Below are 42114 nucleotides of genomic sequence, written 5' to 3'. Positions count from 1 at the left end.
CACTCTACCCTACTAAACTTTAGGGCATAAAAACGGGGCAGTCCGACCTTTGGGGTTCCTACACACCATTGTCCGTCCTGCCCCGTGAAGCCAAGCCTCATTGCCAAAATTACGACGCTTTTGCGTCGCGTCCAGCTAGTGCCCCATCTGTCCCGGCAAAAGTTTGTCAGCCAGTTTGTTATCGCCCTGCTCAAAAGCCGCAACGTCCAATTTTGCGAGGTAGCCCAGCACCTGAATGACGCGGTGAAAATCGCTTCGAATGAAACCCGCATTCAGGACTTTTTTCGGCAGGTGGACCTGAATTATCTGGTGCTGGCCCACCTGCTGCTGCGCTTGCTGCCCGCCACGGGCAAACTGCGCCTGTGCCTGGACCGCACCGAATGGGACTTCGGCCGCTGCCAGGTCAATATCCTGCTCGTGACCGTAGGCCGAGGCGACTTTCAACTGCCGCTCTATTGGGAACTGCTCGACAACCGCAGCGGGAACTCCAGTGCGGCCGACCGTATTGCCCTGCTCAAAATCTGCGTACAGGTGCTGGGCCGCGACCGCATCGGGCTGGTGGTGGGGGACCGGGAGTTTGTGGGCCATGTCTGGCTTAACTGGCTACGGAAGAATAAATTGCCTTTTGTAATGCGCCTGCCCAAGCACCACCAAATCACCTTTGCTAGTGGCCGACGGCAGGCCGTCACGGCCCTGGGCCTTGCCGTAGGGCAGCAGCGGCATTTTCTGCATTGCCAAGTGGCTGGGGTCTGGGGACAGGTCTGGGTCAAGCGGCTGGCCGACACGGAGTTTCTGTTTCTCTTCGCCGCGCCCGGCTTGCGCAACCTGGGCGGCCTCTACGCCAGCCGCTGGACGATTGAGCAGTGCTTTCAGAACCTGAAAGGACGCGGCTTTAACCTGGAAGCCACCCACTTATGCTGCCACCAGAAGCTGCGCAAGCTCGTGGCTCTGGTCAGCCTGGCCTACGCGCTATGTCTGGGCGTGGGCACGATGGCCCACGGCAAAATCAAGGCCATTCCACGCAAAAATCACGGCTGCCGGGCCACAAGCCTGAGCCGCTACGGACTGAATCTGTTGCGCCAGCTCACGCGGCCCCACGCCCAGCCACAAGAGCCGGTGGCCCGTAAAATCATGGCCCTGCTAGACTGGTTTATTCGGCAACTTACTTATTATCAAATCCCTAAAATAGTAGGGTAGAGTGTGACGGGCTTTATACTTCTTTGGCATGGCCTTTATCAGCCCTATCGGCTGCCGTACCGCGCGCCAAAAAAGTCGCCCTTGTTCCAGGTGGGCCGCTGCGGGTTCTGCGCCACTTGGTAGCCGATGAGAAAGCAGAGCTGCACGTATTTCTTGCCGGCTTCAAAGTCGAAAACACCGTTGATGTCGTCCTGGGGCTTGTGGTAGGTCACGGCGCGCCATTTCTGCACGGTCTCATTGAGGTTGTTTTTGCCGTCGGCGGTTTTGTTGCCGTATTTGAGGTGCAGGGCGGGGATGCCGGCCGTCACGAAGCTGTACTGGTCGCTGCGAATGAAGCGGTTCTGCTCTGGCTCGGGGTCCTGCTCCAGGGCAATGCCCATGTAGGCAGCGGCCTTCGTCACCGGCTGCAGCAGGCTGGAATGCTGCCCGCCCAGCGCCACCACCGACAGCAGCGGCGCGATAATAGTGGGCATGTCCATGTTCACGTCGGCCACGATGCTGGCTTGGGGCACGGTGGGGTTGGCAGCGAAGGCGGCCGAGCCCAGCAAACCCAGTTCCTCGCCGGTCATCAGCACGAAGAGCATGCTGCGCTTGGGCTTTTCCTTGAGCTTGGAGTAGATTTTGGCGATTTCGAGCACGCAGGCCACGCCCGAGGCGTTGTCGTGCGCGCCGTTGTTGATGGAGTCGCCCCGCACCGGCGCGGTGATGCCCAGGTGGTCGAGGTGGGCCGAATGCACCACGTACTCATTGCGCAATTTGGCGTCGGAGCCGGTGAATTTGCCCACCACATTGTAGCTCTCTACGTCCTGATAAGTGGAAGCAGCGCTGGCACTCACGGAGGTTTTCAGCGGGGCCGAAGCCGGCTTGCCGCTCTTGATGGAGTCGAATACCCGGGCCGTGTCCAACCCAGCGGTTTGCATGAGGCGCTGGAAGGTGGCGGCGTTCACGGCCGCGTAGAGTTGCTGCTGGCTGCCCACAGCAAAGGTGCGCGAGGCAGCCACCTTACCGTTGGGCCCGAGCACGCTGTAGGTGCCGCGCTTCAGGTCGGGCAGGTTGCCGGCGCGGGTTGAGGCCACCACTAGCCCCACGGCGCCGTGCCGGGCCGCCGCCTGCAGAATGCCCGACAAATCCTGGCTGGCCGCGGCCACCGTGGAGGCAAACGTGCCGGGCGCGCCGCGCACTATCACCACCACTTTGCCCTTCACGTCGAGGCCGGCGTAGTCGTCGTAGCCCAGCTCGGGCGCGCTAATGCCGAAGCCGGCAAAGGCCAGTGGCGCATTCTGCACGCTGGTGGCGGGCAGCTCCGGGCTGGGGTACACAATGTAGTCCTGGCCGGCGGTGAGGGGCATGGCACCTTGTACGCCCGTAGCCGCAAACGTGGCGCCGGGCTGGAGGAAGGCCCTGCGCAGGCGGACCTTCTGAATGTAGGTACCGGCCTCGCCGGCGGGCTGCACGCCCAGGCTTTTGAGCTGCTTGGTCACGTAGTCCACGGCCATTTGGTAGCCGGGCGTACCGGCCTGGCGGCCCTGCAGCTTGTCATCGGCCAGGTAGGCAATGTGGGCTTTGATGGCTTCGGGCTGCACCTGGGCCAGTGCCGCTGCTACCGGTTTGGGCACGATGAGCGGGGCCTGCGCATGGGCGTTGCTGGTCAAAAACAGGCCAATGAGGGCTGTTTTCAGAGAAATCGCTTTCATAGTAAGAAACAGGAGACGATAAAGAACGTCATGTCGAGCGCAGCCGAGACATCTCGCTCGCATCGTTCTCACGTATTGATTACTGCTGCACGCGAGATGTCTCGGCTGCGCTCGACATGACGGTCAACCTGATTATTTCAGCGCCAGAATCTGCTTTAGCTCGGCGGGGGTTACGGTGAGTAGGCCCACTTTGGGCAGGCGCTCGGTGAGGACGCGCCAATTGGGCTCTTGCCGGAAAATGGGGCGTAGCAGGGCCAGGGCGGCGGGCACCTGCTGCTTATTAGCCAGCGTGATGGCATGCCAGTACTTCATTTCCAGGTTTTTGGGAAACATCTTTTCGGCGGCCTCATACTCGCGGATGGCGGCGGGCATGTCGTTTTTCTCCACGGCCAGGTCGCCGGCGTTCATGTGCTCGTAGGCGCGGTGCAGGCTCAGGAGGCGGCGCAGCTCGGGGAGCGGGGCAGCGCTGTCGTCCACGCACAGGTCTACGAGGCGGTCGGCCCAGGGGCCTTCGGTGACGGTACCGCGCACCACCAGCAGCGCGGCGGATTGCCGGCCGCGGATGTCGCCTCCTACGGCTTCGGCCGCGTCGAGGGCGGCCAGCACCCGCTCGGCCAGGGGCAGCTTGGCACTTTGCTCGTAGGCTTTGGCCATGGCGGGCCACACTTTATCTGAGAGCATCATGTTGGCCTGCACCGAGAACTGGGCACCCTGCTGGTGGCCGGCCATGTCCACGCACTTTTTGCCGGTGTGGGTGGCCACGCGGCCCTGGTTGTCAAGAATGGCAACCTGGCGCACGTCGCGGCCTTCGTCGTTAGATAATAATTCATCGAGCGCCTGCTGGGCCGATTTGCCGCTTTTGAGCAAGGCCAGCCCGCGCAGGCCGAAGGACTTGTTGGTGAACGACTGCGTGGCCACCACGCCCACCCCGGCCTCGCCCCAACTCACCGAGGTGCCCACCGAAAACCAGTGGCTTTGCACGGCCACGGCCATTTCGCCAGTCGCCGGGTCACGCGCCACAATGCTGAACGTGTGGGCAAATGGGTCGGTGCTGGAGTACATCTGCGCCGCAACGGGCAGGCGCAGCGAGAAAAGCAGCAGGAACGAAAGCAAGTATTTATAGAACATGAGCGAGGAGTGAGATGGGAATGATGTGGCCAAGTTACGCGGCGAAAAACCACGGGTAAACCGTGGCAGCTAAACCCAAATCAGCCCGCCGGGTTTACCTTGCCTCCCTCCTGCCCCATGCCCACTAATCAGCCGCCCGTCGTTCGCGTTTCCCACCTCAGCAAGCGCTTTGGGGCGCACGCGGTGGTGCAGGACGTATCCTTTGAGCTGGCGGCTGGCGAAACGCTGGTACTGCTGGGCCCCAGCGGCTGCGGCAAGACCACGTTGCTCAAAATGCTCAACCGGCTGATTGAGCCCGACGGCGGCACGGTAGAAATCAACGGCCGGGACATCCTCGCGCAGCGGCCCGAACTCCTGCGGCGCGGCATCGGCTACGTTATTCAGCAGGTGGGACTGCTGCCGCACTACACCGTGGCCGAAAACATAGCGGTGGTGCCGCGCCTGCTGGGCCACGCGCCCGCCGCCATTGCCGACCGCACTGCGGCGCTGCTCACCCGCCTGCACCTGCCGCCCGCCCGCTACGCCGGGCAACTGCCGCACCAGCTTTCGGGTGGGCAGCAGCAGCGCGTGGGCCTGGCCCGCGCCCTGGCCGCCGACCCGCCCATCATCCTGCTCGATGAGCCCTTCGGCGCCCTCGACCCGCTGACCCGCGCCAGCATCCGGCGCGAGTTCCGGGAGCTGGAGGAGCTGCGCAGTAAAACCATAGTGTTGGTAACCCATGATGTAACCGAAGCTTTCGAGCTGGCCGACCGGATTCTGCTGCTCGACGCCGGCCAAACCCAGCAGCTGGGCACCCCGCGCGAGCTGCTCTTCCGGCCGGCCAACGATTTCGTGCGCCGCTTCTTCGCCGCCGAGCGGCTGGCGCTGCAGCTGCGCACCCTCACGCTGGAAGACGTTTTTAGTGAAATGCGGCATTCGAATGCGGCTGATGCCAGCCGCCGTGATTCCGACAATTTTGCTACCCAAACCACTGTGAACGAAGCATTGGAAGCCCTGACCAGCACCGACACGGCGCCAGCATTTTCATTTACAGTAGCGGAGCTCATGGCTGCTTTTGGACAGGCCCTGCAACGAGAGGAGGACGCATGGAAACGCTAGGCGCGCTGCTCACCTTCTGGCGCGAGCAGGCCGGTAAGCTCGGCGAGCAAACCCTGCAGCACATTGGGCTCACGGCGGTTTCGCTGCTGCTGGCGGTGCTGCTGGGCGTGCCCGTGGGACTGTGGCTGTCGCGCCGGCCGCGCTGGGCCCCCGTAGTGCTGGGTCTGGCCGGCGTGCTCCAAACCGTGCCCAGCATCGCGCTGCTCGGCTTTCTCATTCCGCTGCTGGGCATTGGGCCGAAGCCGGCCATTTTTGCCTTGTTCCTGTATTCGCTGCTGCCCATTATTCGCAACACGCTGGCCGGTATTCAGGGCGTGGCGCCGGCGGTGGTGGAAGCGGCCCGTGGCCTGGGGCTCACCGATGGGCAGGTGCTGCGCCGCGTAGAGCTGCCGCTGGCGCTGCCGGTGCTCATGGCCGGCATCCGCACGGCCACGGTCATCAACGTGGGCGTGGCTACGCTGGCGGCCTACGTGGCGGCGGGCGGGCTGGGCGAATTCATTTTTGGGGGCATTGCGCTGAACAACCCGGCCATGATTCTGGCCGGGGCCCTGCCCGCCGCCGGGCTGGCGCTGGCGTTTGACGCCGCGCTGGGCGCTGTGCAGCGGCTGAGCGCCCGGCGCCTGGGCCGGGTGGGCGTGGGCCTGCTCGTGGCGCTGCCGCTGCTGGGCGCGCTCTACCTGCTGCCGCGCGCCAGCGGCAAGCTACTGGCGGGCTTCAGCCCCGAGTTTGTGGGCCGGGCCGATGGTCTGCCCAGCCTCACCAAAACCTACGGCCTCACGCGCCTGCCCAGCGTGGTGCTGGCGCCCGCACTGGTGTATGAGGCTGCCCGTAATGCCAACGTGGACGTCATCGACGGGTACTCCACCGACGGCCGCATCCGAGCCTATAATTTGCGCGTGCTGCACGACGACCGCCGCGTGTTCCCGCCCTACTACGCCGTGCCCGTGGTGCGGCCAGCGCTGCTGCGCCAGCACCCGGAACTAGCCCCCGTACTAGCCCTGCTCGATGGGCAGATTTCGGATTCGGTGATGACCAGCCTGAACTACCGCGCCGATTACCTGCACCAGTCGCCCCAGGTTATTGCCGAGGCGTTTTTGCGCCGGCGCGGGCTGTGGCGGGCGCCCCGGCCGGCGGTGCCCGGCGCTCCCGTGGTGCGCCTGGGCTCCAAGATTTTTGCCGAGCAATACATTCTGGCCGAGATGTACGCCGCCCTCATTCGCGGCAACACCGACCTAGCCGTTCAAACCAAAACCGGCCTTGGCGGCACCACCATTTGCTTCGAAGCCCTGCGCGACGGCGCTATTGATATGTACCCCGAGTACACCGGCACCGGCCTGCTGGTGCTGCTGCAGCCCACGCCCGCCGTAGTTGACTCCTTGAGTGGGCAGCCCGATGCCGTGCTGCGTTACGTGCGCGCCGAGTTTCGCCGCCGCTACAACCTGGAGTGGCTGGCCCCGCTGGGCTTCAACAATACCTACGCGCTGCTCATGCGCCAACGACAGGCGCAGCGGCTGGGCATCGCAAGCGTGTCGGATTTGAGCGGGTACCTGCATCAGTAAACAATAAAAGGCCGTCATGCTTCGGCTGCGCTCAGCATGACGGCCTACCTGAACAATTTTACATATGACCCTCGCCACCGCTACCCTCGCCGACGCCCCGCGCCTCACCGCCTTGGTAAACAGTGCCTACCGAGGCGATGCCTCCCGCCAGGGCTGGACTACCGAAGCCCACCTGCTCGACGGCCAGCGCATCGACGAAGCCGGGATGCGGGAGATGCTGGCCGTGCCCGATGCCACCATGCTGCTTTGCCTGGATGAAAACGACGAGCTGCTTGGCAGTTTCTACGCCCACCCCAGCGGCCAGCAGGTGTACCTGGGCATGCTGGCCGTGGCCCCCACCGGCCAGGGCCAGGGTGTGGGCAAATTCCTGATTCGGGCCGCCGAAAACTACGGCCGGCAGCACGGCTGCACCACGAGCAAAATGACCGTTATATCGGTGCGGGCCGAGCTCCTTGCATTTTATGAGCGGCTGGGCTACCGCCGCACCGGCGAAACCGAACCCTTCCCTACCGACCCGCGCTACGGCATCCCCCGGCAGCCCCTGACGCTACTGGTGCTGGAGAAACCGTTGTGATGAGGCGCCCTCTTTACTGGCGCTTCACGCTGAACACGGCTTTTGTGGGCTGCGGAGGGGTTGAGGGGCGAACCTTCGGATAGGGCGTCACGGCGTGGAGCACCACCAGATACCGGCGCCCGTTGGCCTGCACCGTGGCCGAGTCCTGCCGGGGACTGAGGGTAGACAGCTTCAGCGTGAGCGCCTGCGCGGCACCGTTTTCGTCGCGCACCGTGAGTGTCGTTTCGACTTCGCCGGCCCAAACGCACATGACGTCTTCGGGGCAGCGGCTGTCGCTGATTTTATCGACCGTGATGGTGAGCTCTGGCTTGCGCTGGTTGGGAAAGGCGCCGCTTTGCTGCGGGCGCAGCGTGACCTGCTGGTCGAAGGGAGCATCGATACGGGGAGCGGCAGAATCATCTTTCTGGCAGCCCGTCAGGCATCCCAGGAAAGCCGTTAAAACCAGGAGAAATTTCATAAAAAGAGAATTGACGTAGAAACCAACGCCAAGTACTGCCTGGGGCGTTGCACCGTTGACCGCCGCCCCAGCCCAATGGTTGCTTGCGCTACCATCCCCAGACGGCTTTTCAACCAATAACCCTCGTAAGCAGTGAAAATCATGTAGCAAGTAGTAAGACGGCAACTTATTGTAGGCCTGTTGCTCATCTCAGTTTTTATGACTCGCTACTCACGCCTCCCACCAAAAAAAATCCATGTCCAATACGCCCCTATCCGACCTTGAATTGGCTCTACAGGCCGATACCTCGCCCGCCGAAGCCCTGCAACGCGCCCTCGAACTGGTGGGCCAGCACCTGCGCGCCGACCGTTGCTTTCTCTACGTGCGCGACCCGGAGCGGGGCCGCGGCCGCATCGCCCTGGTCTGGCGCCTCGATGAGGCTGTGCCCGACCCGCGCCACGACTGGCAAGCCGACACCGGCGAGTTGCCCCAGGAAGACCCGCTCTTTCGGGCGGCATTGGCTTGCGCACCCTCCGTCTTTGTTGAGGACGTGACCGAGGCCGGCCCCGAGGTGCTCAACCAGGAGTTTGAGCGCCGCACCTTCGGCCACCGGGCCCTGGTGCACGCCCACGTCACCGACGGCGGGCAGCTGTGGGGCATTCTGCAGCCTTGCGTATTCGGCCACCCCCGCCATTGGACCGCCGCCGAGCGGGCGTACGTGGAAGGAGCGGTGCCGCGGTTGCTGCCGATGGTGCAGCGGTACGTGCGGGAAAGTTGATGGGTGGAATGCGGGCGTTTGGATTTATTTAAACCACCGTTTGGTTGAACGCCTTAAAATTATTAGCTAGCAGGTGCGTGCCTTTGAGCTCTGCTCATTGCCGCGCCTGCTGGGCCGCCGCTCGTAATATTCGGCGCGCCACGTTGATGGAGGGCGGTTCTAAGGAGCCATTGAGCACGCTCCCCGAGTCGTTTACGACACCTCCAAGCAAGCCAGGGAAACTGCCCAAAAACAGAAAACTTCGGTCGACGAGGCGCAGACGCATCATGACGAAGTAGGCAGGTTCCAAGAGCCGGTATTCCTGTACTGGAAAGAGCTGCGCGGCGCCATAATTCCGGATGTGGATGAACTCCTCGTTGTACGCCACGTGCCGGATAGGCAGCGCGGTCGTGCCAGTAAACAGGAGGAGCAATGCCCCCAGAGCACCCAGTAGTACCCCATGCAATTCCCACGGCCATTGATAGGCGACAATAACGCTGGCATAAACTCCCAACGCCAGGAGCCCGACGAGAGGAACAATCAATTTGTAGAACAGCGTCACGCGGCTCGAGAGTCGAATAAGGGGCATGAAGAAGGCTAAGGAATGCGCCGAAAGGACATAATTACCCTCCATTTCCTGAAATGCTTAGTGGGGGCCCTTACTTGCCTGAAAAATGGTCCTACGGTCCAGAGGGTGTTTATAGAAACTCGTCTACGAATCAAAGTTCACGAAATGCTACTTTGAGATGAGTTTCGTAAACTCATCTCAAAGGCGTTTTTTCAGCTAATTGACAATCTTTCAGCCCACGCATAGAGTACAAAGCTGGTGCCGTTCCCTGACTTGGCGCGGTTCACCGCACCAGCTTCTCGGCGCGAAGCAGGTCGTCGGCCGCCTGCAGCATTTTGGCGCGCAACTTGGGATTGTAGTCGGGGTGCGCTTGCAGGAAGGCCCGCACGGTGCTGGCGGCGCTGGCGGTCTGGTAGCTGCCCAACGTGGCTTGCAGCCAGGAATACGGAAAGAAAATATCGCCAGTGAGCTGGATTTCCTCCAGCAGTTCCAGGCTGGCGGGCAGGTATTTCTCGGAAGCAGCGTGCCGTAGCGGGTGGTGCAGGTAGCCCAGCGCGGCCGTGACCCAAGCTTCTTTTTCGCGGTTCTTGTCGTCTTTCAGCGAAGCAAAAAAGGCATCGCGCGTGGGGGCATCGGGCGAGAGGGCCGGCATGAGGAACTGCAGGCGCTGGCGGCGGTCCACGTTTTTGATGCGGGCGAGCTGCTGCGGCAGGATGGGTTGCGGCGCAGCATAGCCGCGCACGGCCAGCGCCAGGGCCAGCGCGGTGTAGTCGTCCTCGGTCAGCTTCACGCCGGCAGGGGCTTTCTCCGTCCGCCAGATTTCAAATAGCCGGGTTTGCGCCGGACGGGTGAGGGCAATGGACTGGTAGGTTTTAAAAAGTGGCTTCCGGGAGTTGGCCGATGGGTTTTTCTGCATCGCCGCCCACACGTCGCGCTCCAGCGCCGGAACCACGGCCAGCCGTTGCGCGGGGCTGAGAAACTGCCAAAAAATGCTACTGGCCTGCCCCGTGAGCAGCTTCAGGTTCAGCTCCTCGGGCTCGCGGGTGAGCGCCTGGCGGTACACGTCCAGCAGCTCCCGCGGCTCGATAACCTGGCCGTTGAGCATGTTCTCGTAGAGGTTGACGTAGGCCGCGGCGCGGGCCACCGGGTTCTTCAGCGTGGCCAGCTGCGCGGGCAGCTGCCGGGCCACCGGGAACACGCCGTAGCCCAGCCCCGTGGAGTTGAAGACGACGTAGCTGGGAGCGGGCTGGCCCACGGCCTGCGGCAGCGCCACGGTGCGCTCTGTCATGTTCACGGTCAGCTCTTTGGTGCGGCCACCTGGGTACACCAGCAGCACCTCAAACAGCTGGGGCCAGAGGCGCTCGGAACCGTCTTCGGCGCGCTGGGCCAGGGTGAGCTGGGTGATTTTGCCGGCTGCCGTTTGGAGGTCGTAGGTGAAAACCGGGCGGCCGGGCTGGTTCACCCACACCTGGTTCCAGGCTTGGAGGTCGGCGGGGGTGCGGGCGTCCAGAATGTCGATGAGGTTGGGCCAGGTGGCGTTGCCGCCGGCATACTTCCGCAGGTATTCCTGCAGGCCTTGCTGGAAGGCTGGAGGGCCCATCAGCCGCTCCAGCTGCCGCATCATAATGGGCGCTTTGTGGTAGATGATGTTGCCGTAGAGCGAGCCGGCGTCCTGCAGGTTGGCGAGGGGCTGACGGATGGGATTGGCCCCGGTGGTGCGGTCGATGCCGTAGGCGGCGGGGTAGTGGTCGATGACGAACTTGAGGTCGTAGTTCGAGTTTTTCACGGCTACCTGCGTGATTTTATCGGCCATGAAATTGGCAAACACCTCCTTCATCCATACGTCGTTGAACCACTGCATGGTCACGAGGTCGCCGAACCACATGTGGGCCGTTTCGTGGGCCACCAGGCTGGAGCGGGCCAGCACTTGGTCCTGCGTGGCGCCTTCGTCCAGAAACAGCGTCGAGGCCTTATAATCAATGGCCCCCACGTGCTCCATGCCGCCATATTGAAAGTCCGGAATCGACACGAAATCAAACTTCTGAAACGGATACGGCAGGCCGGTGTATTGCTCCATAAACTGCAGCGCATCGGCGTGCAGTTGGAAGATGGGGCCGAGGCTCAGGTGCAGCTTGGTGGAGTCAGTTTCGCGGTGCAGCAAGGTCATGGCGCGGCCATTCAGCTGCCGCGTGAGGCGCGTGAACTTGCCCGCCGCAAATGAGAACAGGTAGGTGCTGATGCTGTCGGAAGCCACGAAGGCATAACGCGTGGTACCGCCGCTGCTCGCCGAATCACGCAGCGGCGCATTGGCCATGGCCTGCCAGCCCTGGGGCACGGTGAGGGCCAGCGTGAACGTGGCCTTCAAATCGGGCTGGTCGAAGACCGGGAAAACGGTGCGGGCGCGGTCGGGCACGAGCAGCGTGTAGAGGTAGTCGGCGTTACGGTTGAGCGACTGCTCACCGGCGGTGAGGCGGATTTCGGCCATGTTGCGGCCGGGCTTTAGGGCAGCGGCGGGCAGCACGAGGTGCTCGTTGCGGTGGTCGATGGCCACGGCCTGGCCGTTCACGGTGAGGCTTTGCAGATTTTGGCTGGGGGCTTTAAAGTCGAGTTGCACTGGTTGCTGGTGGTCGCGCAGCGTAAACGCCACCTGCTCCACCACGGCAATGGATTCGGTTTTTTGAGCCGGTATAGTCAGACTGAGGTCGTAGGCCACGCGGCTGATGTTCTTTTTGCGCGCCACGGCCAGGGCTTCGGAAACGCCGGTGGTGACAGGCAGCGCGGCAGCCTCCGATACGGCGGCGGGTGGCATGGTGGTGCGGGACAGGGGCTGGCGCTGGCAGGCAGTGGCCAGCACGACCAGCAGAAACGCGCCGGCCCTGCCATATTTACGGAAGCTGAAATTCATCAAGAACGAGTCAGTGCTGAGAACTTCAAATGTAACCGCAAGCATGTGAGCACCGTCCCATCTGCTGCTGCTCCGGCCGTCCGACTTTATCCGCTGGGCGACGCCGCCATCGTGCTCGACTTTGGCGGCGGCATCAGCGCGAACACGCACGCAGCCATCGCGGCGTTCAGCGCCCGGCTGGCGCAGCAGCCTTGCGTGGGTCTGCGCGAGGTGGTGCCCGCTTTCACCACCCTCACCGTGTACTACGACCCCTGGTTGGCCAGCGAAAACGGCCATTACGCTCCCTACGGCCGGGTAGCCGGCCAGCTGCGAACGCTACTCGCGGCGCCTGCCGCAGCCGAAGCGGCTACCGAAACCGCCGCCGTGGAAATCCCGGTGTGCTACGGTGGCGCGTTTGGCCCTGATTTGGATTTCGTGGCCAGCCATACCCAGCTTGGGGCCGCCGAAGTCATTGCCCGGCACAGCACCCCCGACTACCTCGTGCACATGATTGGCTTCGCCCCCGGCTTCCCGTACTTGGGTGGGCTGGATGTGCGGCTGGCCACGCCGCGCAAAGCGCAGCCCCGTCCGCTGGTGCCAGCCGGCGCGGTGGGCATAGCCGGCCCGCAAACGGGCATTTACTCCCTGCCCACGCCGGGCGGCTGGCAGCTCATCGGGCGCACGCCGTTGCGATTGTTTAACCCGGCCTGGGCCCAGCCCAGCCGGCTGCAGGCGGGCCAGCACCTGCGCTTTGTGCCCATCAGCGCCGCCGAATTCCAGCGGCTCCAGCAGCATGAGTCTTAGTATTCTGCGGCCTGGCCTGCTCACCACCGTGCAAGACCTCGGCCGGTGCGGCTATCAGAAAGACGGCATCATCGTGAGCGGTGCCATGGATGCCACCGCCCTGCGCGTGGCCAACCTGCTGGTGGGTGATGCCGAAGATGCTGCCGGCCTCGAAATCACCCTCCTGGGCCCCAAAATCCGCTTCGAAGCCGACCACCTCATTGCCCTCACGGGCGCCAACCTTTCGCCTACCCTCAACGACCAGCCGGTGCGCCTGCACCGAGCCACCTGGGTGGCGGCGGGTGCGGAGCTGGCCTTTGGGGCGCCCGTGGCCGGCAGCCGGGCCTACCTGGCGGTGGCGGGCGGGCTGGCCACGGCGCCGGTGCTGGGCAGCCGGGCCACGTACCTGCGGGCAGGCTTTGGCGGGCTGCACGGACGGGCCCTGCAGGCTGGTGATGTACTGCCCGTGGGCCGCCCCGGCACAGTTGGGCGGCATATTGGGCGGCAGTTGGAAGGAGCGGCGGCGGACTGGGCACAAGCCCGCTGGATGCCCGGCCCCGAGCTGCGCCCGAAGCTGGCGCGGCACCCCATCGTCCGGGCCATTCGCGGGCCGGAGTACGGGCAATTTTCAACTGAAAGCCAACAGGATTTCTGGCAGCAACCCTTCATCGTAACCACTGAGGCCGACCGGATGGGGTTTCGGCTGCAAGGTCCAGCACTGGAGCGTGAAACCGCGGTGGAGCTGCTTTCCACCGCCGTGGCATTCGGCACGGTGCAGGTGCCGACCGGCAGGCAAGCCATTGTGCTGCTGGCCGACCACCAGACCACCGGCGGCTACCCCCGCATTGCTCAGGTCATCACGGCCGATTTTTCGGTGCTGGCGCAGCTGGCGCCGGGGCAGTCCTTTCGGTTTGCCGAAGTGTCTTTGGCCGAAGCACAAGCGCTGTACCTTGCGCAGGAACAGCAGCTGCGAGCGCTACGGCGCGGCATTGGGTTAAAGGCATTGACATGATTCCAATGCTTCACGCCGTCATGCTGAGCGCAGCCGAAGCATCTCTACCGTGCAACTAATCCATTTACTACTTCGGTAGAGATGCTTCGGCTGCGCTCAGCATGACGTTCTTTCTCCTCAGCCTGCGTTCTCCCCTAAGTTAAACTGAACCTATGCCTGTACCCCTCACTGTTGATTTGAACTGCGACATGGGCGAGAGTTTCGGCGCCTGGAATATGGGCCACGACGAGGCCATTCTACCCTTCGTGACTTCGGCCAATATTGCCTGCGGCTTTCATGCCGGCGACCCGGCCGTGATGAAACGCACCGTGCGCGCTGCCCTGCGCCACGGCGTGGCCATTGGCGCGCACCCCGGCCTGCCGGACTTGGTGGGTTTTGGCCGGCGAAATATGGATATTTCAGCCGAAGAAGCGTTTGCTATGACGGTGTATCAGCTCGGTGCCCTGGCGGCGGTGGCAAAAGCCGAGGGTAGCCAGCTTCACCACCTCAAGCCCCACGGCGCCCTCTACAATATGGCCGCCACCAACGCCGCCCTAGCCGAGGCCATTGCCGAAGCCGTGTACCGGGTGCAGCCCGAGCTCACGCTCTACGGCCTGGCCGGCAGCGCGCTCACCAAGGCCGGCGAGAAGCTGGGCCTGAAAACCGCCCACGAAGTGTTTGCCGACCGCACCTACCAGGCCAACGGCACCCTCACCCCGCGCCGCCAGCCCGACGCCCTCATTGCCGATGCCGAGGTGGCCATTGCGCAGGTGCTGCGCATGGTGCAGGCCGGCCAGGTACGTGCCCAGCAAGGCCACGACGTAGCCATTCGGGCCGATACCGTCTGCATTCACGGTGACGGTGCCCACGCCCTGGAATTTGCCCAACGCCTGAACGCCGCGCTGCGCGATGCGAGCGTGACGCTGCAAGCCGGCCAGGCGGCCCCCGCCGCATGAGGCCGCTACCGAAAGCCCGCTGGTTTGGCGGGGCCAGCCTGGGGGCGGCGTTTTTGATGGCCAATTCGTCGATTGGGCCGGGGTTTCTCACCCAAACCACGGTGTTTACCCAACAGCTGCTCACCAGCTTTGGCTTCGTGATTTTGATATCGGTGGTGCTGGATGTGGGTGCCCAGCTCAACACCTGGCGCATTCTCACGGTGAGCGAGCTGCGCGCCCAGGACCTAGCCAACGGGCTGGTACCGGGCCTGGGGTATTTCCTGGCCGCGATGGTGATTTTGGGCGGCTTCGCCTTCAACATCGGCAACATCGCCGGCTGTGGGCTGGGCCTGAACGTGCTTACCGGCATGTCGTTCGAGCAGGGCGCGCTCATTAGCTGCGGGGTGGCACTGGTGCTGTTTTGGGTGCGCGAAATTGGAAAGATGCTCGATGGCTTCACCAAGATTTTGGGCACGGTCAAGATTTTACTCACGCTCATCATTGCCTTCAGCGCGCACCCGCCGGTATTGCAGGCGCTGCACCACACGCTGCTGCCGGTGCAGATTAGCGCGGCGTCCATTGTCACCATTGTGGGCGGCACGGTGGGCGGCTACATCACGTTTTCGGGCGCGCACCGGCTGCTCGATGCGGGCATCAAGGGCCCGGACCAGCAGGGGGTGGTCACGCGCAGTGCCATCAGTGGCATTGTCATTTCCACCATCATGCGGTTTGTGCTGTTTCTGGCCATTGTGGGCGTGCTCAGCAAGGGCGCGGTGCTGGACCCCGACAACCCGGCGGCCAGCGTGTTTCGGTCGGCCGCGGGCGAGGTGGGCTTCCGCATTTTCGGGGTGATTTTATGGAGTGCGGCCATTTCCTCAGTGGTGGGCGCGGCCTACACATCGGTGTCGTTTTTCAAGACTTTTCACCCCGTGTTTGCGCGCTATGAGCGGCTGTGTATTTCGGTGTTTATCGTGCTGTCGACAGCCATTTTTGTGCTGGTGGGCAAACCCACGCAGCTGCTGGTTTTCGCCGGCTTCATCAACGGCCTGATACTGCCCATCGCGCTGGCCATCGTGCTCATTGCCGCCACCAACTCGCGCCTAATGCGCGGCTACCGCCACCCCCGCTGGATGCTGGCCGCCGGCTGGGTAGTGGTGGTGGTGATGGGCGGCCTGAGCGTGCCGCTGCTGGTGGAGCAGGTAGGCGGGCTGCTGCGGTAACTTCACCCCTGCCGGGCACGGCCCCGCCCCTCTCCCGCGGAGAGGGGAGCCACGGCGGCGCAGCGGTAAGCAAAAAGAACGTCATGCTGAGCGCAGTCGAAGCATCTCTACCGCTTCGTTGCAGTAGTAGTTCAACGGAGCGGTAGAGATGCTTCGACTGCGCTCAGCATGACGTTCTGATTTTAAGCAAGTACCCATTTATGCTTTCAACAGCCACTACTAACCCCTACCGCCGCGAAACCCTGGTGCAGCAGCTTACCGCGGTGCCCGTTTGGGACCTCATCGTCATTGGCGGGGGGGCCACGGGGCTGGGCGTGGCACTGGACGGCATCAGCCGCGGCTACAAAACACTGCTGCTGGAGCAGGCCGACTTTGCCAAAGGCACCAGCAGCCGCAGTACCAAGCTGGTGCACGGCGGCGTGCGCTACCTAGCGCAGGGCGACGTCGGGCTGGTGCGAGAGGCACTGCACGAGCGCGGCCTGCTGCTGCAAAACGCCCCGCATCTGTGCCACAATAGGGCCTTCATCATCCCCAATTACAACTGGTGGGGCGGCCCGTTCTACACCATCGGCCTGAAGCTGTACGACCTGCTGGCCGGCCGCCTAAGCCTGGGCGCATCGGTGCACCTGAGCAAGGCCGAGACCCTGCAGCAGCTGCCCAGCCTGCGCCCGGAAGGCCTGCGCGGCGGCGTGCGCTACCAGGACGGCCAGTTCGACGACGCCCGCCTAGCCGTGAACCTGGCCCAAACCTGCATCGACCACGGTGGCACAGCTCTCAACTACTGCGCTGTGCAGGGGCTGCTGAAGGATGCCAGCGGCCGCCTGCAGGGCGTGCGCGCCACCAACCTGGAAACCGGCCTCACCTACGAGCTTCAGGGCAAAGCCGTGGTGAATGCCACCGGCGTTTTTGTGGACGACGTTCGGCGGCTGGACGAGCCAGGCGCACAGCCCCTCGTGCAGCCCAGCCAAGGCGTGCACGTGGTGCTCGACCGGTCGTTTTTGCCCGGCCCCGCGGCCCTCATGATTCCCGGCACCGAGGACGGGCGGGTTCTGTTTGCTGTGCCGTGGCAGGGCCGCGTGGTGCTGGGCACCACCGACACGCCCGTGCCCACTGCCAGCCTGGAACCCCGGGCGCAGGAAGCGGAAATCGATTTTCTGCTGCGCACTGCGGCCCGCTACCTCACCACGGCCCCAACCCGCGCCGATGTGCGCAGTGTGTTTGTGGGCCTGCGCCCGCTGGCCGCATCCCCCAGCGGCAGCACTAAGACGAAGGAGATTTCGCGCAGCCACAAAATCGTAACCTCGCGCAGCGGCCTCATTACCATCACGGGCGGCAAGTGGACCACGTACCGCCGCATGGGCGAGGACACCATCGACAAAGCCATTGCGCTCGGGCAGTTGCCTCCGGCCCTTAGTCAAACGGCTAATCTGGCCATCCACGGCGCTGAAACAATGAAAACCGCGAGCAGTCTGGCCGATGGTTTCGCGCACTACGGCAGCGACGCCGCCGGGCTGCGGCAGCTGCTGGCCGAGCATCCAGCGTTGGGCGCGAAACTCGATGCCGGGTTGGAATTCGTGCAGGCCGAAGTGGTGTGGGCCGCCCGCTTTGAGCTGGCGCGCACCGTTGAGGATGTGCTGGCGCGTCGGGTGCGGCTGCTGTTTCTGGATGCGGCGGCGGCCGTGCGCGTGGTGCCCACCGTGGCCGCGCTGCTGGCTCAGGAGCTGGGTTTTGACGAGGCATGGCAAACGCAGCAGGTGGCCGCGTTTGGCGAGCTGGCGCGCGGGTATTTGCTGGACTAGGCGAACTGTTTTGTGATAATAGAACGTCATGCTGAGCTTGCCGAAGCATCTCTACCGCGCAAGTAATTCAATCGATTAGATTAGTATTGAGATAGAGATGCTTCGGCAAGCTCAGCATGACGTTCTTTTCGGCATGACGTTCTGATTGTGTTCTCTTTTGCCTCAATTGCCATGAACTCCTCAACTCCAGAAGCCTACGCGCCCGGCCTCACCAGCGCCGACCTCGCTCCTACCCTGCCGACCGAGCGCACCTGGGGCACCGGCAACTACGCCGCCCTCTGGATTAGCATGAGCCTGTGCATCCCGACGTATATGCTGGCCAGCTCGCTCATTGAAGGCGGGATGAACTGGTGGCAGGCGCTGCTCACCATTTTTCTGGGCAACAGCATTGTACTGATTCCCATGCTGCTCAATGGCCGGGCGGGCGCGCAGTACGGCATCCCGTTTCCGGTGTTTGCGCGGGCCAGCTTTGGGGTGCGCGGGGCCAACGTGCCGGCCCTGCTCCGGGCCATTATCGCCTGCGGCTGGTTCGGCATCCAAACCTGGATTGGGGGCTACGCGCTGTACCAGATGGCCGTGCTGTGGGTGCCGGGGCTGGCCACGCTGCCAGCCATTTTCCCGGTCAGTTGGGGCTTGGCCACCGGGCCGGCCATCTTGTTTTTCCTGTTTTGGCTGCTGAATATGTACGTGGTGTACCTGGGCGTGGACAGTATTCGCAAGCTGTTGGTGTTCAAGGCGTTTTTCCTGCCGGTGGCGGCGGTGGCGCTGCTGTGGTGGGCCATATCGGCGGGCAACGGGCTGGGGCCGATATTGGCGCAGCCGAGCAAATTCACGAGTAGCGCGCAGTTCTGGGCCTTTTTCTTTCCCTCGCTTACCGGTATGGTGGGGTTCTGGGCCACGCTCTCGCTCAACATTCCCGATTTCACGCGCTACGCCACCAGCCAGCGTGCTCAGCAGCTGGGCCAGGCCATCGGGCTGCCCACGTCCATGACCCTGTTTTCCTTCGTGGGCGTGGTCGTGACCTCGGCCACGTTCGTCATCTACGGCAAAACCATCTGGGACCCGGTGGTGCTGGCGGCCAAGTTCGAAAGCCGGCTGCTGGTGAGCGTGGCCATGCTGGCCGTAGCCCTGAGCACGCTGGCCACCAACATCGCGGCCAACATCGTGAGCCCGGCCAACGACTTCGCCAACTTCTCGCCCACCCGCATCAGCTTCAAGATGGGCGGCTACATCACCGGCGTGCTCGGCGTGCTCATCTTCCCCTGGAAGCTCATTGCCGACCCCTCGGGCTACATTTTCACCTGGCTGGTGGGCTATTCGGGGCTGCTCGGGCCCATTGGCGGCATCATGATTGTGGATTACTACCTCATCCGCAAGCAGCACCTCCACGTGCCCGACCTTTACCAGTACACCGGCCGTTATGCCTACCGCAATGGTTTCAACATCGCGGCCCTCGTGGCGCTGGTGGTCGGCATTGCGCCCAACGTGCCGGGCTTCCTCACGGCCATTGGCGTGCTGGACAAGGGCACGGTGTGGCCCGCGCTGGTGGCGGTGTACAACTACGCGTGGTTTGTGGGTTTCCTGGTGTCGGGCGGTGTTTATCTGGTACTCATGCGTGAGCAGCCGGCCGCCCGGCTTGCCGAAAACAGCGTCATTCCGGCAAATTAGTCGCCCGCCTTCTCTTGCGTAGTGCGCAAACTCCAACTGCTTTAAGGCGCCGTGTGCCTCGGCAACATTGTATTCTCGGGTGAAGACGTACCCAGGGCATTAGGCCTTCAAAATCGCAGGGCAACCCGACGCAGTGGCGCTCCCCGCACCAGGAAGCGCTACGGGCGGGGCATCAACGCGCAGGCCTTGCCCATAGCCCCGCTTTGGCCGACCCAGGTCAGGTTTTTATTCCGGGTTTGCTCCTTTCTACCAGTTTGATGGAACGCTGGAAGGGCTGGTTGCCGGAAATTACCAATCGGCAGCCCCTCCGGCTGCTTCTATTACCGTCCTTCCGGCACCGATTTGGCAGGCACTCACGCGACCCGTTCGGAGAATATCATTAATAGACGAACCCTCCTTTCAGCACCCCTAAATTATTTTTTGGTGCCAGGTCAACCACGCCTAGCCCGACCAGAACGAGCAGTATCATTATCTATATTTTTTGTATATTTTTTTTATAAAACCCTATTCAACACCTGCATAATCCTCTTACATTTGCAGATATATCTGTTGCTCTTCACAAAGAATATATTTGACTACTCAGAAAATACTGCTTGTGAAGCTAGCTTTAAGTTGTTATAATATAATACATCACAACTTCTACGCTGACAGACAACCGTTGCTTTTCACGCATGAAAGGCCTCTTCTCGGCCGTAATCATCCCTATATCTTTGACTCTTCCGAAATATTCTGAACCTAGCTGCCTCATCTGCCTGCTCAATTTTCCATCTTTCATCCTTTTCCGGATTCCCTATATGAAAATACTCTTACACCGTTTCAGCGGCCTGCTGGTGCTGCTGCTACTGGCCAGTACCAGCGCCTGGGCGCAAACCGCGAATCCCCAAAACCTCACCGTTTCCGTCAACAGCTCAGGCCGGCTCCTGATAACCCTGACGGGCACCGTAAGCAACCCCGCTAACCGGGTGGGTGAGAGATTTACGCTGAAATCGCTCCCTAACCCGACTGGAATTGGTACGCTCTACGGAGGCGAGACGGGTCCGGAGGCAACTGACGAAATGACCCTGCCACTAGCTGGCCCCCAGTTAAGTTTTGTTCCCTCCGCGACGGGTACGACAACCTTCAACTTTAATTTCACCCAGCGGAATACCAATAACGGCAATCTATCCACCTCCACCCAGGCAACTATCACCATCACGGTAGTAGCCGCGCCACAGGCCGTTGACAATGCAGTTTCGGCATCCTACGCGGCAACGCCAGCCATTGACGTATTGGGGAACGACGCGGCCGGAACCGGCAACGGCAGCATCGACGTAACCACCGTGCTATTGAGCTCCGCCACGGGCACGCCCACCACCAATACCTACACCGATGCCAACGGCATTGTGTTCACGGCCTCCCCGGCGGGCACCATCACCTTCACCAACCCCAACAAGTTCGTGGGCGTAGCCACGGTGGGCTACACCTTCAAAACCACTACCGGCCCCGCCACCTCCAACCGGGCCGTGCTGACCGTGACACTTACCAACGCGGCTCCCGTGGCCGTGAACGACAACGGCGGCACCATCGGCAACAACACGGTGCTGAACAACATCAACGTGGCGGGCAACGACACCGATGGCGACGGCAATGGCACCATTGTGGCGTCCACCGTAGCGCTGGTGGCGGGCAGCCAAACGGGCGGTACGTTCGTTAAGAATGCCAACGGCACCGTCAATTTCACGCCTACGGCGGGATTCACCGGCACGGCCAGCGTGCGCTACACCGTGCAGGACGGCGCCGGGGCCACTTCCAACCAGGCCACCCTGAGCGTTACGGTAACGCCCCCGCCCCCGGTTGCCAACCCGGACGCGACCTCGCTATCGTATACCTCCACGGCCGCCATCATCGTGCTGGGGAACGACCAGGCCGGCACCGGCAACGGCAGTATCAACGCAGCCAGCGTGCTGCTGAGTTCTGACACGGGCACTCCTACCACCAATACCTACACCGATGCCAACGGCATCGTGTTCACAGCCTCCGCGGCGGGCACCATCACCTTCACCAACCCCAACAAGTTCGTAGGCGTGGCCACGGTAGGCTATACCTTCAAAACCACTATCGGCCCCGCCACCTCCAACCGGGGCGTACTGACACTGACGCTGACTAACACGGCCCCCGTGGCCGTGGCCAACAACGGCGGCAGCACCGCCCTCACGGTACCGGTAAACAACATCAACGTACTGGGCAATGACACCGATGCGAACGGAGTTGGCACCATCGACCCCACCTCGATAGTGCTAACCAATCCGACGAGAGGCACCTTCACCGCCAACCCGGATGGTACCATCAACTTCACCCCCACATCTGTAGGCACCGCCAGCGTAAGCTATACCGTCAAAGATGAGAAAGGCCTGATATCGAATGCCGTATTGCTCAGCCTAACGGTAACGGCCGCGCCTACAGCAGTCAACAATACCGCTACGGCCTCCTATGCGGCAACGCCGGCCAATATTGATGTATTGACCAACGATGCTGCTGGCACCGGAACCCGGGATGCGACCTCAGTATTCCTGAGTGCGGACACTGGCACCCCCACCACGAGCCGCACCTTCGACGCCGGAAACGGGGTAGTATTCACGGCTAACGCCACCACTGGCACCATTACCTACGTCAACCCCAGCAATTTCGTGGGAATAAAGACGGTGGGATATAATTTCAAAAACACGCCTTTCACCGCCACCTCCAACACTGGGGTACTCACTCTAACACTGACCAACGCCGCCCCGGTGGCCGTGAATAACGGCCCGCTCAGCGTTTTCAACAACACGGTGCTGAACAACATCAACGTGGCGGGCAACGACACCGATGCCGACGGTAACGGAACCATCGTGGCCTCCACCGTAGCGCTGACCGGACCTCAGACGGGCGGCACGTTCGCGGTGAACGCCGACGGCACCATCAACTACACGCCAGCGGCAGGTTTTTCGGGTACGGCCAGCGTCAAATACACCGTGCAAGACGAACTTGGGCTCACCTCCAATCCGGCCACCAATTCCACCCTGAGCATCACGGTAACCGCAGTGGCCGACGTGGCCACTACTATTACGCCCTCGGCCAGCCCGGTGAATGCCGGGGCCGGCCTGGTGTTTACGGTTACGTACCGCAACCTGGGGCCCAGCATTGCTAACGGCTTTGGCCGCACCCTCTCGCTGACCTCGGGCCTGGCAGCGGCCAACGTGGTGGTGCGTACTGCCGCTAATGCCATTATTGCAAACGCCTACAATAGCGGAAGCGGTACCATTACGCTGCCCGCCATCGCCACGCTGGCCAGTGGGGCAACCACGGCCGACGTGACCATTACCATCGGCGCCGTGCCTGGCAACGTAGCCAGCCTGCGGGTTATTTCGGGCATCAGCACCAGCACCAGCCAAAACGCGGCCACCGGCAATGATAACGACGACCAAACCGTGGTGGTGACCCCGATTGCCGACGTTACCACCACGCTTAGCGGCCCCACCACCGTTGCCACCGGCCAGCCTGCGGGTCCTTACACCGTTACCTTCCAGAACAATGGCCCTAGCACAGCGGCCAACGTGACGCGCACCGTGGCCCTGCCTGCGGGCGCCACCGCCGTAGTAGCTCCCGGCAGCACCAACATCTCGGGCACTACCATCACCTACGCACCCGCCGGCGGCACCCTGACCAGCGGCCAGAGCGACGTATTTACGTTCAGCTTCACCACCTCGGCTACGCCAGCTACTGGCGTGGCCCTCACCAGCAGCATCGGTACCACCACCGACCAGGGCACCGCCGGTGCTCCCGACAACGCCACGCTGACCCTAAACACCTTGCAGGCCATCATAGGCTATGTATTTGAAGACCCCAACTACGGCGGTGGCAGCGGCCGGCCCCGCTCCGCCAGCGGCACCAGCGCCCGGCCCGGCGCCACGGTAGAGCTTTATAACAGCGCCGGCACCTTCGTGACTTCGACGACCACCGATGTAAACGGGCAGTACGTTCTGCCGGCCGCGGCGGGTACCTATAGGGTGCGCGTGGTGAATGCCACCGTTACCTCTTCGCGTCCCGGCGCCACGGCGGCGCTGCTGCCGGTGCAAACCTATAACGGCACTACCACCCGCGTGGGCGGCGAAATCCCCGCCCGGACCGATGCCGGCGCCGGGGCCACCACGCTCGGGGCCCTTACCACGACTACTACCACGGCCCAGAGCCTTGCCTCCGTGACCGTGGGCGCGGCCAGCGTCACCGGGCCGGACTTCGGCTTCAACTTCTCGACCATCGTGAACACCAACGATGCCGGGCAGGGCTCTTTGCGGCAGTTCCTGCTGAACAGCAACGCGCTGACCAACGCCGGCCTCGACCAAGTGGCTTCGTCTAATGGCGGCCCCGACCCTGCAGCCGGTACGGAAACCAGCATTTTCATGATTTCGGACGGGCAGGCGCACGCCGGCCTGCTAGCCGGGTTGACCAACCTGCTCACGGGCACGGCCGGGGCGGCCCGCGCGGTTATCGCCCCCGTCAGCCTACTCACCAGCACCGGGCCCAATACTACTCTCGATGGCACAAGCCAGACGCTGAACGTGGGCAACACCAACACCGGCACCATTGGTACCAGCGAGGAAGTGGGCATCGACAACCTGATTCTGACGGCGCCCAACAGCCCGGAGGTGGAGATTGCGGGCACCGGCATCGCCTCTGTGCTGTCCATATCGGCCAGCGCCACCACGCTGCGCCAGCTTGCCATTCGGGGCGGCAGCAACGAAACCGTCAACTTTATAGCCGGAGCCACTGGCTTTTTGGTTGATGAGATGGTGGTGGGCACCAGTGCCATCAACTACGACTGGGCCGGCAACAACACAGTGAGCGGCAACGTTGGCGTGCGGGTGTCGGGCGCTGGCGCGGCGGGCACCATTCAGGGCAGTGTTATATCGTTCACGGGCAGTTCGGGCATCAACGTCAACAACGGTTTGGCCACCACCGCCCTGGTCACCGTTCGGGATTCGGAGTTTAACCAGAACGGCTACAACAACGCGGGCGGCGATGGCATTTCGCTCGGTGATGGCGGCGGGTGCGGCCCATTGCTCATCGAGGGCAACCTCTTCACACGGCCCAACTCCAGCGCCGTGCAGTTTGAGATTGGGCAGACGGCGGCCTCTATCGTACGCAACAACAATATTATCTCGGCCGGTAAGGGCGGGGCCGGTGTGGCCATCAATCAGCTCGAGGGCTCGGCCATCTGCTACCTCCAGCGCAACGGCAACCGCCGCGGCAGCCAGAGCGACCTCATCACCAAAAACGTGATTGTGGACACCCAGGCCAGCGGCATCGTGGTGGGCTACGGCCAGCAGAACGTCACCATCAGCCAGAACTCCATTTTCAACTCCGGCTCCATTGCCATCGACCTCGTACCCAACCCTGTGGCCTTCGTGAATGGTCCTAGCGGCGGCAATATCTTCTATGGCTCCGGCGACGGCGTGACCATCAACGATGGCAATAACCCGGCGGCGGCGGCCAATACCCTGCCCAACCGGGGCGTGGATTACCCCGTGCTCCTCAGCCTCGACGTCATTAGCGGCAACGTCCTGGTTGAGGGTTTTTCGCGGCCCGGCGCCCTGATTGAGTTCTACATCCCCTCGCTTGACCCTACTCGTTTTGGGGAAGGCCGCACCTACCTGGCCACCCGCACCGAAGGCTCGGGCGACGATGCCCTCGCCGGTACCGGCACTTACGGCCCCGCGGCGGTGAACACCCTGCTTCAGGGCCAGGACGCGGCGGCCAACCGCTTCCGCTTTACCCTGCCCTTTTCGAGCCTGACGCCCAAACAACAGACCGATATCCGGAACCTGGGCCTGACAGCCACGGCGACCCTGAACAACAGTACGTCGGAGTTTTCGGGCAACGTGCCCTTCGCGGCCGACGTGGTGGCCACCATCACGGCCCAGGTGCCGGTAGTGGCGGCCGCGACCCCGGCGCAGTTTAATGTAAGCTTCACGAATATTGGCGCCAGCGCGGCCAATGGCGTGCTGGCCAACGTGCAGCTGCCGACCGGCCTCAACGTGACGAGCGTCACCGGGGGCGGTACCTACTCCAGCCTGACGGGCGTGGTGAGCTATCCGGCCATTACGTCCATCATCCGGGAACAGGTGCTGAACTCGACCATTACCTACTTGCAGCCGCTAAGCGGGGCCAGCGTGACGGCGACCGCCGCCGTGACCACGACCACCAGCCAGAACGGCCTGACCAACAACGATGCCCAGTCGGCGACTATTCAGACCAGCCCACAAAACTTCGACCTGTACACGACCCTGGCCGGCCCCGCCAGCACCAGCGCGGGCCAGCCAGTAACCTACGCCGTCACCACCCAGAATATCGGCATTGGCACGGCCCTGAACGCCATTCAAACCGTGAGTGTGCCCACAGAGGCGGCCCTCACCAGCGTCTTTGTTTCCAATGGGGGCAGCTACGCCTTCAGCGGCGGCATCAGCACGTTCACCTTCGTGATTCCGGCCTCCCTCGGGACGGGGCAGTTGGTCAACAACACGTTCAGCTTCGTGGCACCGGCCTTCGCAAGCCCGGCCAACTCGCCGCTCAACACGCTCAATTTCACGGCCCTCGTAACGCCCAATACCCTCCTCACCGGCGACCAGGCACCCGCCAACAACACGGCCCAGCTGAGCACCACCAACAACGTAGCCCCAACGGCCGAGGCCAACGTGTACACCACCATCAGCTCGAATGCAGTGGAAGGCAGCGCGGCAGCCGGCGCGGCCGTTACCTATACCGTGGTGCAGGGCAACGCCGGCCCGCAGCCAGCCACGGCGGTTGGAACGAATGTCAGCCTTAACCCCAATCTGACGGCAACTGGTTTTTCAGTCGACGGCATCGCGGGTACCCAGCCGGGCGGCCCAGGCACGACCGTCAGCTTCGTGCTACCGGGCGGCACGGCTACCTATAGCCCCGTTACGGGCCGGCTGGTGCTACCAAGCATTGCCACGCAGCCCAGTGGCACCAGCAAAACGTACGTGGTAGTAGCCCCGGCCCCCGCCGACGGACTGGTAACCGTTACCAGCAGCGTGACGGCCACCACTGCCGACATCATACCCGCCGACAACGTGGCCAGTACGCAGGTTACGGTGAGCAACGCCCTCACCGCCGACCTGAGCATTACCATCGTGGGTCCTGCTGCCGCCACGGCATCCCAGCAGGTATTGTATACCCTTACCACCACGAACAACGGAGCCGGCCAGGCGCAAAATGTTGTCACAAGTGCTGCTATCCCGGCCGGCCTGGCCGTTTTTGGAACAAACGCGGTGCGCATCAATGGTAATTTACCCACCAGTGTTGGCTCAGGCACTGCTACTTACGGCACCGGTGCTAACGCCGCTACCTACAATGTGAACACGGGCCTGGTAAACATTCCGATTCCTACTGCTGTAGCCTTCGCCGGCAATTCGGTGGTGAACACGGTGAGCTACCTCGCGCCAGTGAGCGACAACGACTTGGTAAACGTAGCTTATGTGCGCACCACCTCCCTCGATATTGTGCCGGCCAACAACACCAACCAGGTAGTAACCACGGTGCAGCCCCAGGCCGATGTGCAGGTAGTTATCAGCGGCCCGGCCACCAGCGTGGTGGGTGCGCCCATCTCGCTGGTCGTAGTTACGACTAACCTCGGTCCCTCCACGGTGCCCAACCAGACCATTACGGTACAGCTACCTAGCACGCTTAATACCATTGGTGGGGTTGAGGTGCGCGATAACGCGGGCAACTTGCTGCCCGGCACCCTCTACGACAACGTGACGGGAATTGTAACCCTGCCGGCTATCATGAACCAGAGTAGCGGAGTATCCTCGGCCGTGCGGACTACTATCTCATTCATCAGCCCGGCGGGCTCGGTGTTTTCGCCCAGTGCCACCACCAGCGTACCGGGCACGCTCGACCCCGACCTGGGCAATAACGAGTCCTCCATTAGCGTAAGTGTGAGTCCGGCCACGGCAACCCCGCGCCCCGACCTGAGCACGAGCTTCACCGCAGCTACCAGTACGTCGGCCACGGCCGGCCAGCCGGTGACCTTAGTGGTGCAAACTGCCAATGCCGCTGGTAGCCCTGCCGCCACCGGCGTTACGCAGAATGTGATGCTAAACAGCGGACTCACCACCACGGGCTTCACCGTGGGCGGCGTGAGTGGCACGCTCAATGCAACAACCGGCCTTATCCAGTTTGGTACGGTGGCAACGTATAACCCCGCAACGGGCTTCCTGAGTATTCCCAAGGGCACTGTGAATGGCGGAACGTCGACCAACACCACCATTGTGCTGCCGGCGCCCGGCGCCGACCTGCTGTCGGTGACAGCAGCCGTGCAAGGCGACCAGAGTGACGCCGTGCCGGCGAACAATCGGGCGAATACCATCATCACCATCACTCCCGTCGTGGACGTAAGAACCACGGTAAGAGGCCCCGCCTCGGCGCCAATCGGCTCTACGGTAACCTACTCGGTGGTAACGACCAATGCTTCGGTTTCTAATGCTACCAACGTGGTGCAAACTGTGACTCTGCCGGCTGGCGCAACCAACGTCGTAATTTCGGGTGCCGGTGTGCAAAGCGGCGATGTGGTTACGTTCCCCACCATTAATAGCCTGGCGCAGGGCGCAAATGGCCTCATCACCAACAGCATCTCGTTTACGGTACCCAACACGACCCCGTCCATCCAGGTAACAGGTAATGTGACGGCCAACGGCGACAGTGCTCCCGGCGGCAACAACACGTCCAACCAGATAACTACTACCCAGCCTAACCGGCCGCCCGTTGCTTCCGATATGGTGAACGCGCTGACGGCTCCCGATGGCAACACCGCCGTGACCAGGCTGCCCATCTCGCCCCTGCAGGCGACTGATACGGACGGCAATAACAGCGTGGTATCCTACACGCTGGTCACCTTCCCCGACCCGGCCACGGTGGGTACCCTGTACGTGGACGGCACTGCCGTGACAGTTGGACGCACCCTGACGGCCACGGAAGCCGGTCAGCTTTCCTTCACGCCGCTTATCGGCTACGTCGGCAACGTGTTCTTCACCTACACGGCCACCGACAACGGCAATGGCACCCCTGCCAACGCGCTGAGCTCCAATGCGGCCCGCTACACCATTCAGGTGGGCCAGGATAACGACTCGTTCTACGCCGCTACGCCACCCAAGGGCGGCGCCAACCAGTACCAGAACAACGACGTGCTGGCTTATGTGATTGACCCCAACGGCGCGCGGTACAACAGCAGCGGCCTCATCTACACCATCACCGGCGCTGGTGTGGTTGGTACCAGCAACGGCCTGGCGGCTTCCGGCACCAGCGCCGTGCTGGCCGCCAGCGGCAATGGCCCCTTCAGCAACCCCACCAATTCCCTGCCCCCCGGCACGGCTCTGGACCCCGTTTCGGGTATCATCTTCGTGAGCAACCGCGCCCTGCTGCCCAATGTCACTTCCGCTACGAGCTACTCGGTCAACGTCATCACCACCGACCTCTTCGGCGGCACCAACGTGGCCTTGGCCTCCTTCGTGATTGGGGCGCTTCCCCTGCCGGTGGAGCTGACGGTATTCGCAGCCAAGGCCGTGCAGAACCGCGACGCGGCCCTGACCTGGACCACGGCCTCGGAACAGAACAACGACCACTTCGACGTGGAGCGCAGCTTCGACGGGCTGGCCTTCGCCAAAATCGGCCAGGTAGCCGGCCAGGGCAGCAGCAGCAGTCTGACCGATTATCAATTCACCGATAAAGGCATCGGCACGCGGGCCGACGGCCAGGTGTACTACCGCCTGCGCCAGGTAGATATTGACGGCACGGCCACCTACTCGCCCGTGCGCACGGTGGCTTTCACCAAAACGGCCGCCAGCCTCGTACTCAGTGCCTACCCCAACCCGGCCGGCGCCCAGACCACCCTGCTGCTCACCGGCCCGACCACGGCCACTTACCAGGTGAGCATCATTGACGCTACGGGCCGGCTCGTGCAGCAGCTGGAGGCCAGCAGCCTGAGCCACCCACTCGACTTGCATAACCTGGCCACCGGCTCCTACGCCCTGCTCGTGCGCGGCACCGCCGACGGCGTCGCCTTCAACGTGACCCTCCGCCTGGTGAAAGAGTAGACCCGGCGGTTTGCAACCAAAAAAAGGGAGCCCTTTCCGGTGGAAAGGACTCCCTTTTTTTTACGCAGAACGCACTGCGTATTCAATTTGGAACCGGCACTTATACCCACTGCGAATTCGTTTATGCAGAATGCTCTGCATGACAGGATTATCTCTTTGCACTTCGCGACGGGTATACCACTGAAACAGGCTGCTGCGGAGAGCTTCAAAAGTAACCGCTGCTTCTTGAGTACCAGACGGGGTACCATGGGGCTGATGCGCCGGCAAGCGCAATAACAGCCCCAGCCGCAACGCTAGCAGCGTAACGGTCTCCTTGTTTCTTCCTTGAGTGTGCTATTTCGCTACTGGAGCAGTTACACTGGCATCATAAAGCAGCACTTCTGCCGCTTACCGGCCTGCGGGCCGGCACTATTTCCTCGCTCAGCGCGCTTTCCTAGAACGGCCCGCTGCCCGTGCCGGCATCCGCTACGTATGCGACGGCAGCTTTGGGATGCAGCGCATGGAGGATGCTCAGCAACGTGTGCGACGGTCACCTGGGTCACGTGTTTGCGGATGGCCCCGCGGCTGGGTGGCCTGCGCTACTGAATAAACCCGGCCAGCCTGCACCGCACCCGCTACGTCTCGGGCGGCCGTGCGTGCCTAACCTGGACCATTAAAACCAGCCCTAAACTACCACACCCAGAGACAACTTAATTAATATAACTATTATAATAATACTAATTTATTGATTAGCAATGTACTCCGACTGCATCGAAGTTACGGGCTGATGTTACGCACTGATTGCGCCTACGCTTCACAAAGAGACTTTAGGTGCATCAGCAAAGGCCGTTTCCAGGCAGTCCGCTAGGATGGTGCGTAACATCAGTTACGGGCTCACCAAAAAATAATTTACATAATTCGGGCAATTGAAAAGTATTTTACGTGTTTTTTATGCGTGAAACGCGCCCGGATTCTCCGGCAACGATTCCGGTCCTTTTTCAGCTATTCAGGACATTTAAGGATGTGCTTTAAGCGTATAGGCGGCTCACGAAGCAACCTTCCCGCATTTAAAAACGAAGCACTTACGGATTGGGGTTGCCCGCAGACAGGGTGATATTTGACCACCTGACCGCTTTGCCGTCTTCCTAGTGAAATGCGCCAACCACCGGTTTCTACCGGCCGGGCCCGGCCTTACAGAACCCGGCCACCGAACTGCTTTTTACCGGCCCTGGCAATGCTGCCGGGTCACTTCTTTCCACCATTTTTCCAGCCTACCACATGAAAACCTTTACCGCTCTACTCGGGACGGCGGCGCTGCTGCTTAGCGCCGCCGCTACCCAGGCCCAAACCTATCAGCAGGTCTGGGCCGATGAATTCAACGGCACCACCGTCAATGCCGCCAACTGGAAGTTCGAATACGGCAACAACAACGGCTGGGGCAACAACGAAAAGCAGTACTACCAGGCCTCCAACGCCCGCGTGGTCAACGGCCAGTTGCAGATTACGGCCCGCCGCGAAAACGTGGGCGGCTTCCAGTACACCTCGGCTCGCCTCAAAACCCAGGGGCTGAAGCAGTTCACTTACGGCCGAATTGAGGCGCGCATCAAGATGCCCATGGGCCAGGGCCTGTGGCCCGCGTTTTGGATGCTGGGCGCCAACATCGACCAGCCCGCTTTTGCCTGGCCCAAGTGCGGGGAGATTGACGTGATGGAGCACGTCAACGCCGACAACATTGCCTTCGGCACCATTCACTGGGACAACAACGGCCGCGTGTACTTCTCCGGCACCACCACCTTTACTCAGAACGACTATCACAATTACACCGTGGAATGGACGCCCACGGCCATCAAGTGGTTTGTAGACGGGGTGAAGTTTCACGAGGCCAACATTGCCAACGGCGTCAACAACACGGATGAGTTTCAGCGGCCGTTTTTCCTGCTTCTGAACCTGGCCGTGGCCGGCGATTTTCCCGGCCAGACCGTGGACAATAGCAAGTTTCCCGCCACCATGTTCGTGGATTACGTGCGGGTGTCGCAGCTCACCAATGCCCCCGCGCCCCGCACCCTGCAGGCCGAAGCCGCCAACGTGAACAGCGGCATGATAGCCGGCCCCTGCTCCGACGCGGGCGGCGGCCAGGCCATGGGCTACATCGACGCCGGTGACTACCTGGTGTTCAACAACATCAACTTCGCCACCTCGGGCTCCTACCTGCTGGAGTACCGCGTGTCGAGCGGCGTAAACGGCGGCACCATTTCTTCGGACCTGAACGCCGGGAGCATCCAACTGGGCAGCACCGCCGTGCCCGGCACCGGCAGCTGGGACAACTGGACCACCGTGTCGAGAACCGTGAATGTGAACGCGGGCACCTACAACTTCGGCGTGTTTGCCCAAACCGGCGGCTACAATCTCAACTGGGTGCGCATCACCAAGCAGGGTACGGCCCGCACTGCCCTGGCCAGCAAAGACGCTACCGCCCCCGGCCAAGCCATGACGCTGTATCCCAACCCTGTAGCCGACCGCCTTACGCTGGCCGTGGCCCCGGAATTTATGGGCGGCGAGGCGCGCATCCTGAGCGTGGAAGGTCGCCTGGTGTGGCGCGGTACCTACCGCGGCGAACCCGTGAACGTGGCCGCCCTACAGCCCGGCCTTTATACCCTGGTGCTGCAATCGGCCAGTGGTCGGAAGCAGGTGAGCCGATTCAGCAAGCAATAAGCTACTGCTGACATGCTCCGGTTTGGGACGGGTGGCGGGGGGCACAAGCCTCGCGCCACCCGTCCCTTTGGCGTTTTCTGAACCGGCGAGGCCAAGTAGCAACACCGTACGGGCTACGCTCGCTTTTTACATTTTGGCTTTAAGTAGTCAGCCATAAGCTGCAAGCAAGCCGAAAGCTTTTGTTTGAATAAGCAATCGGTTACCAGACAGAAAATTTGTGTTTACCTCTGAACAACCGTTTCGTGAGTTAACCAGATAAGCACCCGCACAGCCGTAACCGCATGGCTTTACGCCGCCTTGCATTCAGACCCCTGCTTCCAACTAAGTAACAAGACATAAGTAACGAGTCGCAGGACTTAGAACAAGCATTAGGCCGTCAGCAATTTGCTGTCTTATTATTGGTTGCTTTTTTATCTTATTGATTACCAATAACTTAATAACTTTAGTGCTCCATCAAGTGCCCTGCCGGCACCCGAAAGCTGATGCGCGGGCGGGCCGGCAGGCGACGAACGTGGCCGAAGCCAAATTCACAGCCATAATGGCACTGGCGTCATGAGTTCCCATGTTCTTTTCTTGAGCGTGCTGTTTCGTTACCGAAGCAGTTACGCTGGCATTATAATTTGCTCCTCTGCCGCTTAGCGGCCCGCAGGCGGGCCGGGGGCCGGCTCCACTTCCACGCTCAGCGCGCTTTCGTAGAGCGGCCAGCATTTTTCGGCTACCGACAACCGGTGCCAGTTCATACCAATTATGCTCTCCCAAGTACGCGCATCGGCCGGCGCACAGGGCGGACGCAGGACCAGACCAAGCGGGTGGTATTGTAGCTGCATATCGTCGGGGCAGGTATAGAATTTATCGCCCTGCGGAATAGGCTCCAGGCCAACAATAAAGTCGCCGGCCGGTACCACAATATGATATTGTCGCAGGTTGAAGGTGTGCGTGATACCTGCCGGAGGAGCGCACAGCACGACGTTCTCTTCAGCCAGGATATCAGTTGATGGCTGCTGGCGGATGGGGTCGAGTAGATAAATATGCAGACGAAAGGGCGTGGAAGAACTGGTGCCGTAGCCCGATGAGCTATTGCTTCCGTGAAAGCTGAGCGTCCTGAGCGAATCGGCAGCGGCAGCTGAATGCCGGAACAAAACCCCTACAATGTATCCAGGCCACCACTAGAACAACCGGGGCGAAGCATATGGATTCATTTCCAGGGAATCGGCCGGCAAACAAGCGTCCGTATGGCTGAATTGGTAGCGGTTGCGATACAGCAACAGGCGCAGGTTGTCATGATGGCTTCCAATCACAAGCTTTCCATCGAAACAGGTGGTATGTACTTCCAATATGCCATTGAAAAAGCGGCGAGTTGTTAAATTGAAAATAAAATACCCCGCAGAGTCAGTCGTTGTCTGGCTTCCAGAACACACTACTGCTACCTGTGGGACCGGTTTACGACTTATCGCATCGAGCACGTAGCCTGCCACGCGGAAGATTTTCTCCGACTCCCGGCTCCTGGTTACTTCTGTGTCAGGAGGGGAATTTCTGACGTAAGCGGGCACCGAAGCAGCGCAAGCAACTAACAGCGGCAGCAGCGTAACCAACAAAAAAAGGGCAGACTTCATCGGACAGAAATTCAAGGCGTTCCCAAAGTAACGCCCCGAAACAACAACGCCTGAGCCACTTTTTTTCGGATGCCGGCCGGCCCCCTGCGTATGCACTTGCTGACCGTTTCTTCGCTGCTATTCATGCCTAAAGATTCCTCCTACCCTGCTGATTTCTCCGGTTTCGTGCGCGTGCGCGGGGCCCGCGAGCACAACCTTAAGAACGTCGATGTGGACATTCCGCGCGATGCCCTCGTGGTATTCACCGGCGTGTCGGGCTCGGGCAAGAGCAGCCTGGCGTTCGGCACGCTCTACGCCGAGGCCCAGCGGCGCTATCTGGAGTCGGTGTCGCCGTATGCGCGACGGCTGTTTCACCAGATGGCCGTGCCCGAAGTCACGAGTATTGAGGGGCTGCCGCCGGCCGTGGCCTTGCAGCAGCAGCGCGGCGCGCCCAGCACCCGCTCGTCGGTGGGCTCGGTTACCACGCTCTCGAACCTGCTGCGGATGCTGTACTCGCGGGCCGGCGACTACCCGGCCGGGCAGGGTATTATCTACGCCGAAGCCTTTTCGCCTAACACGCCCGAAGGAGCCTGCCCCACCTGCCACAGCCTGGGCCGCGTGTATGAAGTGACCGAGCAGACGATGGTGCCCGACCCCACGCTCACCATCCGCGAGCGGGCTATTGCGGTGTGGCCGCAAGCCTGGGGCGGCCAGAACCAGCGCGATATTCTGGTGAGTATGGGCTACGACGTGGACACGCCCTGGCAGGATTTACCGCAGCAGGACCGGGACTGGATTCTGTTCACCGACGAACAGCCCGTGCTGCCAGTGTACCCCGGCTACTCGCCCGAGCAAACCCAGCGGGCCATCAAGCGCCGCGAGCAACCGAACTATATGGGCACGTTTACGGGCGTAAAAAAGCACGTACTGCACACCTTCGCCACCACCCAAAGCGCGCTCATGAAGAAGCGCGTGGCCCAGTACATGCGCGGCTCCGACTGCCACGTCTGCCAGGGCAAGCGCCTGCGGGTGGAGTCGCTCTCGGTGCAGTTTGCCGGGCTTGATATTGCCGAAATGTCGCGCCTGCCGCTCAAGCGGCTGGCGGCGCTGCTGGCCCCGTTTGCGGCGGGCACAGCGGTCCGGCAAACGCACGACACCGAGCACCCGGAGCAGGCCATCGTGGCCCGACGCATTGCCGAAGATTTGGCCGCGCGGCTGGTGGTCCTGCTCGATTTGGGCCTGGGCTACCTGAGTCTGGAGCGCGGTACGCCCACGCTTTCGCCCGGCGAGCTGCAGCGGCTGCGGCTGGCCACGCAGCTCTATTCCAACCTGTTTGGGGTAGTGTACGTGCTTGATGAGCCCAGCGCCGGCCTGCATCCGGCCGATACCGAGGCGCTGCTAAAAGCGCTGGCCGGCCTCAAAAGCGCGGGCAACTCCCTGTTCGTGGTGGAGCACGATTTGGACGTGATTCGGCAGGCCGACTGGCTGGTGGACGTGGGGCCGGCCGCCGGCACCCACGGCGGCCAAATCCTGTACAGCGGCCCGCCGGCGGGGTTGCAAAACGTGCCCGAATCGCAGACGCGGCAGTTTCTCTTCGATGCGCCTGCCCGGACCGACCAGCCGCCGCGCACCCCCACCGGCTGGCTGAAACTGGCCGGCGTGACGCGCAACAACCTCGAAAACCTGGCTGTGGAATTTCCGCTCGGCGTGTTCACGACCGTTACGGGCGTGTCGGGCTCAGGCAAATCTAGCCTCGTGAGCCAGGTTTTGGTGGAGCTGGTAGCCGAAAGCCTGGGCCAGGAAATAGCAGCCGAAGAAGCGGAAGCCGACCCGCTGGCCGCCCCCGCGCCGGCCACGCTCGGCGGCCACATTACGGCCGGAATGGAAGGCATCAAGCGCCTGGTGCGGGTCGACCAGAAGCCCATCGGCCGCACACCACGCTCCAACATGGCCACCTACACCGGCCTGTTCGACCACGTGCGCAAGCTATTCGCCGCCACGCCCGAAGCCAAAAAGCGCCGCTACGACGCCGGCCGCTTCTCCTTCAACGTGGCCAAGGGGCGCTGCGAGAACTGCCAGGGCGAAGGCTTCGTGATGGTGGAGCTGCTGTTTCTGCCCAGCGTGTACGCCCCCTGCCCCATCTGCCACGGCGCCCGCTACAACGCCAAAACCCTGGAAATCAACTACCACGAAAAGACCATTGCCGAAGTGCTGGCCTTGACCGTAGACGATGCCTGGACGTTCTTCGCCGACGAGCCCGCCATCCACCGGGCCCTTACGGTGCTGCGCGAGGTGGGCCTGGGCTACCTGCGCCTCGGCCAGCCTGCCACCGAGCTGTCGGGCGGCGAAGCCCAGCGCATCAAACTCGCCACCGAGCTGCAGCGCATCGGACGCGGCAACACGCTCTACGTCCTCGATGAGCCCACCACCGGCCTCCACCCGTCGGATATTGAGAAACTCCTGCTTCAGCTCGAAGGCCTGGTAGCGGCTGGCAATACCGTCATCGTGGTCGAGCACGACATGCGCGTAGTAGCCGGCTCAGATTGGGTTATCGACATCGGCCCCGGCGCAGGCGACGAGGGCGGGAAAGTGGTTGCCGCCGGTCCGTCGGCCGAAGTGGCGCACGCTGCAGAGAGTCGCACGGCGCCCTATCTAAAGCAATTCCTGCACCCAAATTAGCCACGCTCACCCATGCCCGCGCCCACCATTCAAGCCCGCCTATGCCTGACTTGAACAGCCAGGCATTAGGTTCAATTTTCTACAGAAGCAACCGGGATTGGGCTAACGGGCTTGCTAACAGCAGCCGGTGTTATCGGCTCCTGGCTCACGTAACGGTCGAGGTAGGTAAATAGCTGGTTGACCTTCGTTCCCAAGGGGCGGCTGTAGCGCCGCTCAATGAGCACATGCACGGCGTATGAAATAGCCATGATGAAGAGGATGGTACCAAACAGCATGACGTACTTGTTGACGAAGTGCCCGAGCCGGTGGAAGATGATGAACCCAATATTGGTGTGCATCAAATAAAGCGGGTACGTCAACGCCCCCAGCCAGGCCAGCCAGGAGTGCCGGCTCATATTCAATTTTTGGAATGTAATCAGGAAAAAAAACCCAAAGAAAACCGTAACGAGTGCGGCCGTTACTAAGGGATTAAATGGCATGTTCCAATGAATAGCTATTTTTTGTGTACTCCCCACAGCCTCAAAAACTGCCAGTCCGTAAGCCAGCAGCAGCAGCGCGTAGGTTGTCCAGGTTTTGCGGGCCGCTCTCTGAAGCAGGTAAAACAGCATGCCGGCGGCAAAAAGCGGCGCGTATTTAGGGAAAAACAACAGGTAAAACCCGGTACCGGCCTGCGCTGGAATGAAGTGCACCAACATCTGATAAACCACAACGTACCCCAGCCAAATCAAAATCAGCAGGTTGATGTGCCGCATTAGTTTGTAGGATATTACCAGAGATATCAGAAAATAGAATGTCATTTCCACCACCAATGACCAATAGGCATTGTCTACGTTTGGCACATTCAAAAATCCGTTTAGCATGGTCATATTGGCCACGTAGTGCAGGACGTTGGGCTTGAGCAACGCCGACATCTGCGTTTCACCAGCCCCAGGACCCCATATGGCCCCTACGACGGCAGTTAGCGTGCAGGCCACCCAGTAAGCGGGATACAGGCGGATTACGCGGGAAGTAAAAAACTGCCGCACCGTTTTGCCCTGCGCGCTCAGCAACACCACATAGCCACTGATAATGAAAAACAAATCCACTCCCAAATAGCCATACCTGGTGAGCCAGCTTATCTCCGGGAAAGCATAGGGATTGATGGTGGCGCTACGGGTGTGGCCGTGAAAGGTGTAGTGATAAAACACAACGCTCAGCGCCGCCAAGAACCGAAGCAAATCAATTTCATAATAGCGGACAGTCGGTTTCAAAGGTTGTGGTTCCATACCGCAAAAATAGCGCACAATAACCGCCAACATCGTACACCCAGGTGGTGGCGCAAATCACAGATTAAGTCGGCGTAACATCATTCATCTGCGGCGGCAAGTTACTCCTCTCCAAAATAAAACACACAGACATTCAGCATATGGCCCATCCTCGCGCCTCTAGGCGGACAATTAATAGTTATTCGGATGTCTGGGAGTCTTCACACACCCATCTGGTAGTCACGGATAGATACTGCACGCCCATGAGCGCATACGCTTGGCGCTACTGGCTCGGCTCTCCCGCCCACAACAGTAGTAGGCAGCCACGCACCGGGCCCTTGGGGAAACTTCTTTTTTCACAAGCCAGGCTTGCTGATATCATACTCCCGGCAAATCTGAACGACTGTTTGGTACTATTGCCGTAAAACTCCTAGTATCTGGCTTTCGTTAAAGCGCCTTATTCTTACAAACAGCTGTGATTTATGAGTTCCCATAGCGAATCCAAGGAAACTGGCTTTGGGAACGAAGCCAAATACCTAACCATTTTAAAAACACCTAGACTCTTTCGGCTCGGCTCAAGACATGTGTCAATGACTACCCAGGAAATTAATCACAAGAGAATCGGACACTATTTTTTTTGCAACCAATGCCGCCCCATATGAAGTCAAGTGGTTATCATCAAACATGTAGGGAATATTACCCTGCGCTGTTTCTGGAAAGTCGCTGTGGTTTATTATGTTTATGTATTCGTCCTCAAACTGCTTTTTCAGATACGCATCTATTATAAATGCTTGCTTATCCAGGTAGCGGGCATTGGAATGGGTTCCATACTCTGAATCCCGTGCAGCTATCAGCGGGAAAGGCATGGTGTAAACTTCGCTCTGTCCAATAAGAATGAATTTTAGATTGTTTTTGCGGAGATAAAGTGCGGTCTTACTTAACTGTTCAGACAGATATCCCTCCTCCTGTTGTCGCCAATTCGCGCTTATTATCACCCCGTCCAATTTGACTTTATTCTTAGGGATAAAATCAAAATAAACATACCGCATTACTTCTAAAAATCTTTCCGACCCAGTCGGGTCGACAGTCGGCAAACCTCCACTTGCTGATGCATGCAGCAAATTCACATTGAATGGCTTAAGCGCCTCACTTAACGCTAAATACAGATGAGCGGAGTGGCTGTCACCAAGCAACAGGAAATTTTTCTTGTTATTGTCAAAACAGAGGCAGCCAGCTTTATCGTAGCTGGAAAAACCACTGTACTTACTTGTTATGAAGCACTTACCAACACTCATCTGCTCGTCAATAAGCTGTTGGTGTGTATTTCGATAGCCACTGATTGCCAATGTATTTTTCTTGAATAAGTATTTATTAGTAACGGACTGACTGGTTATTACTAAACCCAACATTATAGAGACGAAACTTATTGATACTGTCTTAATTTCAAAGTTGTGTGATTCGATATATTTATATGACAAGTATCCCAAGACATAGGCCATAAAAATCAGTAGCAGTTTTATGCCTAAATCTAGTTCAACACCAAAATATTGGCTTATCACGTATAGCGGCCAGTGCCACAAATAAAGTGAATATGATATTTTTCCCGTAAACTGAACAAAAGAATGATTTACTAGCGGCAGTGAACTATAGTTGGCCACGAGTATCATGAATGTACCCAGTACAGGGACAATGGTGTAAAACCCTGGCCAAGACATTGTACTATCAAAATCAACAAACGAAATACCTATTAAAGAATATCCTATTATTGCAACCAGCTTACTATACTTATACTGACTATACTGGCTTTCAATTAGAAAAGCAAGGCCGCCCAGTAGCATTTCCCATGACCTAGTAGGTAAAAGATAAAACGAAGCAGTTGGGTACACATAGGTACATACTATTGACACATCGCATATTAATACAATTATAATGAATAATAATACTGTTTGTTCTTTTATTTGTTTAGAAAATTTACGTATCAGCAGCAGAATAAAAGGGTATAATAAGTAAAATTGCCATTCAACAGAAAGTGACCAAGTATGTAGAAACAGATTCGTTTCAGAATTAGGGTCAAAATAGTTTGAGTTAAGCCAATACCATACGTTAGAAAGAAACACACTACTTGCCAGGGCGTTCTTCTCCTGAACCATGTATTCTGCTGGCAGATATATAAAAAAGCAAATTAAGGATACTGAACTAACAAGAAATAGCAATGATGGAACAATTCTTAAAAATCTTTTCTTAATAAAATCTAGATAGGAAAAGGTTTGCTTAGTCAACCCGTTGTATATTATTCTGGTCATCAGATAGCCTGAAATCACAAAAAACACATCGACCCCAGCATATCCCCCTCTGCTAACATTGAATTTATAGTGAAATAACATTACCCCCACTATCGCTATTGCTCTAAGTGCATTGATATCAAATCTAAAAGTCATCCCGTGGTTTTTAATTAAGATAATAAATTTTATATATTTAATTTTATTAATTACACTATAGCCAATGGGAGAATTATCAAGTATCAGTGTGAGGAAGTTCAGGTAATTTACAAAGGCAAGCAGATGCAACGTCTTGGCGGCATCGGCCCGCGCAAGCTATTCAAGCGCTTAGTGGGAGTAGGCTAGCAAAAGTCTTGCCGATGCCCGTCGGACTTGTCTAATGCTTAGTAATTCCAACTGTGTTGGATACGCCATATTACCACCGTTGCGCAAACGCTGCTGTGAGGTACTTCTCGCACAAGCGCGTGCAGAACGCTAGGTATACCCTGGTGGCAAACCAACCCTCTAAGGCCAACCGCCCGCCCAACGAACGCGCAGTTTAGCCTAGATCCCTTACTGAAGTAGCGCGGAGTTTCTATCAATAGGCCGAACTTACAATAACCATCGGTTCATTAATATAACTAGGGCGCCTACCAAGCAACCTCCTCAATGAGGTAAACATCCTTTTCAAAAGTAGGTAGGTCCTTGTTGTACTTTGTATGCATCAAGAATAAAAAAGGCCGTTTCCTGCTTGGAAACGGCCTTTTAGGTAGCGGGGACTGGACTCGAACCAGTGACCTTTGGGTTATGAGCCCAACGAGCTACCAACTGCTCCACCCCGCACTGTTTGGTAATACAAAGGTAAGCCAATTTTTGGGTAATGCCACAAAAAATATCAATTACGCAGGGTGGTGCAGGTTACAGCGTGGTTCTCAGCCACAAAAAAGCCCCGGCAACCGGGCACCATTTGCGTTGCGGCCGTACACGCTGCCGCTTACCTTTGATTTTACACTGACGCATGACCCCTATTTCCTTCCCCACGCCGCGCACTGCCCGCTACATCAGCTTGGGCGAACCCGGACCAGCCATCGAGCAGGTATGGGTGTGCCTGCACGGCCACGACCAACCCTTGACCGACCTGGCCGAACAGCTCCGCAACCTCGACACACCCGAGCGCCTGCTATTGCTGCCCGAAGCCTTGAGCCGCCACGCTCTCCCTGCCGCCGACGGGGAAACACCGCGCACCGGGGCCGCGTGGTTTGCCCCCGATTCGCTACTGGCCGACCTGGCTGACCTCAGCACCTACCTCAATGCCCTGACCCAGGAAGTACTGGCCGCCTGCGCGCCGGGCACGCCGGTCACGGTTATTGGCTTCGGGCACGGGGCAGCAGCGGCCTGCCGCTGGCTGGCTGGCAACGCCGTGGACTACACCCGACTAATATTGTGCGCGCCCGTGTTCCCGATTGAGATTGACCGTCGGGCGACCCTGGTGGCCCTGCCTGAACGCCCCGTGCTGGTAGTGAGCACCAGCAACGACGCCTATACCCGCGAAACCATTGGCAAAGGCCTGATGCAGGACCTGCTGGACGTGGGCCTAAGCGCCCAGCAGCGCCTCGTTGACGCGGGCCCGCTGCCGCTGGCAGCGCTGGGAGCCAGCGCCCCGGTTTAGGTCTCCGGCTGGCGGCGCGTGGAGGCCAAAACTATAGAGGACGATGAGTGCCACAGCCTTGCCGCCTGCCAACGCCCCAAAGCCGCCCTGATGGTTTGCCTGACGTTGGCAGGCGGCAAGGCTTTCCCGTACCTTTGCGGCTTGCTATTATTTGCTTGCCGCGCATGAACCCCATCCTGGTCCAGGACTTTCTGCAAATCAGCTACCGAACCGACTTGGACTTACTGGTGGGCCGGTGGCTGCGTCCCATTACGCTGCCAGAAATGCAGCTTGGCTACCAGCTGCTGCTCGACGCGGCGCAGACGAACGGCTGTCGGCGCTGGCTGCTGGACGTGCGGCGTCGACAAAACACCCACCAGATAGGTGCCCAATGGATGGTCTCAACCTGGCTGCCGCAGCTGGCGCCCCGGTTGGGCGGCCGCACCCGGTTGGCCTACCTCCTGGCGCCCGTCAACTTGCGCGACGAGGCCGCCGACGCGGCTTTTCCACCGGCGGCTTACTTTGCTGACAAACCGTTTATCGGCGAGCGGTTTATTGAAGAAAATGCTGCCATTGCGTGG

The 42114-nt window shown here is 60.4% G+C and carries 25 protein-coding genes and 1 tRNA gene (1 of these 26 running past the window's edge); 16 read left to right on the top strand and 10 right to left on the bottom strand.

Annotation, left to right across the window (positions count from 1 at the left end; all coding sequences use genetic code 11):
• Nucleotides 1-84 precede the first annotated feature (84 nt).
• Nucleotides 85-1197, top strand: a complete 1113-nt coding sequence (locus tag GM79_RS06245) for an IS4 family transposase (protein WP_035560846.1) — start codon at nucleotides 85-87, stop codon at nucleotides 1195-1197.
• A gap of 44 nt (nucleotides 1198-1241) precedes the next feature.
• Here GM79_RS06245 and GM79_RS06240 read toward each other — a convergent pair whose 3' ends face one another.
• Together GM79_RS06240 and GM79_RS06235 are read right to left on the bottom strand one after the other, a co-directional pair.
• The gene (locus GM79_RS06240; RefSeq protein WP_035560843.1) at nucleotides 1242-2891 is read right to left on the bottom strand and encodes a M28 family peptidase; all 1650 of its coding nucleotides are present in this window, start codon (nucleotides 2889-2891) and stop codon (nucleotides 1242-1244) included.
• A gap of 132 nt (nucleotides 2892-3023) precedes the next feature.
• The gene (locus GM79_RS06235) at nucleotides 3024-4019 is read right to left on the bottom strand and encodes a DUF1028 domain-containing protein (protein WP_051718585.1); all 996 of its coding nucleotides are present in this window, start codon (nucleotides 4017-4019) and stop codon (nucleotides 3024-3026) included.
• A 117-nt stretch (nucleotides 4020-4136) separates the two neighbouring features.
• Between GM79_RS06235 and GM79_RS06230 the strand changes: the two genes are divergently transcribed.
• The 3 genes from GM79_RS06230 (at nucleotide 4137) to GM79_RS06220 (ending at nucleotide 7250) form a co-directional block, all read left to right on the top strand.
• A complete protein-coding gene (locus tag GM79_RS06230; RefSeq protein ID WP_072008552.1) occupies nucleotides 4137-5117 on the top strand; it encodes an ABC transporter ATP-binding protein in 981 nt (326 codons plus the stop codon).
• The gene (locus GM79_RS06225) at nucleotides 5105-6676 is read left to right on the top strand and encodes an ABC transporter permease/substrate-binding protein (RefSeq protein WP_035560840.1); all 1572 of its coding nucleotides are present in this window, start codon (nucleotides 5105-5107) and stop codon (nucleotides 6674-6676) included. Before GM79_RS06230 ends, GM79_RS06225 begins: the two co-directional genes overlap by 13 nt.
• A gap of 64 nt (nucleotides 6677-6740) precedes the next feature.
• Complete coding sequence (locus GM79_RS06220; protein WP_035560838.1) at nucleotides 6741-7250, top strand: GNAT family N-acetyltransferase; 510 nt, start codon at nucleotides 6741-6743, stop codon at nucleotides 7248-7250.
• A 13-nt stretch (nucleotides 7251-7263) separates the two neighbouring features.
• On the opposite strand, the gene GM79_RS06215 is transcribed toward GM79_RS06220, so the two are convergent.
• A complete protein-coding gene (locus GM79_RS06215) occupies nucleotides 7264-7707 on the bottom strand; it encodes a hypothetical protein (protein ID WP_035560834.1) in 444 nt (147 codons plus the stop codon).
• Nucleotides 7708-7942: 235 nt separating this feature from the next.
• Between GM79_RS06215 and GM79_RS06210 the strand changes: the two genes are divergently transcribed.
• Nucleotides 7943-8464: a GAF domain-containing protein gene (locus tag GM79_RS06210; protein WP_035560831.1), complete on the top strand. Its 522-nt coding sequence runs from the start codon at nucleotides 7943-7945 to the stop codon at nucleotides 8462-8464.
• A gap of 94 nt (nucleotides 8465-8558) precedes the next feature.
• On the opposite strand, the gene GM79_RS06205 is transcribed toward GM79_RS06210, so the two are convergent.
• Nucleotides 8559-9032: a hypothetical protein gene (locus GM79_RS06205; RefSeq protein ID WP_152559867.1), complete on the bottom strand. Its 474-nt coding sequence runs from the start codon at nucleotides 9030-9032 to the stop codon at nucleotides 8559-8561.
• Between the two features lie 262 nt (nucleotides 9033-9294).
• Nucleotides 9295-11916, bottom strand: coding sequence for a M1 family aminopeptidase (locus GM79_RS06200; RefSeq protein WP_035560825.1), 2622 nt, complete (start codon nucleotides 11914-11916; stop codon nucleotides 9295-9297).
• 45 nt (nucleotides 11917-11961) lie between these two features.
• On the opposite strand from GM79_RS06200, the gene pxpB reads away from it, so the two are divergent.
• From pxpB to GM79_RS06160, 8 genes are all read left to right on the top strand, one after another.
• Nucleotides 11962-12699, top strand: a complete 738-nt coding sequence (gene pxpB, locus GM79_RS06195) for a 5-oxoprolinase subunit PxpB (RefSeq protein ID WP_051718584.1) — start codon at nucleotides 11962-11964, stop codon at nucleotides 12697-12699.
• Complete coding sequence (locus GM79_RS06190) at nucleotides 12689-13690, top strand: biotin-dependent carboxyltransferase family protein (RefSeq protein ID WP_035560822.1); 1002 nt, start codon at nucleotides 12689-12691, stop codon at nucleotides 13688-13690. The genes pxpB and GM79_RS06190 overlap by 11 nt, the downstream gene beginning before the upstream one ends.
• A gap of 152 nt (nucleotides 13691-13842) precedes the next feature.
• Nucleotides 13843-14625 (top strand): LamB/YcsF family protein, encoded by a 783-nt coding sequence (locus GM79_RS06185; protein ID WP_035560819.1) that lies wholly within the window; start codon nucleotides 13843-13845, stop codon nucleotides 14623-14625.
• On the top strand, nucleotides 14622-15824 hold the full coding sequence (locus GM79_RS06180) for an NRAMP family divalent metal transporter (protein WP_051718583.1): 1203 nt from the start codon (nucleotides 14622-14624) through the stop codon (nucleotides 15822-15824). Before GM79_RS06185 ends, GM79_RS06180 begins: the two co-directional genes overlap by 4 nt.
• Nucleotides 15825-16024: 200 nt before the next feature.
• On the top strand, nucleotides 16025-17623 hold the full coding sequence (locus tag GM79_RS06175) for a glycerol-3-phosphate dehydrogenase/oxidase (protein WP_035560817.1): 1599 nt from the start codon (nucleotides 16025-16027) through the stop codon (nucleotides 17621-17623).
• Between the two features lie 171 nt (nucleotides 17624-17794).
• The gene (locus GM79_RS06170) at nucleotides 17795-19291 is read left to right on the top strand and encodes an NCS1 family nucleobase:cation symporter-1 (RefSeq protein ID WP_051718582.1); all 1497 of its coding nucleotides are present in this window, start codon (nucleotides 17795-17797) and stop codon (nucleotides 19289-19291) included.
• Between the two features lie 794 nt (nucleotides 19292-20085).
• On the top strand, nucleotides 20086-29421 hold the full coding sequence (locus tag GM79_RS06165; RefSeq protein ID WP_035560814.1) for a tandem-95 repeat protein: 9336 nt from the start codon (nucleotides 20086-20088) through the stop codon (nucleotides 29419-29421).
• 1257 nt (nucleotides 29422-30678) lie between these two features.
• The gene (locus GM79_RS06160) at nucleotides 30679-32112 is read left to right on the top strand and encodes a carbohydrate-binding protein (protein WP_035560811.1); all 1434 of its coding nucleotides are present in this window, start codon (nucleotides 30679-30681) and stop codon (nucleotides 32110-32112) included.
• Between the two features lie 635 nt (nucleotides 32113-32747).
• Here the strand turns inward: GM79_RS06160 and GM79_RS24665 are convergent.
• The gene (locus GM79_RS24665) at nucleotides 32748-33251 is read right to left on the bottom strand and encodes a hypothetical protein (protein WP_152559866.1); all 504 of its coding nucleotides are present in this window, start codon (nucleotides 33249-33251) and stop codon (nucleotides 32748-32750) included.
• A gap of 27 nt (nucleotides 33252-33278) precedes the next feature.
• A complete protein-coding gene (locus GM79_RS24660) occupies nucleotides 33279-33725 on the bottom strand; it encodes a hypothetical protein (RefSeq protein WP_152559865.1) in 447 nt (148 codons plus the stop codon).
• A gap of 123 nt (nucleotides 33726-33848) precedes the next feature.
• Here GM79_RS24660 and GM79_RS06150 point away from each other — a divergent pair, with 123 nt between their 5' ends.
• Entirely contained in the window at nucleotides 33849-36383 is a 2535-nt protein-coding gene (locus tag GM79_RS06150) for an excinuclease ABC subunit UvrA (RefSeq protein ID WP_035560913.1), read from the top strand.
• Between the two features lie 71 nt (nucleotides 36384-36454).
• On the opposite strand, the gene GM79_RS06145 is transcribed toward GM79_RS06150, so the two are convergent.
• The 3 genes from GM79_RS06145 to GM79_RS06135 all read right to left on the bottom strand — a co-directional run bounded on the left by GM79_RS06145 (nucleotide 36455) and on the right by GM79_RS06135 (nucleotide 40728).
• The gene (locus GM79_RS06145; protein WP_161787131.1) at nucleotides 36455-37648 is read right to left on the bottom strand and encodes an acyltransferase family protein; all 1194 of its coding nucleotides are present in this window, start codon (nucleotides 37646-37648) and stop codon (nucleotides 36455-36457) included.
• 566 nt (nucleotides 37649-38214) lie between these two features.
• The gene (locus tag GM79_RS23695) at nucleotides 38215-40065 is read right to left on the bottom strand and encodes an acyltransferase family protein (RefSeq protein ID WP_161787130.1); all 1851 of its coding nucleotides are present in this window, start codon (nucleotides 40063-40065) and stop codon (nucleotides 38215-38217) included.
• Nucleotides 40066-40655: 590 nt separating this feature from the next.
• A tRNA-Met gene (locus GM79_RS06135) sits at nucleotides 40656-40728 on the bottom strand.
• Nucleotides 40729-40903: 175 nt separating this feature from the next.
• On the opposite strand from GM79_RS06135, the gene GM79_RS06130 reads away from it, so the two are divergent.
• Nucleotides 40904-41554, top strand: a complete 651-nt coding sequence (locus GM79_RS06130) for a hypothetical protein (protein WP_035560798.1) — start codon at nucleotides 40904-40906, stop codon at nucleotides 41552-41554.
• Between the two features lie 164 nt (nucleotides 41555-41718).
• On the top strand, nucleotides 41719-42114 hold the 5' portion of the coding sequence (locus GM79_RS06125; protein WP_035560795.1) for a hypothetical protein. It continues 12 nt past the right edge of the window; only the first 396 of its 408 coding nucleotides appear in the window; its start codon is at nucleotides 41719-41721; the stop codon falls past the right edge of the window.

The organism is Hymenobacter sp. IS2118, from assembly GCF_000715495.1.
Lineage (GTDB): Bacteria > Bacteroidota > Bacteroidia > Cytophagales > Hymenobacteraceae > Hymenobacter.
The sequence above is the reverse complement of the archived record's forward strand: the minus strand, read 5'-3'. Positions and strand labels throughout refer to the sequence as shown.

Coding starts and splice junctions, on each gene's coding strand:
- GM79_RS06240 (WP_035560843.1), bottom strand. CDS start 2,891: ATGAAAGCGATTTCTCTGAAAACAGCCCTCATTGGCCTGTTTTTGACC.
- GM79_RS06235 (WP_051718585.1), bottom strand. CDS start 4,019: ATGTTCTATAAATACTTGCTTTCGTTCCTGCTGCTTTTCTCGCTGCGC.
- GM79_RS06230 (WP_072008552.1), top strand. CDS start 4,137: ATGCCCACTAATCAGCCGCCCGTCGTTCGCGTTTCCCACCTCAGCAAG.
- GM79_RS06225 (WP_035560840.1), top strand. CDS start 5,105: ATGGAAACGCTAGGCGCGCTGCTCACCTTCTGGCGCGAGCAGGCCGGT.
- GM79_RS06220 (WP_035560838.1), top strand. CDS start 6,741: ATGACCCTCGCCACCGCTACCCTCGCCGACGCCCCGCGCCTCACCGCC.
- GM79_RS06215 (WP_035560834.1), bottom strand. CDS start 7,707: ATGAAATTTCTCCTGGTTTTAACGGCTTTCCTGGGATGCCTGACGGGC.
- GM79_RS06210 (WP_035560831.1), top strand. CDS start 7,943: ATGTCCAATACGCCCCTATCCGACCTTGAATTGGCTCTACAGGCCGAT.
- GM79_RS06205 (WP_152559867.1), bottom strand. CDS start 9,032: ATGCCCCTTATTCGACTCTCGAGCCGCGTGACGCTGTTCTACAAATTG.
- GM79_RS06200 (WP_035560825.1), bottom strand. CDS start 11,916: ATGAATTTCAGCTTCCGTAAATATGGCAGGGCCGGCGCGTTTCTGCTG.
- GM79_RS06190 (WP_035560822.1), top strand. CDS start 12,689: ATGAGTCTTAGTATTCTGCGGCCTGGCCTGCTCACCACCGTGCAAGAC.
- GM79_RS06185 (WP_035560819.1), top strand. CDS start 13,843: ATGCCTGTACCCCTCACTGTTGATTTGAACTGCGACATGGGCGAGAGT.
- GM79_RS06180 (WP_051718583.1), top strand. CDS start 14,622: ATGAGGCCGCTACCGAAAGCCCGCTGGTTTGGCGGGGCCAGCCTGGGG.
- GM79_RS06175 (WP_035560817.1), top strand. CDS start 16,025: ATGCTTTCAACAGCCACTACTAACCCCTACCGCCGCGAAACCCTGGTG.
- GM79_RS06170 (WP_051718582.1), top strand. CDS start 17,795: ATGAACTCCTCAACTCCAGAAGCCTACGCGCCCGGCCTCACCAGCGCC.
- GM79_RS06165 (WP_035560814.1), top strand. CDS start 20,086: ATGAAAATACTCTTACACCGTTTCAGCGGCCTGCTGGTGCTGCTGCTA.
- GM79_RS06160 (WP_035560811.1), top strand. CDS start 30,679: ATGAAAACCTTTACCGCTCTACTCGGGACGGCGGCGCTGCTGCTTAGC.
- GM79_RS24660 (WP_152559865.1), bottom strand. CDS start 33,725: ATGAAGTCTGCCCTTTTTTTGTTGGTTACGCTGCTGCCGCTGTTAGTT.
- GM79_RS06150 (WP_035560913.1), top strand. CDS start 33,849: ATGCCTAAAGATTCCTCCTACCCTGCTGATTTCTCCGGTTTCGTGCGC.
- GM79_RS06145 (WP_161787131.1), bottom strand. CDS start 37,648: ATGGAACCACAACCTTTGAAACCGACTGTCCGCTATTATGAAATTGAT.
- GM79_RS23695 (WP_161787130.1), bottom strand. CDS start 40,065: ATGACTTTTAGATTTGATATCAATGCACTTAGAGCAATAGCGATAGTG.
- GM79_RS06130 (WP_035560798.1), top strand. CDS start 40,904: ATGACCCCTATTTCCTTCCCCACGCCGCGCACTGCCCGCTACATCAGC.